This window comes from Methylomonas methanica, assembly GCF_001644035.1.
GTDB classification, from domain to species: domain Bacteria; phylum Pseudomonadota; class Gammaproteobacteria; order Methylococcales; family Methylomonadaceae; genus Methylomonas; species Methylomonas methanica_A.
Genome location: NZ_LUUG01000055.1, coordinates 1 through 57,671, shown reverse-complemented (window position 1 = coordinate 57,671; position 57,671 = coordinate 1). Strand labels below are relative to the sequence as shown.

The following is a 57,671-nucleotide window of genomic DNA, read 5'->3' as shown; positions in this document are numbered from 1 at the left end:
ATCAGATTCAAACCTACAAGGAACAAATCCCGGATGTGTTTCAGTACAACGAAGTGCTGGTGATTTCTGACGGCAGCGAAGCCCGCTTGGGTTCGTTATCCAGCGATGCCGAACGCTTCATGCAGTGGCGCACCATCGACGGCATCACACTGGACCCGTTAGGCCAATTCAACGAACTGGAAACGCTGATACACGGTTTATTAAGCCCGGCTACCTTACTCGATTACTTGCGCTTTTTTGTGCTGTTCGAGGATGACGGCGGCCTGGTCAAAAAGGTTGCCGGTTACCATCAATACCATGCGGTACGCGCGGCGATTCAACAAGTGGTGACCGCTTCCCGACCTGATGGCAGCCATAAAGGCGGCGTGGTCTGGCACACCCAAGGTAGTGGCAAAAGTATCACCATGACCTGTTTTGCCGCTCGCGTGATGCAGGAAACCGCGATGGAGAATCCCACCATCGTGGTGATTACCGACCGCAACGACCTGGACGGGCAATTGTTCGGAGTATTCTCACTGGGACAGGATTTATTACGTGAACAGCCGGTGCAAGCCGAAACCCGTCAGGACTTGCGCGCAAAACTGGCTAACCGGCCCTCCGGGGGCATCGTCTTCGCTACCATCCAGAAATTCATGCCCGGTGCCGATGAAGACAGTTTTCCGGTGCTGTCTGACCGGAGCAATATTGTGGTGATTGCCGACGAGGCACACCGCACCCAGTATGGCTTTGAGGCTAAGCTGAAGACCGTCAAATCCCTCAAGTCCAGCGCCAATGATGAGACTCTGGCCATGGCCGCCGAACCTAGTGCTGTCTATCAAGTCGGCTATGCCCAGCATTTACGCGACGCCTTACCCAACGCCACCTTTGTCGCCTTTACCGGCACGCCGGTATCGCTGGAAGACCGCGATACGCGGGCGGTGTTTGGCGAATACATCCACGTCTATGACATGCAGCAAGCCAAGGAAGACGGCGCGACGGTAGCAATTTACTTTGAATCGCGACTGGCCAAGTTGGCACTGAAGCCTGAGCAATTGCCACAGATCGATGATGAGGTTGATGAACTGGCCGAGGATGAGGAAGAAGATCAGCAGGCCAAGTTGAAAAGCCGTTGGGCTGCGCTGGAAAAGGTGGTCGGCGCCGAGCCGCGTATCGCCAGCGTGGCAGCGGATTTGGTGGCCCACTTCGAGGAACGTAACAAAGCCCAGGACGGAAAGGCCATGGTGGTGGCGATGAGCCGGGAAATCTGTGTGCATCTGTATAACGAGATCATCAAGCTGCGCCCAGACTGGCACAGCGACGACCCAGAGCAAGGCGCCATCAAGATCGTGATGACCGGTTCAGCCAGTGACAAAGCCTTGCTGCGTCCGCATATCTACAGCAAACAGCAGAAAAAGCGTCTGGAAAAGCGCTTCAAAGACCCGGCCGATCCGTTGCGTTTGGTGATCGTGCGGGATATGTGGCTGACCGGTTTCGACGCGCCGTGCGTGCACACGCTGTATGTCGATAAACCGATGAAGGGCCACAACCTGATGCAAGCCATCGCCCGCGTCAATCGGGTTTTCAAGGACAAGCAAGGCGGCCTGGTGGTGGATTATATCGGCATCGCCAACGAATTAAAGTCTGCTTTGAAGGACTACACCGCCAGCCAGGGCCGTGGCCGACCCACCGTCGATGCGGCCGAAGCCTATGCCGTGCTGGAGGAAAAGCTCGATATTCTGCGGGGCATACTGCACGGCTATGACTACAGTGACTTTTTAACCACCGGCCACAAACGACTGGCCGGCGCAGCCAATCATGTGTTGGGCCAGAAGGACGGCAAGAAGCGGTTTGCTGATACTGCCCTAGCCATGAGCAAGGCCTTTACCTTGTGCTGTACGCTGGATGACGCCAAGGCAGTACGGGAGGAGGTGGCATTCTTCCAGGCGGTGAAAGTCATTCTCACCAAGCCCGATATCAGCCGGAAAAAACGCAGCGACGAGGAACGCGACTTGGCGATCCGGCAAATCATCAATTCCGCCGTGGTCTCGGAAGACGTGGTGGACATCTTCGAAGCCGTTGGCTTGGATAAGCCCAATATCGGTATCCTGGATGATGACTTCCTGGCTGACGTGCGTAACTTGCCGGAACGCAATCTGGCTGTAGAGCTGCTGGAACGGCTATTGGAAGGTGAAATCAAATCCCGATTTGCCGGCAACGTAGTACAGGAGAAGAAGTTCTCCGAGCTATTGGTCAACGTGATCAAGCGTTATCAGAACCGGGCTATTGAAACTGCCCAGGTGATTGAAGAGCTGATTCAGATGGCGAAGAAGTTTAGGGAAGCCGCCGGACGAGGGGAGTCTCTGGGGTTGAGTGAAGATGAAATCCGCTTTTACGATGCCCTGGCCGATAATGAATCAGCCGTCCGCGAACTGACCGATGAAACCCTGAAGCTTATCGCCCATGAACTTACAGAGAACCTACGCCAGAACATTACGGTGGATTGGTCGCAACGGGAAAGCGTCAGAGCCAAGTTACGCTTGATGGTGAAACGTATCCTTCGTAAGTACAAGTATCCGCCAGACCAACAGGAGGCAGCGATTGAGCTGGTCTTATTGCAGGCTCAGGCGTTAGGTGAAGCGTGGATATGAGCTAATAGAAGAATACTTTGGTGCTATTAGTAAGCATTGATAATCACCCTTGCTATCAGCTATGGCTGATAAATTTCCACTAGTTATGAGCATAACAGCACTATAGCATTGGGTGTTGTGCATTGTTTACTAGCATTTGCCAAAGCCTACAAATTAGCAGGATTACATTTTGTGGGTGATTTACTCAAAAAAAAAGCGACACATGTGTCGGCTTTCCTTATATGAATATGTTTTATTTAAATATCCATGTTACGATTCTGCAAAATTTAGCGTATGGGTGGTCGCGTGGAAACAGAGATTACGAACAAATGGGGAAAATCAATTGAAGCCGGTTTTCAACAAGTACCTGACGTATTAATTCGCGCACAGTCGAAACTTGGCATAGATTCCTTAAGTTTGGTGATTTTGTTGAATCTAACAATGCATTGGTGGGAAAAAGATAATCTCCCATGGCCAAGGCCTTCGGTAATTGCCAAGAGAATAGGCGTAAGCACTAGGACGGTGGAAAGAAAAATTTCAGAATTGACTGACAAGGGCTTGATTGAAAGGTTGCCACCCGAAAAAACTGACCGCGTCACAATTCGTCGTTTTAATCTAAGTGGACTTATCAAACACTTGGAACCTCTAGCCGAAGGGTATCGGGAAGATTATCTATCGATGCGGCAACGGAAAAATAATCTTGCTACACCAGCAGAATCGGAAAGTACATGAGGCAGGTTTATGTTGTTAGCTTTCCTCAAAAACAGCAAAGATGAATTTTCATATTTTCTTTGAAAAACCAGTGAATTCAACCATTGGACTGTTTAACCTCCCTTTCGCTGTTTTTAGGGAACTTGACAAAATTATACCTAGGTAGATATAGTGGCAACATTGTTTATTCATGAAGACGCAGAAGATGATCTTGAGGAAATTTGGTCTAAAGACATTGAAGCAGCAGCAAGGGTCACCGTGCTTCTCGAAGAGCTTAAAGGAAATGATGATCTCTTAGATCGACTGACACAACATGACTTTGGCTCATATGGTACGGCCGATTTCCACGTTAGCAAATGGATTGAACAGTGGAACAAAGGAAACAATCTTTGGCGTCTAAAGATCTGGGATTTGGAAGATAATGACGTGAAGTACAGAATAGTGTACGCATTTATTCCAGCTAAAAAGCGTTACCATGTGCTGGGTGTTGTACCAAGAGAATTTAACTATGCCGCAAACAATGAACTCACTATACGCATCCTCAACGCCTACCAAAACCTTTGAAACACTGGTTGTTGGCACAGGAGTAGCTACTGAAGCGACTTCGGTAGAGTCCCCATGCGTTGTATTTCGAATTGAGGATCGATTGCCGAAAATAGAGACACCGGCTCATCACAAAACAATCGATCAACTTGTTGATAAATGGAGCAAGGACGAAAAGCGTCGTGAGGCCTTACAACAAGCTCGACATTGGGTTGCTGATAAATTTCATGGCGAGGATGGTGAAACAGTTCGTACGCTTCGTCTTAAAAAAGGATGGTCTCAGGTGCAACTCGCAACTGAGCTATCAACAAGCCAATCTCATATTGCTCGTATTGAGCGTGGCACTGAAAATCTGGCCATTGAAACCTGTCGTAAACTCTGTGTTGTATTAGGCGTTGATATGAATACACTTGATGCAGCGCTCCATCGGCAAGAGGCCTTAGTTAAAACAAAGGTGAAGTAATGGATCGTCATATTCAGACGATATTCTGCGACGATATTCGCCATGAATTGGGAGGTAAGCTCTCCTATATTGGGGTATACAGCGGACGTCTATTTTTGCCGACATTTCCTTTGACATTACCAAAGCTTTGCTTATCAATAAACGTCCTCACGCCTGCAACCAGGCCTTTCACTAAACTCAGCTTACGAGTTATGAAAGACAAAGATGTATTATTTGAAGGCAATTTGGATGATTCTCAGTTATCTGGTGCAGTGGAAGTCCTTTCAGATAGCGAAATGGATATAAAAGACCGCGTCCTATCTCTTCAATCGGTTATCGTTTTCTCTCCATTTGCTCTTGAAGCTCCCTGCACACTTCGAGTATTAGCCGAAACGGAAGACGGAGAACTACGAGGATATGGCTTGAAAATTGAGCAAACATCTACGGATATGATGAATTTGCAATAAGCAATTGCTCAATCTTGTACCAAGCATGATATTTTTTCGATACCGAACCGAATCGCCTCTAAGATACTGGATCCAGCCGATGGCGCTAACCGCTATCTTTTAATCTCCTGACCCTAGACTATCGTTAATTTTGAGTTGATAAGCGTTAGCTTTATCTTTACTAACAAGGAGGCTTTTTGATGTCTGTTCCCGCGCCTGATCTTGCTGTCGGTTATTCCGCAATATCCAAGCTGATAAATGATGTAAAAGCTGACAGTCTTGATCTTAACGAAGCGGACACACGTCATCGGTTCATTGATAGGCTTATACATGAATGCTTGGGATGGGATTACACTTCAACACATCTTGAACGCCGGTTTAATGGTGACTACAGCGATTACGAACTGGGAAAGCCGCCGCAAATAATAATCGAAGCGAAACGAGCTGGTATATCGTTCGAAATACCTAGCGAAACGAATAAAAGCATTGTCCGGTCACTAAGTTCATTATTCAAATTGTGCCCCAAATTTCGGGCAGCTTTCGATCAAGCTCAGAAATACTGTAGTGACCGGGGAATTCAAGTTGGGGTAGTTTGTAACTCTAGTCAAATCATAGTTTTTCTAGGTGTTCGTAATGACGGCATACCACCCTCGGAGGGGAAATGCCTATTATTTAATGGGTTAGATCAGGTAGAAAAAAACTTTCATCGATTATGGCAAGCTATTTCTCCTGATGCTGAGCATCGAAAATTGTTGTTGGCGGATCTCGCATCTGGCCTTCCAACAGGAGTACCAGTAAAGCTTTCCAGCTATCTTCCTGGATACCCTTCCTTTCGTTATCCAAGCGAATCACAACAAAGTTTGCGTACACTAAGTGACCTCCTAATCGAAGATGCCCCCAATACTTTAGCTGTGAGGAAGAGGTTTTACGAGGAGTGCTATTGTGAAAGCGGAGCGCTAGCAAAAGAAGCGATGGTTGGTAAGAATATACTGTCGGCACGGTATGCATCTATGTTTAAGCCCTTGCCACAAAATCCGACATTGCAACACCTGCGTTCAACGCCCGATGACAAATATGGTTTGGCTCCAGAGGTAGTCGCTGAAGCTCTTGGCAGACGCCCAATAGTTATAATCGGTGACGTAGGGGTTGGGAAAACCTCATTCATCCGGCACCTGATTTATGTGAAGGCCGCAGAAGAGGTTGAGAACGCGATATTTATCTATATTGACCTTGGAAGTCAGGCTAATTTGGGTCAAGACATGCATGCTTTCTTTTTACAGGAGATAGAGCGGCAGCTCCTTGAGGATCATGGGATAGATATATATGAAGATCACTTTGTTCGTGGAGTCTATCATGGTGACCTACAGCGCTTTGAGAAGGGTATTTATGGTCGCCTAAAAGAATCTGCCCCGGACAAGTTCATTGAACGTCAAATCGAGCATCTCGAAGAGCTTACAAGTAACAAAGTGATGCATCTCCAACAAAGTATTATGCACTTTGCAAAAGGGAGAAAAAAACAAGTTATCATTTCAATTGATAACGCGGATCAGAGAAAGCTGGCTGATCAGCAGGAAGCATTTTTGGCGGCTCAGGAATTTGCAGCTAACTGGCAAGCGCTGGTTCTTATTTCACTGAGGCCACAAACATATTTCGTATCAAAGTCATCTGGATCGATATCTGCCTATCCTCAACGAATCATGACAATTTCACCGCCTAGAGTCGATTTAGTGCTCCAAAAGCGGCTACAGTTCTCCTTGGATTTAGCGGAAGGGCGGCTTCCATTAGATCGGCTCAACGGGATAACCATCAAACTAGATGCCATTGCATTATTTTTAAAAGCATTGTTATTCTCATTGCGTAATAACAAAGAAATATCTGAAATTCTAAGCAACATCACTGGCGGGAATATCCGTGAAGCGCTGGAATTGATTAAAGGTTTTATTGGCAGTGCAAATGTCGATTCAGAAAAAATTATCCACATAATGCGGAGTGAAGGGCAATATCTCATTCCTTTGCACGAATTCACAAAGCAAGCTCTACTGGGTGAATATTCACATTTTGATGCTCGCTCTTCACTAGCATTAAATCTTTTTGATGTACGTTATCCTGATCAAAAGGAGCATTTTCTTGCGTCAATGATCATCGGTTTTCTATTCACAGATGGGCCTAAAAAGTCCCCAGAAGGATTTGTTCACACAGATGATTTGCTAGCTGAAATGCAGACTTACGGCTTTGTTGCTGATCAGATAGAGCATGCTCTAAGACGCTTGACCAATAAAAAACTTATTGAAACCACAGAGCGTATTACCTTCGATGAGGGCTTGCAGGGTCTGGTCGGTGATATGCCGCTTGCCTTCCGTGTAACCACTATTGGCGTATATCACATTCAAAGATGGGCGCCCAGCTTTGCGTATTTGGATGCAGTGTTGTTTGATACACCAATATTTGATGAAAATCATCGAAAAGAAATTTCTGCAAAATTGGAGTCATTTGATATTCGAGAACGCTATAAGCGGACAGTCAAATTTCGCGACTACCTAAACGAGTGCTGGTCACAGATTACTAAGCCACCTGTATTCTTTGATTGGCCCACACTACGAAACACCGGCACACCGAGTTTTGTAAGTGTTAAACGAGCTATAGATACTAGGCAGCTTTAAATTAAGAGCTCCCAATAAGGGGTTATTTACCCAAAAAATGACCATCCCGGATTTTTTTATAAAAAATCAATTTTCCCTCATCAGCCCATGAATACCACGGGTTTCATGGGTGTTGTGAGACAAACCGTTCTTTTGGTTAAATAACACCCATTGTGTGCGACTTCGCATAACGCGGATTATGTTAAATTGTTGATTTTTACCGTCTGTTTTTATAATAAAAATAGGTAGTTAGGAAATCAAGCTGCCTACTGAACGCGGGGTTTCGTTGCAGACCCGATCCACCACTGGGGTTGATGGTGCGATGGCATGCAACAGTATTACCTCGCCAGTATGCGACTTGATTACCCGGTAGGATTCTTGATTGCCTTCCTACAAAACAAGCGTTTAGACCGGATCGGGGTCACGCTTGGCAGACCTCTGATGAGACGACTATAAAGGCGTCACGTTTTCAGCTTGTGGGCCCTTAGCCCCAGAGGTCACTTCCATGGTCACGCGCTGGCCTTCGATCAGGCTTTTCCGACCGCTGCCTTGGATCACACTAAAGTGGACAAAGACATCTTTGCCGCCGGCTTGCTCAATGAAACCAAAGCCTTTTTCATCGTTGAACCACTTTACTTTGCCTTCTACTAGTGCTGCCATAAAATTCTCTTTCTTTAAAAAAACCATTGCTGGCGTATTGTTCATACGGACAGAATGCCGATTATCGCTTATTTAAGGTGAAATGCGTGATCGATAAAATAAAACCACAAAAAATGCCGGCAAGGTTACTGTGGGTAGGTACTTTACTTTCCTACAATTGGGGGACCGACGAGTAACTGCTTGTCGGTGTGACGTACACCAGTTCAATTTCAACCCTCTGGTTTTGACGCTTTCCCTCGGGTGTTGAATTGTCTGCGATAAAATCAGATCCGGAAGCGTAATTCACGTGAATTTTCAAAGGAGACACGCCGCGCTCTATCAGATATTTTCGGGCAGATAACGCCCTTGACAATGCAAGCTGTTCATCTTTGACGCTGGGTATAGGTGTACTGGTTCTCCCTCGGACCGTTATCAAGGCGGCATTCTGGGCACCGTCAAGAATGGTTGAGTCGCTAAAGTTCGGGCGGAAAATAACACTACAATTGTCGAATAAGACTGTTACGGTATTTGATTGCGGGGTTCCGTAAGCATCTTCAGCTACTACGTTCGCTGTAATCGGTTCAACGTGGAATGTTTGTGAATTGCCAACGTTTGCGCAGGTCGAAAGTAATGCGAATATTGCTAGTCGTTTCTTGGTCATAAATATTTCCTTATAGATTGGTAAATGCGGTGTCTGTCATGGAAATGATCCACAGAACGGTTAGGTGCAATGGGTAAAAGGCATAGAAAGCCCATTGAACGCGCGGGATTGGCAATCTCACTAAGCATGCCAACAATGCAACTGGCAGTACGGCCAGTGCCCAATAATTGCCACTGATCAAGCGTAAGGAAAGAATGGATATAACTGCAATAATCACTGGAGCAAGCCTTGGTGTTTTACAGTACCACCATGCCGATAAGCCCAGCACAAGTCCAGGCCACCAATATTCGACCACTGAACCGCCCAGCACAAACACTAACGCAGCAGCTAGGTAGCCCGTGATTGTTTGATACTCAATTAGATAAATGGTGAGGGTGAGAACCAACAACGCAAACATAAAATTTAACGGCCACCACCCAGCAAGTAATCCACCGAGGGCAAGGAAGGCCGGTGTTGCCAGCGATCCACACAAAGCTAATCGCTTTATTATCCGGATATGCACACCACGTTCGAAGGCCATTGGCCTTGCAAGGTTATAGGCAAGGACCAAAACAAATAGCGGCATTGCCAAACGGCCTATGTTGAATAAAACCGGAATGGCTCCCTTATATAGATATTTGTTGGTGTGATCGATCACCATTAGGATCAGGGAAAACCACTTGATGGCTTCGATGGTGCCATCTGCGATAACTACACGAGGATAGTTCATTTCGTGCTTCCTTTTTTTAGCGGCTAAAATATGGTTGTTAGTCAGAACTAACCATAATTTTGCGAGGGATATATGCCATGCTTGCGGCGTGTATTTGCATCGGTTTTTTATATACCGGCGTTATGGGCTCGGGTTGTGCTTGAACAGGTGTCGAGTCTGTTTTCTGTACTTGAACAACCTCTACTATTCCGCCCTTTAAAAATGCATCCAGCCAATCGGCCCATTTGTTGGCCCTTACCATCAAATCGGCTTTGTACACTCCGTTGTAATAAGGGGTTCTTGAATGATAATTGGCGACTTTTGTCCATAAATCACCCTTATCGTCTTTGATATGAACGGCCAGTCGCCATGCGGCTAAATCGTAGGGATAGCAACCTGAGCGGGCTACGTCTTCTGGCATAATGCCATATTTCGCCAATTGGGTTAGGTACGAGGTGTTGAATTGCATTGGTCCCACATCGTGAGTGCCGTTGGTATTCCTTACCCATTGCCCAGGCTTTCCGCCTTCTTTCTCGGCGATTGCCAGCACAATATTTGCAGGTATATCGTATTTCGCGGCAGCAGTGATAGAGCATACGATCCGCTCTTGTTGTTGTGGACTCTGATTGTTAGGCTGAGCATGCACTAGCATCGGGAGTATGCTGATTGCAACAATACAAAGCTTTATAGCATTCATGAATTGCTCTCCTGTTATGCTGAATGTGCATTACCGCTATCGTTGTTGGTGAATGCCGCGACCTCTTCATCCGGATCTACTGTTTCATCAGATCCCGATAGGCTATCGCCGCCAAACGTGGGTGTTGATTGAGCACTGTTGCTAATTGCAGCCGCGACTTGTCCGCCAAACGTATTGTTGGTTCTGTCCTTAATTTTTTGCTTTGCAACCTCTCCAATTCCGGTTGCAAGATTTTTAACCATTGATGGTCCATATTTGGAATCATTTGCCTGCTTTGACGAACCACTACCCCCCATTGCTTCGCCAAGTGGAGTTGTTGAGTTTGAGGTAGAACCACCGTTAGCGGTGCTCTGACTGCTTTGAAGATAGTCGGCTGTCATTCTGGAAGCTCCGTCCGCCCCACTGCCGGCGAATTCCGCTGCTTTATTTGATGCCGCCATAATGGCTTGAATGCCACCGCTAATATTTGTTGCTCCGGCAGCAATCGCTCCACCGGCAACGCCAATAGCCGCCCCGGCAGTTGCGGCAGCCGCCATTGCCGAGCCGGCTCCAAATCCATTACCAAGTGCGCCGGTTCCCCCTCCGAATGCGACTTGCCCAAGCATTGGGGGCACTTTATTGACCAATAGCAGCAAGACCACTGCTGCTACGAGAAATGAACCCATATCCGCGTAGGTCATATCGGCTTCCATTGCCGCCACATAATCATTGATAAAGGCTTGTCCAATTCCAACAATCAGAATCATTGCCATCAATTGGATGGCGACGTTCAATACCGTTTTGTAAAAGCCGATGGCCATGTCCGTGGTCCATCGACCACCGCCGAAGCCAAGATATATAACGCCTGCGTAGGCAAGAATCCATCCACTAACAAAGAGCACAAGCATATTAGTGGCGATCAGGGCCATGATCACTAGCACGACTGCGCCCATGATAATTAGCGCCGCGCCCTCTACCGGTTCCCAGATTGATGAAGCGGTAATCGCTTTTCCAAATACTTGGAATCCTGCATCGATAATGCCGGACGGCGTTACCGCGCCCAATCCGGCCGCATTTGACCCTAACGTTTGCATTGATGCAAAAATGCTGGTTGCCATTGCAGGCCCGTTACTCAAAAGCCACCAGAAAAACCCTGTGGTAATAGTGAAACGGAGGAATTCGGCATAGAACTCGCCAATATCTGCCTTTCTCAATAGTAAAAAACCATGCGTCCATACCATAGAAATTAAGGCCAATACCCAGAATAGCCAGGTCGCTCGTGCAGTAATGGCGGCGGCCCACCCCGCCGCAGCACCGGCAAACCGACCTTGAACATCGTCCATAATGTTCGGCCCATCTATTGCCGCTAAGGCGTCAGTGGATGCGAGCATCAAGAAGGCTAAAAACAAGAATATTTGTCTATTCATTTGCCGTTTCTCGCGCTATTTGATTGACCAGTTTCGATTGTTCGCAGCACCGAAAGTCACACGGCGGGCGCAAGCGGAGGCTAGTCGTCTCCGCTTTTTTTCATTGGCGATGCGAATGAGGTTTTCGTGCCTACAATTTATTTCATTAACAATAAGGGCATCCGCATCTGCATCCGTCTCGGTATCCTCAGCCACTGGCAAGGAGTCTTCGCCTTGATTGACCAACTCATCCCAGTTACTGACGGTTGTTGCAATAGCGGCCACGATAAAAATAACGACCAAGGTATATTTAATGGACATGCGCAATTACCTGATGGCCCAGCCATCATTATCCCGGTATGCATAGGGCACTTCGTGGGCCTTGTCGGATGCGGCTTGTTGTTGCGCTTCTTTATTGGCCAAGGCCTGATTGCGGGTTATTTCGGCGTTTTGTTGCGCTATCAGCAATCCACGTATTTGTAGAAGCTGATTGGCCTGTTGGCTGGCAATTTGATTGGTATATCCGATAGCCTTGACTTGACCATCGGCGCCTTGTGCCGCTGCTTGAATATCTTCGAGAGTTGCGGCATCCGCTTCTAGTGCTGTTTGTTGGCTATCTAGGCCTTCTATTGCGGCCTTGTTTGCTGACTGTTGCGCCTCCGAGCCAAGGTGTACAGAGTCGCGTAAGTCGGCTAAATCGGCATTCGTGCAGGCGTCGCCGTTAAAACAACGCGACCCCCGATAGGTGTTTATGTCTTTAAACTTTGCCAAATAGTTATCAATGTTACCGAATCTGTCTTTATACCGGGTGACGGTATCAATGGTTCCACGAAGCCGTCCCATAGTTGCGGTCGCTCTATCCCAAATATTGACCGCTGGCGACGCTGTGTTTTGCAACATATTTTCATATTGCTGTATCTGCGTTGAATACTGTTCCAATTGAGTACCATATTCTTGAACCTGCTTTATTGTCTGAGCGATTTCTTCGACCGCGGTCATAATGTTTTGTGTCAAGTTCGTACCGTCGATTACAGGAACTCCCGCGACTGAAATGGATGGACTAAACATGACAGTTGCGGTCAACACCCCTACCAATATTTTTTTAGCGGCTAAAATGCTATTGTTTTTCATAAATGACTCCTGTGGTGTAAACCTTAATAATCAAATGCTTGATACGGTTTGGTTAGAGTTAAGTCTTTCGTCACGATAATATTGAATCTATAGCCAGGTCTTATTTCCAAAGTCGGCGCGATATTCATGTTTTTCGCGATCATTTGTGAGGTGACTCGACCTAGTTGTTGTCCCAGCGCATTACTCATCGCACTATTGGCGTTCGGAGCTGTATAAACCCCGTTTTGTTGGTTTTGTTGCTGGTTATAAGTAATGCCTGCTGTAATGGCGGACATTAACAACGCAGACCCAAATATCCGGACAAAATGATGATTAACTTGGTCGGTGAATCCCGCATAACCGGCACTATCTGCGCCCGGCATAGCGCCAATATCCATTGCCTTACCATCGGGGAATACGATACGTTGCCATGCAACAAGAACCCGAGATTGCCCATATTCCACTTCACTTGAATAAACACCAACTAATCGGGAGCCTTGCGGAACCAATAGATATTTTCCGGTTGCCGTATCAAACACGTCCTGTGAAACTTGGGCCATGATCTGCCCAGGTAACTCGGAATTGATTCCAGAAATTAACGTCCCAGGAATAATGAAACCGGCCCGAAGTTCGAATGGCGTTCTTGGCGCTTCCGGTAGTGAGTCCAGTCGCCATCTATCGCTTGATCCTGATTTGCCGAATTGGCTAATATTATTTTTTTCGCCCAGAGTCTCGGAACTAACAAGTTGCGGCGATCTTTCGTTGCCGCCAGTTTCATTTTCCCCGTCTGCTCCCACGATTCCCGAATCCTGCAATGCCGCGAGCCGTTTCTTATATGCGGTCATAGGGTCGGTATCTGTCATCTGTTCTCTGACTGCGGCAAGCTTAGCAAGTACCCCATCTCTTCCGGTTGTTTGCACTTGTGATGCTGCAATTACGCCAGGAGGTGAACCGGAGCTGCGCGGAGCTGTAACCGTCACCATCGTTCTTGCTTTAATTGCATCTTCGAATTGTTGTCGCTTCATTGCGGCAATACGTGCGGCTGCATCCTCTTCCGGGGTACGCGCTCTATTGGGTGCGGCGGATGGCGGCGTTGGAGGCATATCGGCCCGTACTATTTTGACTGGCGGTGCGGGCTCTAGCTGCGGATCAGGTTGCGGATTGGATTCGGGGGGAATAATACCGCCCAGGTTATTGCCCACTATTTCTTTGGCGAGCATATTGGCGTTTCCTGCTTTTTGCCGGTCCGCCGTTTCTGGTTTGTTTTGCTGGTTTGCACGGTCAGCGGCCACCAGAACCATTATGATTAAGAAGATCGATATGGCTACACCCAGGATAAGTACGGGTAAGTTATTTACCCGACGAACGCCGTGACTGGCTTCTGGTTCATCCGGTGACAATTCAGGCGACATGTATTCTTCATTGACGGTATTTGCTGTCGATTCCATTGCCTTACTCCATTTTTGCCCAAGCGCCTGCTGATAAGGCGGTGTTGTTCTTCGCCTCATAAGCATGAGTAAACGTCACGTCGTCAATCTTGAGCTTAATGCGGTACAAGTCGGTCACATTGATAGACGGCTTATCAACGACGTACTGAAGCCTCAACCCCGTGCCGCTAACGCTTTGCTTCGGGCTATACTCCTTCACTGCATAGCCTTTTGCTCTCAGCGAATCCACCAATAACATTCCGAATCTATCTGATTTTGGAATGCTTTGGCCGAAATTGAATTGAGTTTGAGCAGGTGGATATATCTTTTCCAAATGATGAATGGTATCTGCCGCAATGCCTTCATGAAGCCCAGAAGGCGCATTTGATTCGAAATTGCCGAATCGTTCCGTTGCGCATCCAACCAGTCCGGCAATACTGATGACGAACGCTAAGATCCTGATCATGTTATTTCACCCGTTGAATGGTTACGGTGTCTTGGTTAGAGCCAACACCTGCAATCATGATTGCTCTATCGAATACAGTGTCGACAATGTAACGGTCGCCCTGTACACGATAATTCACCATCACGGTTTCATCGTCCTCAAACATCCCCCCTTCCCTTCGCACAACCAGCAATGTCGGCGCTTCGGTTTGTGCCATTGTTTCCGGCATTTGAATGATGGTTTTTTGCTTATCGTGATAAACGCGAACCGGGGTCCATGAAATTGGGCCATTAGGTTCGATTTCATAATCGAAATGCAGATCGCCCAAATACTCCCCGGTTTGAGGAATGGTCTTTTCTTGGCGTTCTTTATGTTCTTTATGGACGATGGCATTCCATTTCGCCATCGCATCCTCCGGATAGCTAAACGCCACTTTTGGCATGTACTGTGTTCGGTGTGATCGTAGCTGCAAGTTATAGGCGCGACGATTGGTTGTCACCGATAGCGATGTTTCCAAGCCCACATCATGCGGCTTGATAATCAGATGTTGTACTTCGCTTTGGCCGCTACCCTCAATCGCTGGTTCTATGGTCCATCTTGCCGTATCACCTAAATTAATCCCGTTTACTTGTTCGCCAGGCTGCAACGAAACGTCACACACTTGAAGAACGGCGCAGACAATACTTGGTTGTTGAGCACCGTATAGGAACGTGATCGTACCGTTTTGCCCGCTGGTTGGAGCCAAGCCTGTCGCGCTACTTGCTTTCCATTTTTCGGCTATCGCAATAGCCTGTTTTTCTTGTTTGGTTAATGTCGGGTTTTTGGTTGCAAAATACATATCCGCCATATCAGGCTCCGCCACCGCAGACCGCATCACAAATAGCGTCATGGCTATCTTTATCATTGCGCTGTATTGCTTTTTCATGAGATTGCCTCGTTCGGTTAAAACTGTTGTTGTCTGGACCAGGAAAAGTCTTTCACGTAAATTCCCATTGGGTTTTTCCGGATTTGCTCTTCGCTTGTGGCCGGTGTTGGTTCAACGACTTTAATATTGACTAATGCCCTCATGTATGAGGGTTTTCCGGTCACAATGCCCTGGCGGTCGCGGGTAGTTTCAATCCAATCGACCTCCCAGGTATCTGGGGTTTGGGCCAGGACATTCACCACTTCTACGCTTACCATTTCCTTTATCGCCCGTTTAAACGGACTAGACTCCTCGGTGCCATTCAACCATTCAGTCATTTTTTGTAGCGATGGGTCGCCGGGCGCTAACATAGCGTAGACATCCATAACGGCTTTTCTTTGTAGCGCGATGTCTATCGTGACTATTCGAGAGTTTGATATAAAGGCCGATACCACAGATGCCACTACTCGCCCATCCACCGGTGATGCTCGGTCGGCTCTGGCTATGGCTGCGGTTTGACCAAGCTTGTCAACTTGTATGACGTAAGGCACAAATTTCGATAGCTGGCCGATATGAATCATTCCTCCGACACCGGTTAACGCCACCAACATGGATAATATCCCCATTACTTGCCACGCCTGCCGCGTAGAAATAACGCCCTGTGTGTGATCTTTCCAGGTTCGTCTTGCTGACAAATATGGATTCTCGTTTTCTCCGGTTCTACGGCCACCAATCAGCTTTTCAGGATTTTTTCTGGGGTCTGCTTTTGGGTCTTTTCTTTTAAAAATCATGCTGCTTCCTCCAAGTATTCTTCAATGCTTAAACCCTTACGAGCGAGCCATTCACCCACCCATTCATGACCATGAGTCGCCTTTAATTTCTTGATGGCCGCAACAGAGTCTTTATCCGAAGAGCCCACAAACGCGAGAGCGAGCGGGCCTAACGCAAGATCATAGAGACGACAGCCTTCTTCAGAGACGTAGTAGTAATGCCTCTTGGGGATTGCTGTAGCCAATAATTCGATTTGCCTAGAGTTAAGGCCCATACGGCGATACAGTGCAGTCGCGTCTTCCTCTCTGGCGTAAATGTTTGGCAAGAAGATTTTCGATGCGGTTGATTCGATAATTACGTCGAGGATTCCAGAATTCGCAGCGTCAGATAAGTTTTGAGTTGCCATCAAAACAAAACAGTTCGCTTTTCGCAGTACCTTTAGCCACTCTCGAATTTTTTCCCGGAATACCGCATGACCGAGCATCACCCATGCCTCATCCAAAATAATGACCGTAGGCTGCCCGGTTAATGATCGTTCGATGCGTCTAAAGAGATATAACAACACTGGAAGCGCATAGCGCTCCCCGAGATTCATTAACTCTTCTATTTCAAAAACCGTGAAATCGGTAAGTTCCAGCCCATCCTCTTCGGCATCTAATAGATGCCCCATTGCGCCATCAATGGTGTATTGCTTAAGAGCTTCGCGTATTGCCTCATCTTGAATAGTTACCGTGAATTCAGATAGCGTTCTAGCGCCGCTGTTATGCATGTTGATGATGGCGTTACCAATTTCATTTCGCTGGGCGGGTGATGTAATCAAACCATTTAACGCCAGAATGATGTTGATCCATTCCATAGCCCATGCGCGATCATTTTTGGTTTTCAGGTATTGCAAAGGACAGAAGGCCAGCAATTCGTCGTCGGCGGCCACCGTGAAATGCTTACCGCTTTTCCCTACACTCGTGGCGTGGATTGCTTCGGTTAATGGGTACAGGGACATCCCTTTATCGAATGCAAAGATGTGCATGCCTTGATAGCGGCGCAACTGCGCGGCGAGTATGGCAAGATGGGTTGACTTACCGGCTCCGGTTCGACCAAACATAAATGTATGCCCCACATCGCCTACATGGAGATTTAGACGGAATGGTGTTGAGCCCTGGGTAACACAATGCATAATCGGGGGAGATAGTGCTGGATACATTGGACAAGGTGCATATTCTCTGCCTGTCCAAATGGTGCTAATCGGCAACAAGTCCGCCAAATTCATAGTGTTCAACAAGGGACGGCGTACATTCTCGACACCATGGCCCGGCAAACTACCTAAGTAGGCTTCCATTGCGTTAATGGTTTCGATCCTGGCGACAAATCCAAGCCTATTTATGGCCTTCTCTACCTGTTGAGCCAGTTCCTGTACGCGTTTTCTATTCTCGTCCATTAGGACTACAACACTGGTGTAATAGCCCTGGGCGATTATGCCGCTATTAACTTCAGCTAACGCCGCCTGTGCGTCGTCCACCATGTTTTGCGCGTCCTCGTCTATCGGTCCTGTGTTGAGATTGAACACTTGATCAATGAAACCGCGTACCTTTTGCCGCCATTTTTTTCGAAACTTTTCCAAGTGACTGATAGCCTCGTGAGGGTCCATAAAAATGAACCTTGAGGACCAGCGATATTCGATAGGTAACTCACCAAGGGCGGTTAACATTCCCGGTGTCGATTCAAGCGGGAATCCTTCAATCGCTACTACCTGGATGTACTTACGACCTATCTTGGGAATCACGCCCGCGAGCAAATCCTCTCCACCAATTAAACAGTCGAGATACATGGGGTTTGTTGGCAGTTGTATCGGATGATTTTTTCCGGTAATACAAAACTGCAACCAGCGCAGAAGATCATCATGAATGACAGTTGTCCCATCTTCATTAACGATTTCATGGCCCTTTAATCTGCGTAAGTTGACCGCTGCCGACAATCGCGTTTCGATGTTGTGACATTCACGTTTAAAGTGTTCAATGAGGTCGGTTGTATATGTCTTTGAGTCAGGTTTCCTGGCGTCGTCGTCGAACATAAGTTCAATAAACTTGCGTTCTGCAAGCACAGGCGGGAGATACGTCAATGTCATGACAAAGTACCCTTCGTACATGGTACTTAGTCCTTCGAAAAGTGTCCGGCGCTCTTCGTCGATGGCTGCCGTGATTCGATCAGGAAATGTCGATAACCCCCTTTCTGAATATGACGGCGCCGGGCGTCGCACGGCGTCGACATGGATCATCCAGCCATTGCCTAGTCTGGATATTGCTTGGTTTAATCTGGCGGATATTGATTCGCGGTGTGCTTCGGTTGAACTATCGTTGTCATCACTCGTATAAAGCCAGCCAGCGAGAAACGATCCATCCTTACCAACAATAATACCGTCATCGACCTCGGCAGCATAAATCAACAAATCCGCTACGCTGGCGTTTTTGGAACGATGTTGACTTAACCGACGATCCTTATCCGCCCTGTAAATCAATCTGGCGAGGATTGCGACTAATAGAATCCCTAGTCCCGCAATCATGAGTGTTATGGCCTCGATCATCATCTGTATTGTTTCCCTTGGCTATTTGGATTTTCACGGAACGGGGTGCTTCTGGCCGGGTAATACCCTCTTAAATTACCTACCCGCGTACCTCGATACCGTAAATGTCGTAGATAAATAAATCGCATTTTCGGATCTGATTTGGCCGCCAACCGTGCTAGGTATAATGCACATAACCATAAAACTATCCCGACAATGGCTGCCCTCAGTTCTTGAGCGGAGAAAATTAGCGCTCCGGCCACTAGGCCGGAGAACATCACAAACTCACGATCCCCGCCCATGAACAAGTTGTCTCTGTTACCCGCTCTGCGAATTGGAATCGCGCGTAAGGCCATTACTTTTCACCCACCATAGCCAATGACTTACCAGCGCTTTTTAATGTACGCAGTTGAAGGCATGCTAACGTTGCTATTAAACACGCGATCATCAATGCCTCCTTGACATACTGCGTCGCGTGAAAACCCATAATCATGAGCTGTGTGCCTACCTCATCCTCCGACAGTGTGATTACTGCTCCGCGACCAAATACGTTAGTCATAACGTTTTGGGCACCGACTAAGAGGGCCATGACAAGAACGATGAAGATCAAGGTCCGAAAGAAGCCGTTTAAGTCGCCGCCAAAAATCAGCACACCGCCGGCGACAATGATCCCAATGAGTGACAACGAAAACGCTACGGGACCAGTAACCGATGTTCTAAGGCTGGTAAGCCAATCTTCATAAGGTAAAGCTCCCCCATCACCTACGGCGGCGGTCGCCTGTTCTGGCATAAAAAAAACCAATGCCATTAACAGAATTAGCGGTGCTCTTTGCAGTCGATTCGCGAGTGCATTCATTTTGTAACTCCTACAGATTAGAGGTTATGTAATGACCGTCCCTGTAACCGGAAACCTCTATGATTTCCTGAATACGACGGCCTTCTTGGGTTTTGGCGATGAAAACAACAACATGTACCGCTTCGCCAATCAGCGGTTCAATAGGTCTAGGTGATTCTGGATGCATGCTGATTAACATGGATAATCTGTCCAGCCCAGCCTTCGCATTGTTTGCATGGAGTGTGGCCGTTCCACCCTCGTGGCCCGTATTCCATGCCATTAGTAGGTCTAGCGCCTCTGGTCCACGTACTTCACCGACTAATATTCGATCTGGCCGCATCCTGAGCGTTGTTTTCAACAACTGCGTCATCGGGACATCAATAGTTGAGTGATACTGCACGTAGTTTTCGGCCGCGCATTGGATTTCGCCGGTATCCTCAATAATGAACACTCGTTCTGTGGGGTCGAACTCAACCATTTTGTTAATAATGGCGTTTACCAACGTCGTTTTCCCTGATCCAGTTCCTCCGACAACTAAAATGTTTTTGTGATCTTTGACTGCCTTTGTAATCGCATCGAATTGATTGCAGGTCATGATGCCGTCCGAGACGTATTGCTCCAGTGGAAATATTGCAATAGCCTTCTTTCTGATTGCGAAAGTTGGCGCAGGCACAACAGGCGGAAGTTGGCCGGCGAATCGTGAGCCATCAAGAGGGAATTCGCCTTCCAGGATGGGTTTTAATCTGGTGATCTCTTTGCCATGAAAACCCGCAATAGTTTTAATAATTGCCTCACCCTTGCTAATTGATAAGGTTCCTATGCACTTCATCTTGTCCCCAAGACGTTCTTGCCATAGTTTGCCGTCGGCATTCAGCATCACCTCAACGGTTCTCGGATCAGCTAAAGCAGACAATATGATTGGTCCTAAATCGCGTTCGAGCTTTACTTTCGCCCTGTCACTGACTGATTCGTGTAGATTCTGTTCGTGGGTCATCGTTATCCTCTCAGGTCATTGCTTCACTGTTCGCCTGTGCATTTTGCTTATAGTGCAATGCACTTTTTATAAACTGCAATGCACTCTAGTACAAACTGCCTCCGCAGTCAACGTAAAGTGCATTGCACTTTTTGATTTTTTAAACAAGTTCCGCTCTTTTTGTTAGGGCAATTGAAGTCGGTTATGTAATATCGTGTACGTTGCTATTTTTTAGCGGCTAAAATTTCGTAGTGGCCTATAGGCCTTTGCAGTACGAGTGAAAGCCGCCAGTTCATCGCGTCATGTTTTCGACATGCTATAAACTGCGAAAAAAATACTATCAACAATGACTTACGAACGCAAATACATTAATTTTTTTATTCAGTGTTATGGAAATGGTTTACCCTATTAGCGACTTAGGTTGCGCCGTTGTGCGAATGTCATTCGCTGATTGGCTTGTAATTGCCGAACTTGAGTTCTTTGATGTTGATGAAGGCGATCATGACGATTTTGTTCAGCACATACCGTCTCTGTATGCTTACTCAATCACCGTCGCATTAGTAAAGGTCGGTAATACGCTCTTCAAATTATCCGGAAAGCGGCGGAAGGAAGCATGGCTAAATGGCACGCTGTCCAAACCTGATTACCTCATGGCCTTGATTTTCGACATGACCGAAGAAGATTTTCAGACGTTATGCATCGAAGCGAAGACGAAGCAATTTGAGGCGCTACCACCACATGAAGTAGTGAAAGCCGCCTATAACGAATTGGGGTTGACCTTTGTTTCCGAGAGGCTGCGAAATGGATTTATCAATGAGGCCATTCATATCGCGTTACGGGGCCGTCAACGCTCTCTACAAGATAAACGTTCAATCAGAGAGCGCGAAGACATTAATATGAAAAAAGCTATTGAATTGTTTAAAAGCGAACTCCTATTGATTGATGGCTTACTCCCTAAATCAGATATTTTTACAACTGGTGTATTAGCCGGTTCGTTAATAATGCTTGCCCTGAATAAACCAATTACTGAATTTCTGAAACGTTTGAACGATAATCAAGGGCAAACTAAAGATGGGTTGGCAGACCCGATTGAATGTTTGTTAAAGGCAATTCATCGCCACAAGATAAGTCAACGGACAATGCAGCCGCGTATGGCAATAGACCTGGCAAAAAAGACAGTTCACGCCATTGCCATTTGGTTAGAAGGCGATCAATCAGCTAAGTATTGGCGAATGAGGGATTTAACCGGGCATGAGCTGATGCCTCTGATTATGGAATTGAAGCAACTAAAGATGATAAATGCGGAAAGAGATTTATAACCTATTGAAATCGAGTATTATCTTTTTCAGTTGCTCAACATTCGCAAAAGACCCTCAAGTAGTAATTGTTTACTCTGCGGAGGCTTTAGGGAATCCGGCTTACGCCCAAGTAATAGCCGGCATCGAACACATGAATAGTCATGTTCAACGAATCGAATCTACTGGCGATAATAATAATATAAGCTCTATCCTTGATGCGACGCATGCCGACCGGGTTATAGCGCTTGGTAAGGGAATTGTTGAGAACATTTACCGCACGGAATATCGGGAACGAACGCTGGCAGGGTTGATGTACTTTAATCCAGCGGAATACAGCGGCGTAGGCTTGGCGCTTGACAATCGTGTACTGGTTGAACATTTGGCTAGATTACTTCCATCAGTCAAACACTTCTTTGTAGTTCAGCAATCCCATTTTCAGACCATTGATTATGTGCCAAATAATTTAAAGTCATCAGCCGTCATAGAAATTAGGGAAGGAGTAGATTCGCTAGACACCATTCGTGTACTTGGCCGGTTACTAGATGAAGCCACGTCCGCTGATGCAATATTTATCCCAGCTAACTTACCAAAAAATATTCTGTATGAAGTAGCGAAGGTCGCATGGGATAAAAAGATCATCCTTTTATCGACAAACCTTAGCCACCTTGAGAATGGCGCCCTCATAGCAGCTTATCCTGATGATTTTGCGTTGGGAGAGCAATTAGGCCGCTTAGTGAGCCGACCGAGCCCAGTCTATGAAAACATCAAGGTCATTAAATTCGCGCTGAATCGGCGAGTAGCCCAACATCTTGCTATTGAGTTCGATCCGATTGTACTAGATTCCTTCGCCCTTAAAATTAAATGAGTCTGCTCGACCGCTACAACATACAACAGCGGTTCAATTTTTTGATTTTCATTTCCATTATCCTGGCGTCATGTTTCTTAATTGGATTCATGTACAAGTTAATTTCTAATTACATCAACGACTACACAAGTCACTACTGGCGAGAACATACCGCAACATTTGCTGATTCAGCCATATACTCGGTAATTTTAGGTTCAACATCACAGTCGGAATCCGTTGTCCATAGCTTTGCGTCAGACAAAAACGTATTGGGAGCAACGATTTATAATAGTCGTGGTGAACTATTAGCTTCTTACGGTGCTAAGTCTGTGTGTGAACTAAATCCGCCACTTCGCACTGAAGAGCCCAGCTATTCGGACAACCGAGACTCATGGTGCTTCTATTCACCTATATACCAAGAAAGCTATTTGGGGTACGTCGAATTAGTTATATCGAAAGCTGAATATGACCTAGTAATGAAGAAGCTTTTACTAGGATCAATATTGATCATTCTCATTTTCTCGTTATTTTTTATAGTCATTGTCAGGAGGTTGTCACGACTATTTACTTCGACATTGATGGAAATGGCGATGGTACTCAATAAGGTAAGCCTAGGTGAGAGAGGAAATCGAGTTCATTTTTCAGGGTCATCCGAAATCAATAACATGCGAATTACTCTCAACGATATGTTGGCGAATATCGAAACGACAGAAACAGAGCTAGAGAAAAGCGTCGAAGAGCGGACGAGTGCCTTAAAAATAGCGCTCGAAAGCAGCGAAACCGCCAACGTTTATAAAGCGCAGATTATGTCTATGGTGTCTCATGAAATGAAGACACCTTTACACGCCATAGGGGGATATTTGCAACTATTGGCTGAGCGTTTACCGGATGATCCTGTTTTCACTGAAAATCGAGCATTACATGCAAAGGCATTAGTTCGCGTTAATGACCTAAATACTTTAATCGACAATATTCTATTACATGCGCAGCTAGAGGCCGACCGGTACGATGTGGCACTAACTTCTATTGCAATTGCACCTTTAATGCATGCATGTGTTGAGAATGTTACCCCTTTGCTTAACCGCAATAGAAATCAGCTACAGCTAATCGGCTCAGATACCATGATTGTATCGGATAGCGAGGTTTTGCGGCACATTCTGAACAATTTATTGAGCAACGCGTGTAAATTCACCACAGATGGCGTGATTACTCTGACTTGGCGACTTAGCCAGGCGTTTTTAATTATTGAGGTTGCAGATACAGGCTGTGGAATACCTGCTGAGTTTTGCGATCAAATTTTTGATGCATGGTGGCAGGTGGACATGAGTCTAGGCCGGCGATATGGTGGGCACGGACTTGGCTTGGCAATAACAAAACAGTTCGTACAACGTTTAAACGGCGACATCTCTGTTGAGCCAAATCATATATCTGGCACTATTTTTACAATCAGAATACCGAATTCCAAGTCCTAGCTTGTTCGTCTTCGGATAAGCTATGCGGTAAGTTTATTTTAATCGCATCAATAATACGTCTTGCTTTCTCGATATTGCTAACTGTTAACTCTCGTTCTAACTCATTGACTAGATTTCTCAGTTTTTTCTGTTTCTGGTCGTGATAATAGTCTTGATAAATTAGTTTGGCTTTATTTATTTGGCTGACGCATTGCGCTCTTAACTCCATCAATGTGTACGGTTTTGGCAAATATTGACTGGCTCCGTTCAGGATAAAGTCTTTGTTATATTCTGGTTTATCAAAGGCCGTCATCACAATAATTGGCTGGTTCTTATCTACATCCATTATTTCCGATAGCACTTCATCCCCTTTGCGCCCCGGAAGCATGTAGTCAAGCAAGATAAGATCGTGACGTTTCTTTTTCCATAATGCTAAACCTAGTTCGCCATCTGTGGCTCTATCGACGTCATAATCGCTCTTTAAGGCCTCATATACTATTTCCGAGGCATCTTCATCGTCTTCTATGACAAGCACGCTTGCTTTTACCTGTCCTCGCTGCCCGCGAACGTATCCGGTGCAGTGGGCCATCTGTAGAGTTTCTACCAAGTCATTTATTGAAATGGTTTGGAAGTTATGTTCTTTGGCGAGAATAACCGGCACTTCGGTGTCACAGGTTTCGCTTATCAGGTAAACTGGCACTGCGTGCCCAACCAATTGCTTCGAATTTATCAGTTTAGTTAACTGCCATATATCAGTGCCATCGAACGAATAATCTGTGACAATGAAATCATATTCATCGCTCTTTAGGGCCTCGATGAAATCATCTGTTGTCTCTATGACGGATGTACTGGTGCTTTCAACGCCAAGGATTTGATTGGTGATCGCATTGCTGATTTCATAATCACTTGAGGCAACAATCACTTTCATTAGAATATCTTCGATAAAGGTTTTAGTTTTCCACCATCACGACCAGTATCTATGGTCCACCTTGGCGGTCTCGGTTTCGACATGCATTTATAGGGCTTGAGTAGTTTGAGTTATCGAAACGATTACATCTCTCTCAGGCTTATAGGTAATACTAACGGTAGGTTTAATGTCCTCGTTGACGAGAATTGTAAATTCTCGTAGCACTGTGGCAATAATCACCATCATTTCCAACTCTGCGAAATGCCTACCAACACAATTGTGTACTCCACCACCGAACGGGAGAAACGTGTACTTATGTCGCTGCGTTACGGCACCGTTTAAAAAGTGTTCTGGATAGAATTCGTTTGGCCGCTCCCACCACCTAGCATCACGATTGGTCGCATAAAGGCTCATTATTACAGACGTACCTTGTGAAACCGTTTTTCCTCCTACGGTTATCGTCGTTGCTGTATCCCTACTAAGCGCGATAGCCTGCGGATATAAGCGTAATGTCTCATAAAGCGCCGCCTTGGTGTAGATCAACCGTTCCATAGTTTCTGGCGTCAATAGGTCATCCTTGATGCCCTGTATTTCACTGGTAATACGTTTATGGACCGCCTCATGCTTACCTATAAGGTAAAAGAACCATATCAACGTATTAACAGTGGTGTCTTGCCCAGCCAGGAACAACGTAACCGCCTCATCCCTTAGTAACTCTCTCGACATTTGTGAGCCGCTTCTGTCCCTACCATTCATCATTAGCGAAATTAAATCATGGCCTGTCGGCTCAATTCCATCGATTTTGGAGTCAACATAGGCCACGAATTGATTGATGGCTTTCTCCATCCTCCTATTTTGTAGGACAAAAAGCCGCTTTAATTTTCCCTTGCCTAGCGTCTCTGTTAGTAAATGCGGAAATAATCCTTTTACTATGGTGTCAATCGCCGCCATCAATAACTCTTCATTATGTGATGTTTTTGCCTGGCCAAACATGACCTGAATCAGAATGCTCTGAATAAGGGTTTTTAATTCCTCTGATATGTTTACTTTAGTGACGCCATCGTTTTTGAGCCGCCTTGTGGCATTGCAGGCTTCTTTAAGCATAATGCCGTGCCACTCTGCGATAGCTTGCTTTGTAAACATTGGCTGCATTAGTCGACGCTGGTTTGTCCATGTAGCGCCCTTGCTATTAAACAGTCCATCGCCGAACATAGGTTTTTTTGCTTCATAAAGTGAGTCTCTATTCAAAAGGCCCCTAGCTTCTTGATTGAATATTTCCTCGTAATGTTCCGGATTTGATGTAAATAAAAGCTTCTTATTGAAAAAGCATGTTTGCACAAAGTCGCCATATTTCTTGTGTATAGCGGTTAATGCGCCAGTAGGATTGGTTATTAGCCTAGCTAGATAAATAAGCACTAGAATGTCACTTTGACTTGTCCCAATACGGTTCGCCCAAGAATAGCTTCATCCCCTGGGAATAAAATTGGGTTTAACGTTGGTTCTTTTAGAGTTGAATTAAAGATGTTATTGACTCTGAATGTGAATTCGAGTGGTTTCGCGACTTTGGTCGATAGTGTTAGACCAGCCGTAAAATAACCTGCTAAATTCCCACGTGGATCATCGGATGGCCGTTTTCGCTCTCCGATCCAATTTAGTTGAGTCCCTACCGCCCAACTATCAGTGATGTCCCAGTTTATCAGCCCTTTTGCCATGTGTTCTGGCATTAGACCTGTATAAGACGTAGAGGGCAACCCGTGATAACTGTAGCTGACAGCAAAGTCAACATCGCTGCTTAGCTTGTACTTTGTTTCAGTCTCAAAGCCTATCCCATCAATTGGGGCGCTGTTACGAAAGCCGACCGGGGTCACACTTGTGGAGTTAGTGGACGCGATTAAGTTTTCTTGTTTAAACCAATAAACATTCGCCGACGTCATTAAATCAGACGACCATTTGTTTTCAACCTGGAATTCAACCGTGTTTACAGTTTCCGGTTTAACTGTAGTGCCCGGAATCAGTGGTAGATTCTTTTCAAGAAACGACGGCGGTCGAAATGCCCGGCTATATAGCAACTTGGTTGTCAGATTCAAATTGACATTCCACACCAGTGCGATACGTGGACTATAACCTGGTGATACGTCCGAGTAATAATCGTAGCGAAAGCCAGTAGTTAGATACCAATCTGGTGCGAAATTCCACTCATCCTGTATTAGCGCATAATAATTTGTTCGCTCTTTCGATGCCAATAGTGGATCTCTTCCAAATGCCGATGCTTCGGTTAATGGGATCTGCTGTACAAAGGTTGGAGTAATGATGTAATTGATTTTGTCAGTTCCATCAGAAATCCAGTTGTAAATAAGTCCCGTACCCCCTGTAATCGTGTGTTTATTAATGCCAACGTAATTGAGTTGGGTAGTTAGCCCAGTTGTCCCCTGGAAACCAGACACAATATTTCGTGCACCAAGTGGCAATAACCCGCCGAACGTACCTGCCGGCAATAAATAAATATCGGTACTTGGATTTTGCCCCAAAAAATAAAACGAAGTTTTATTCGTTAGTGCATCGGTGATTTTGTTATTTAGCGACAGATCGAGATTATATATATCATTATTTGTGCCGCCAGTACCATCAAGGGCATAAGCCGCTCCAATACCGGTTTCTACATGTCTGAATCCTTGATACCCGGCTCGAAGCCTGATCATATCTTTGTAGGCCACGTCTATGCGCGCATCAATGTCACCCCGACCATTATTGGTGACGCCTGGTGCATTAGATACGTGAGTTCCAAACTGGCTATCTATAACTGTCTGTGCGTCTTGGCTGACCCTTCCTTGATAACCATTTGTGCTACCGCCTTGAATGGCTAAGCTGTACTCTAAGTCGCCTGATTCGTTACCGTATTCAGCCCAGCCTTCATAAGTATCTTGATTTCCAAAGAACCCACCAGCATCGCCCCCTTTTAGCTCTTTGCCGGTCTTCAGAACAATGTTGATAACTCCAGTCGTGGCGTCGCCACCATAGAGCATTGAACCAGGCCCTCTAATTACTTCGATATGTGCAATATTCTTAACCGGCAGATTCCATTCGAATGGCTTTCCGCCAAATAATGTATTCCTAACAGGTACGCCATTGACTAAGATTAACACTTGAGCGTTTGTCTCAGAGGAAACACCGCGAAACCCAATAACCTTAACGCCACTTCTGGCGTTGCTTACATGTACACCAGGTAAGTATTCGAGAACATCCGTCAAGCGTCTGGCACCGATTCTTTCAATGTCTTTAGCCGTCATAACCGACGTAACACTAGGACTTAGGCTTTGCTGCAACGGGTGCCCTGATGCAATTGATTGCATTTGACCAGATCCATAAATCAATCCTAAATCGTCGTCTGTTTCGGCTATTGCGTTTTGTGTGATACACAGACAAAAACACACATATTGCGCCGTTTGAGAAGATTTCATAGTGGATAGTTTACGATCTAATCGCTCTGATCTATTACGATATGGATTTCATGCCCTGTTGAATCTTCTGCTTCTTCAAGAGGTACAAACGTTAATCTGATGGGGATGGATATATCTTTATAGGTTTCTCGAAGGTATCGGATCAATGTATCTAACGTTGACCATTCACGAACTCTTTTGCGATAGGACACTAACAAAAAAGCCCCGTCCTTCCAATTTAATTTAGTGACTATTCGGTACTTTTTACTCGGTGCCTGAACAATATTGATTTCCCTTACGGCCTTAGTTTTAACAAACTCTACCAGCTCGGCTTCTTCTATATTGTATGTGTTATTTTGATACTCCATTACGTTATGCCAGTAACCGTGAAATGTACTTAAACACCGTTGAAACAAATGATTTTTTACAATATAACATGTTTTGATTCTGGCGGTTAGCAGGATATGACGGGGCTAATTTGATGATTTCTTTCGATCACTGACATCCATGTTCACCCTTCTGCCACCTCCAGAAATATACAGCCTGCCAAGATAAGTAATGATGGGGTGCCAAAATCTTTCATCAAACACCCGCGATAAATGCGTGAAGAATGTTCGACTATACACACCCGCCCTCCTCCTTGGATTTTAGCGGCTAAAATGTTGTTTGACTTCCGCCTATTAGTTAAGCTAAACTCTTTACTACGTGCTATCGCGTTACTTTATTCTTTAGCGAGACTTAAACATGTCGCAAGGCAATCAGATTACTCTTCTTGATAATACCCAAGATTCAATTTCTCTCGGTAAAAAGAAAACGCCCAAAAAACGAGTCTCGCAGCACAAACCAGTCCCGCCTGACGCTTTTTCAAATCAGCAGTTATGCCTGTTTCAAGACTTTTTAGCCAACAATAATGACGAGCGCGATCAACTTGGCAACGCTTTCGACCTTTGGGATAGCGTTCCTCGGTTTTCAATTACACGGAAACGGCAAGAAGAAATGCGGCTACCAAGTGGCGCATTACCAATCTGCACAATTGCCTTCAAATACAGAGGTAATGAATTCAAGATACTTATAAGACCAGCAAGGCTAAAGGACCCTATCACAGAGGTAGAAACAGAATATTATCCTGGAGCACGAGAGGAACTTGTTGAACACGCATTACGAAAAATTGCGGTTGATGATGGTTTTTATGATGCTGATGGATTCCGTTCCGGATGCCGATTTACATTACACCGATTACGCACTCATCTAGCTGATCAAGGCCACACCCTCCGTTACGACGAACTAACGGAAGCATTGGATATTCTATCCCTTAGCAACATTGATATTCAAGGGGAAACGGAGGACACAGAAGTCTGCTATACCCGCATGAATTATCTTTCATTGCTTGCAAGGGTGAGCAAAAAAGACAGTTCTATAAGCAATTCTCAAGACTCTAAATGGTTAATTCAGTTTCATCCATTGATTACTAACAGTATTTCTAATCTGACATATAGGCAGTTCAACTATCGCAGATTAATGAAGTGTAGAACTCAACTATCAAGATGGTTAATCTCACAATTGGTACTCAAGTACACTCAAGCAGCATTAACTAACAGCTTCGTAATGCGGTACAGCACAATCAAGCGAGACAGCGCTTTACTGGAAGGCTATAAACGCGAACGTGATGCAATAGCTACACTTGAAGAATCTTGGGATGAACTTAAGTCGCTAGGTGTTTTAACCAGCCACACCAAAACAGAAGAACGCGGGAAGCGGTCTAAAATCGTAGATGTTGTGTATACCATATTCCCTTCACCAGAATTCACTGCCGAACAAAAAGCATCGAATAGACGATTAATAGATTCGAAAAAATCACTTGATGGTGGAAATGGGTCCCGAGCCGTAATTAACGCAGGGGGAATAGGTCGCGGGTCGTAACCAAAGAAGGGGGAATGGGTCGCGGGTCGCCACCAAAGTAAGGGGGAATAGGTCGCGGGTTCTTCAAAATTCAATGGAAATAGGAGTAAATCAGTACGTTGGTAACGTTCAGGGTAATTCGCTATTAAGGAAATAACTACCTCTCACCGGATTAGCCATTAACAAAAGTACTTTCATGAACACAGGGGGAATGGGTCGCGGCAAATGTCTTTTTCCAGGGGGAATAGGTCGCGCTATTCAGGGGGAATAGGTCGCGGGTACAAATCGCTTTAGATTTTCACCCTGAATAGATCAAATCAGGCAGGGGGAATAGGTCGCGTGTTCCTAAAAATCCAGGGGGAATAGGTCGCGGGTTATTAAAAAACCAGGGGGAATAGGTCGCGGTTCGCGGGATTGGCAAAATCAAAATACCTTTTTGATGACATGAGTACACATAAATGAGCTTTATCACAATACAATTAGGGGGAATAGGTCGCGGGTACAATTCCCAACATATTGATTATGCTCAAGTAAACTGGTCTTTTACAGTCCTTATTACTTATAAGCCTTATATAGCCTTTTTTTAACCGTGCAAATAAACCTATGACTTCTTTTAGTATGCTCTTAGAACATGCAAGACGAACAGCCGTAAACTGCAACAAAAACAATTAGCCTCTGGACATTAAAACGAACAACAAGTCGAGTTTTTACTAAAAATTCTTGCTTTAAATGAATCCACTAGGGGGAATAGGTCGCGGGTCTTCTATTCCGAATTGGACTATTCCATACATTATTGCCGATTCATATGAGTTTGTAGAAGCAATTCTGCCAAAGCACCAAGCGTTTCAAGTCAGAAAATGGGCAGAAGAGACAACAAAAAAATAACAGATTATAGAAAAGCAAAAATCATTAAACGCCAAAAGGAAATCATTAAGATTGGATCTTGATGCAGAATCTTCCTAACGCTATTCCCAAAAGAACTCGGCAGCGTCGTTATAATCTCAAAAATAAGTTAAACATGCCTATACGCTTATGGTGATAAGCCAATTCAGTATAGGATAAATGGGAGGGCAAAAAAGTTATTGCACCCGATCATAAGCGTGTTCAATCCCTTTATGGTTACGATCATCTGCAACTTCTACAATGACCTTTCCATTTTAGCGGCTAAAATCGAAGCCCTTAACTTAAGTGATGGTATTTTAAAAAAAATGAACAATGACACAACAGTTAAACGACGATACTCGTCAACCCCATTTGATGGAAAAGTCATAGAAATACGACCTGAATGTTTAATACCCTTTAGTGAAAATTGGAGTATTCCGAACGGAGATGAAGTTAGAGAAATAATTCGCCGGACAGGATTAACAGGGGGCCAAGTTGCAAAAAAAGTGGGACTTACTGGTAGTGGAGCCAGTAGAACCGTAAGAAGATGGGTTAGTGGGGAAACTGATATATCTTATGCCATTTGGGGTATTTTATGCGATCTGGCGGGCATCAAATCTATCTGGCGCGAAACTGAATCAGATTAAACACCTGATAGTTATAGCTTTCGATCATTTAGCTGATGCAACCATGTAAACTTGACAAATAGGACATAATGCCCTACTGTATACATCGAAGGCCGGGCATTCCGCCAAGGTCAGTTACCGGAGATTCCGATGAGTATTACTGCAACTGCCGTTGAACCTGTTAAACGCGAAAGTTTTTTGCCAACCTATTTCAAAGAAAAACTTTGTCTAGGGGAAACGCTTATTTATTCCTTTATGGACAAACTATTTGAAGAATATTCTGGTGGTTATTGGGATTTTTTTACGCTGTCGAATGGTGGCTTTTACATGGCTCCTACAGGCTATGAGGAAATCACATGTAATGCGGATAATGGCTTTTGTGGTGAAATGTCTGGGGACGCCGCTGGTATTGTCGCAACTCTTTACACCCTTAACGTAATTGCAAATAAAACAGAGCAAGACCACTTTATAGAAATGTACCATCTGTTAATTGATTACATTTCATTTCACGAAGAAAGTGGCAAGATATATGCTGCAATTGATTGAGTATTCTTAAGTAGCGAAAATACCATTTATTGCGGAAGTAAGAAGATGATAGGTAGCCCCGGCATAACCGGGGCTTGCCGCGATGCTGTCACATCACGACACAGGCGCGGGCCTGACTGATTATTAAAACTTAATTTCGCAAAGGTGGTCAATATGGCAGCAAAACTTTATAAGTTTCCGGATGTAGGAAAAGCTCACCCGCAGCAAGAAAATGTTGTCGAAGCCACCGATCCTTTAATTCATAGTTCTCCCCCACTTTTGCACCGAATAGTGCATATTGTTTGGATAATGCTTGCCCTAGTTTGGCCAATCTCTAAATGGCTGTTTGCCCTCGATATTCTATTTCAGTTCATAAGGGCAATGTATTATCACAATACACCGGGTATGTATGCTGGGCTGACCGCTATGATTCATGCTTCATTGTTAATTGCGATTACTTACTTTGTTGAGTTCTATGGGCCTCGCAAATTTTAGCCGCTAAAATGTTATTTGACTCCGCCTATTAGTTAAGCTAAACTTTATGCATGCGTTAAGCTTAACTCTTTACCTCACGGCGGCTGTCACCGTCGTTTTATCAACAAGGCGCGGAGCACTAACATGGGCAACAGATGTTTAGGAAGTGGTTATGAAAAGACTAACCGAGAGGCAATTCGAACAAGCAGTTTCTCAATTAGAAATTGGGGAACAAACAATCTTAATAGCACGGGGGGTATTGGTAGACGGGAAATCCCAAGCCGATTTTTCAAGAGCGATGAACATAACAAAGAGTGCAGTTTCTCAAGCTGTAAACAGAGTCTGGAACGCGCACAAGGAATTAGCGGAAGTACCGGAAGGGTACGAGAAAGTGACGGTGATCCTTCCTCGTCATCAAGCGTTTCAAGTCAGAAAATGGGCAAAGGAATCAAAGGAACTATGAAAACATTAGTTACGGCGAATCAAAAGGGCGGTGTTGGTAAGACTGCAACACTCGTGCATCTTGCCTTCGACTTTGCTGAGCGTGGTTTCCGTGTTGTTGTAATAGATCTCGATACTCAAGCGAATGCGTCTTACACGCTAGGGGCATATAAGTGTGGAGTCTCTGCTAGTTCGCTACTAACTAATGCGAAAGTTGATTGTTCTTTGTTACCCTCCACTGGATTGGTTCTTATCGAGTCCGATGCTGCACTCGCCAATATGGAAAAAATGACGCTGAGCGATGCGGGTATGAATTTTAAATCCGCCATAAGTGAATTATCGTCTGTTGGCTTTGATATTTGCTTGATTGATACAGCCCCATCACTTGGCGTAACAATGGGAGCCGCTCTATTTGCATCAGACTTTGTTCTTTCACCAATTGAGTTAGAGGCATACAGTATTCAAGGTATAAAACGAATGGTTACGACCATAGCTAACATTCGAAAAGCTAATAAAAATCTTAAGTTTCTTGGCATGGTTCCTAGCAAAGTTGATAAAAGGAATCCAAGGCACTTACGACACCTTCAGGAACTCACCCATGCTTATCCGACATTAATGACTCCTGAAGGTATAGTCATTGGTCTACGGAGTAGTATTGCCGATGCATTAGCATCCCGAACGCCAGTATGGAAAATCAAAAAAACAACAGCGCGAGTGGCGGCCAAAGAAGTGAGAGCATTAGCGGCCCATGTTCTTAATCAAATGGAGATCGGATAATGACAGATCAATTACACACCATTGCAAGCAGTGGGCTGGCCTTGCATGAAATAGGCGACCTTGCCGGCCTACTCTCCGAACAACCAAAAGAAGCATCTGGTTATGCAGAGATTGACATCAATTTGATCGACGAGGATCCTGCACAACCGCGCACAGAATTCAACCATGGCTTTTCAACTGAAAGCATAGCGGAGTTGGCTGGATCCATTGACAATAGCGGCTTATTGCAGCCAATAACGATTAGGAAGCACCCTGAAATTGAGGGTAGATACATGATCAAGGATGGTGCTAGAAGATTTCGAGCATCAAAGCAAAATGGGGCCGAAAAGATTGCTGCCATCATTGAAGACGAAGGCGATAAGACGGCAGCCCGAGTAAAGATCGAACAACTGATTGTTAATCTCCAAAAAGAAGGTAATACCCCGTTAGAGATTGCGCACACTATCGCAACCGCACTAGAGGAAGGTATTGGAAAGAAGACCATTTCCTCCTTAATCGGTAAGAGCCCGGCGTGGGTGACTTTGCACACTACGTTGCTTAAGTTACCAGCTGAGCTTGATGCGGCATACAAAGCAGGGAAAGTTACCGACGTAAATATTATTTACGAATTGAATAAGCTCTATAAGACGAACCAAGCGGATGTTATGGCTTGGTTAGATACTCCTGGTCAAGAATTCACTAGGGGCCAATTGAAGTTATTTCAGGAATATCTAAAGGACAAGAAAGAAAATATTCGGGTCATCCAGGATGCTAATAATGAACCAATCGCTAACCTCTCTGAAGTTGATGAAGATGATCTTAATAGCGGCCAAGTTTCTGGCACTACCTTAACGGGTGAAGATGAATCAAATATAGAATCTGGCGGACGTTCTTTAGTCGCTACTGGTGACGACCAACTACAATTGACGGATAGTTCGAGCATTCCTAACAATCCAGATCTTAAGCAACAGGAAGATAACGAAAAGAAGAAAATAGTCGATCCAAGCAAATTTAAGAAGGCTATCGTTCAGATATGGCATGACGGTCGGCCAGGTAGGATCATTCTTGACAAAAGGCCCTCAACAGAGGGGTTTGGGCATATTAAGTATGACGATGATGGTCATGAATTAGAAGTCGATCTTGGTGAAGTCAAGCTATTGGCATTGGTAGAGGCTTAACTTTTAAAAGTACGCGCTGATTCTTAGTCGGCTCGGTACGGAGTACGGAGCAATATAGTAGCTTCGTTTTGGAGTCGATATGGTACTTGTAAATGTTCCTCAAAAAAGACTTTTAACGCCAGATGTAATTCAGCGGGGCCTCTATAACGCAATTGATCCTGGTTCTGATCAATTGCAAGATGATCAAGGGATAAACGCGAAAGCTATTTATAACGTTGATGAGCTTTTGGATAGTGCTCAAACAGCGGAACGAGAACAGCAAGCTATTCTGGAAGTGTCATCTGTTGAACAAAGCTATCAAGAGGCCCTATTTGATTACGTTGAAGCAAAGCACGAACAAGTAGATCGTGTTGAAGATAAGCTTGAAACCTTAATTGAGAAGCAGCAGTCTAGGATTCAACAAATTCAATCCGCAAAACCTGGTGTTTTGGTTTTGCCTGGTACTCGTCGAGCATGGCAAGATCAAATTGCGCATCAACATTCCAGGTTGCAGGTCATGCAAGCAAGACTCGAAGCTGTTAGAGAAATTCGGGACGGTATGGGCTTGCATTCGCCAAAAATCGAAGAGCTTGCGGAACGGAAATTAAGAAGAAACGAACAGGAATTAACTAACGAGTTTGATAGCGTATTAGAAGCTCAGCGGAGACATAATATTGTTACTAGGAAATCGCTCAAACAAAGTGACAGTTTAGGCATTGCTCCAAAATTAACATTATCCATTTCTCCGGGTTCACAATAGTCTCTTCACCCCAGATAAGAAGGATCATATTTCGCGTTAGATATTATTCTTAATGAATGGATTTCTGGCTTATCTAGAATCCAATGTTGCTTGGTCATATCACGGACTTAAAACGCGTAATTGAGCTATGGTCTCATGCAGGCCGGTTTTACCTTGTCCAATTGGATGTTTTAGCCGCTAAAATTTATTCAGAAGGCCGGGCGATTCGCCAGGGCTTAACCTAAACATAATGGGTTTGTGCCTTATTTGATCCAAACAGTGAATGCTATAAATGCGGTTACAGCGATGATTGTCATGCTTCCTGCAATTACATTCATAATGGCGATCTTTTTTGCATCACGGATTGGGCCATTGATTCTATTTAGCGATGACTCGATTTCAGTCCTGACTGATTTTATGGTATCCCTTGCGCCTTGGGCCATCATGTTTTCCATTGATTCCTTACTGGCGTTCAACGACGCATTTACAATGCGTTCTGCTTTATTCTTTGCGTCTTCGCTCCAGCGCATTGCCAGCGCTTCTAGCTCTTTTTTGAATTGATCAAGCATATCTTGCTGTGCCTTTGCGCCGTCTTGTAGCAATCTATTATTGATCGTTTGCAGTATCAAGATAGGATCGTCGCGACCAACGGCAATGCCGTGTTTAGTCGCGATTTCCCGGATCAGACTTTCTATTTGATCATCTCTCATTACAGAATCACCGCCGTATCCATTTGATCGTACAATTGGCGCTGAATCAGTTTTAGACGTTGCCGCATCATGATGGTGTTTGTCTCTGCGGCAATAGCTTCTTCGAATGTCATTTTATCTTGTAGCATATCGCTCAAGTCTCGACCGAATGTTTCGGCTTTGAGGTCCGGTATTTTTACAATCGCCGCCACGCGCGATTTGTTCGCAGTATAGGCTTTCATTTGCTCAAACCCTTTACCGTTGTCTTCTATTGGGCCCCAATAGGGGTTTAGCCATACCACAAACTCTGCTTCCTCCGGGTACTGCTGAACTAACTGACCAAAGCCGGCCACGGTGTCGACCAATGCTTGTCCACCCGTTACTACCGTGTGAATTACGAGTGTATGGCCCATTTCTTTCAATAGTTGCGGTACTGCGTTGGTCATCAAGTAGTTTGACAGTGGCACAAATGAGCTTGCTCCGTTATCGATAACGATATCGCTTTCACTACTTGCGATCATTTCAATCAATTTGTCGAAATGGCGAGAATTTATTTCATCGCCGTCTAATATATCGAGTTTCACGACGTTGAGCTTTTTGTACCCGTTCAACGTCGCATTCACTGGGTCGGTGTCTACGCATAACGGAGGCGTATGTCCCTTGCTAGTTTTGTATTGTGCGATCAAGGCGGCGATTAGCGACTTGCCAACACCCCCTTTCCCTTGTAATACCATGTGTATTTTTGACATTAGAGCCAATCCTCTTTATTGGGTGATGGATCGAATTTAAAGTTTTGTGGCTTCTGTTGATTGCTGGGGTTAGGTCTTTCTGGTGGTTTGGCTCCTTTCTTCGGGACTAGTTGTGTAGTGTTTTGTTTTGGTGGGGTTTGGTTGGCTTTTTTAAGTACCTGGTTTGTATATTTAAGGAACTGGTGATAACCAATCGTGACCCGCTTAGTTTCGTACATGTTTTCCCATACGGTTCGTATCGAATAGCCCGCCGATATCGCTTCGCAAACGTCATCTTTCACTGCCTGAAACATCACTAGGTTTCGGTCGCGCTTTTTCACTGCGTGTTTTTTCTTCACCCACTCCGCAAGCTGTTCCGTATAACTTTTATTCATCTAATTTCACTGGAGGTGCATCTCAGTCAACTTTGAGTCAATTTTGAGTCAAAATGTATGTAAAAAATAAGCTACATAATATGAATTATCGTTATTTTATATACGTTTAAATATATATGTCGATTATTTTTTTGTCGTTGATCGAGTGTTTGATAACATGTTGTGGAGTTACCGACCGAAAGGTCGGGGCAGGATATGTGAAGTGTACCTACCGTATAAACGGTAGCTACACTTCACTCCCCTTATTCGCGCCGAGCGCTCAACGGTATCCTGCTCTACGAGGTCAACGGCTACCGCCGTTACAACATTTGATGAAGGATTATGAATATGGCAAACGAAACCCGAAAAGGTAGTAATCCAATCCGTGTTTGGGTTACTCCAGACGAGAAGGCCGCGATTGAAGCGAATGCTAGGCAAACTGGCCATAGCACATCGGCCTACTTGAGATTTCTTGGACTTGGTTATGCGCCGAAATGCATCACCGACAACGAGAGGGTTCTGGAGTTGGCGAAGATCAATGGCGACCTGGGGCGTCTTGGTGGGTTGCTTAAGCTTTGGCTAACCAATGATGCCCGAACTGCGCAGTTCGGTGAGTCCACTATCAGGGCTGCACTTGCGCGTATCGAAGCTACGCAAGACAAAATGATTGAAGTGATGAAGGCTGTAATCATGCCGAAGGCTGACCTGTGATTTTAGCGGCTAAATTTTTTCACTTATGATCGCGAAACATGTTTCGATGAAGTCGATTAAGAAAAGCGACTTCGGCGCACTTGTCGGTTACATATCTGATGACCAGGATAAGAGCGAGCGTGTTGAGTACACCTCTGTGACTAACTGCCAGTCGGATGATTTAAGGTCGGCAATAATTGAAGTAACCACTGTCCAGGGGATGAACACCCGAGCTGAATCGGATAAGACCTATCACCTGATTCTGAGTTTTCGCGAAGGCGAACATCCCAGTAATGAAATCTTAAAAGAGATTGAAAGTAACATTTGCGAAGGGCTCGGGTATGGTGAGCATCAGCGCGTTAGTGCTGTTCATTGCGATACGGATAACCTCCACATGCATATTGCTATAAACAAAATTCATCCGACACGCTTAACTATTCATAACCCATATAACGACCATAAGGTTCTTGGTAAGTTGTGCGAGTCCCTAGAAATAAAGTACGGCCTTGGACGAGATAATCACCTATCGAACAAGGTGCCAAGTGAAAACCGTGCTGCTGATATGGAGCGGCATGCTGGTGTTGAAAGCTTGCTCAGTTGGATTAGGCGCGAATGTTTAGAGCAGCTCCATGTAGCGGCTTCTTGGGGTGAGTTTCACAAGGTCCTTCAGGAGCATGGCCTTACATTGCAGGAAAAAGGCAATGGCTTTGTCATTGCAGATCATGAAGGCTTGATGGTGAAGGCGAGTACCGTTGCGCGTGATTTATCTAAGGGAAAGCTTGAGGCTCGTCTTGGATTATTTGAGGCCTTGATAAATGGGTCTGGTACTGCTTCGCTATCTACCGGGCGGTCGAAGGCATATGAAGCTAAGCCGGTTGGCTCCAGGATTGATACAACGCTGTTGTTTGCCAGGTATAAGAATGAGCAGGCCAATCAAGGAGCGCTACGTGCTCAGCAATGGAAGTCGGCCAGAGAAGAGAGAGCTCGTAAGGTGGTTGCCGCCAAGCGAGCGGCTAAATTAAAGCGGGCTGTGATAAGGCTCTCTGCGAAATCTCGCATGGAGAAAAAGATCTTGTACGGTCTGGTTAGTAAATCTTTGTTGGCCGATTTGCAAACGGCTAACGAGCGCTACCACGTCGCGAGGCAATCAATATTTGAAACGCACAGGCCACAACAGTGGGCGGACTGGTTAAGGTGTAATGCGTCCATGGGTGATGTTGACGCGCTTGCAGCATTACGTGCCAGGGAAGTGGCCAAGGGGTTAAAGGGGAATACCGTCGGGGCGGCTGGGCGCGCGCGTTCAACGCATGGTGTGAATGCTGTACAGGATAGCATCACAAAGAAGGGCACCGTCATTTATCGTGTCGGGGCATCTGCTATTCGCGATGATGGTGACAAGCTTAAGGTATCGCGTGGTGCTTCCGTCGATGGATTGGAGGCGGCGTTACGGATGGCGATGGATAGATATGGGAGCACAATCACGGTTACTGGCAGCATTGAATTTAGAGCGCAAATCGTAAAAACGGCGGTGGATGCTGCTATTCCTTTGACTTTTGCTGATCCTCTCCTGGAGAGGCAGCGGCTGTCTTTATTAAATGAGACTACGGAGAACAGAAATGGGCACTCAACTGACCGAGGAAGAGGAGTTGGAAGCGGCGATAGCGGCATTGGATCAGGAGTCCGTAATTCCAGTGGAGGGCGATTCGATGAAGGAGGGCGACGGAATGGGATCTTCGGATTCATCAATAAGCCCAACGTTAGCGGCGTTGGGCGTCGACCGCCGCCCGAAAGTCGTAACCGTTTGCGAGACTTGTCCAGTCTCGCTATGGTTCGCTTCGCCAGTGGAATTGAAATGCTATTGTCGGGCAATGTATCTGGTGGTATGGAGCACCAAGGATCCGACACAAATAACGCATTGCGACGGCCAGTTTCTGGATCAGGATTGATCGTATTTGTGGAGGCCGATAAGTACATTGCTGAACGTGATGAAAAGCGGTTAAAGGGCGTTAATGTGCCGGTGCATAGGCGGTTCTGTGAGGGTGATGCGGGCATGCTGCCTTTTGCTGGCTTGCGGCATGTTGATGGCAGATTTCTTGCGCTTCTAAAGCGCGATGATGTTGTATGTGTCTTGCCGGTAGACGAGAAAACGGCCGCACAATTAAAGCGCTTATCTATAGGTGATGCTGTGTCTGTTGGTGAATCGGGTTCGATAAAACTCACAAAAGGTCGACGCAGATAGCCGCCTTTTTTTCGCGCTAGATGTCAGTCCGGTTTTTCCTGGCCGGTTTCGTATAAAAAAATTAATGTGATTGCCTTCATAACTCATTGTTGATAGTATATTTTATTAGATATATTGCTTATTTAAAACAGTTATTAGGTGGGGTGTCGTTTTTCACTTCGTGAGCCATAGCTTAGGGTGTTTTAGCCGCTAAAACGCGAGTTCTATTGTTTACTCATTCCTGCCGCCTGTTATCACTAAAGAGGCTTATCAAATGAAAGATAAATTTAACAATGCAGTCGGTCCACAAATTCGGGCGGGTCAGCCAAGGGTTGGCCTCGTCATACCCGCATTGGCTATCGCGTCGCTTGTTGCTGGGCTTCAATCTGCTACTCAGTTCTTTGCCGACGAATTTAACTATCAGTCTACGCTAGGTCCTCAGTACAACCATATTTATGCACCTTGGGCGGTTTTGCGCTGGTCTAGTGATTGGTATGGGTTATATCAAGAAAGCTTTATGAAGGCGGGCAGTGTTGGTATCTCTGTAACCGCTGTCGGATTGTTAGGGCTTATTGTTGCCAAAATGGTGATTGCTAATTCCTCTAAGGCTAATCCGTATTTACATGGCTCGGCCAGATGGGCCAACAAAGAGGATATTCAAGAGGCTGGCTTATTACCTCGTTCTGGTGGTTTGATTTCTAGGCTTCTCGGCAAAAAGACTTCGCCGGTGTCAGGCGTATATGTAGGTGCATGGATCGATAAAAATGGTGTTACCAGGTACTTGCGACATAACGGGCCTGAACATGTTCTCTGTTATGCGCCCACACGATCTGGTAAGGGGGTTGGTTTGGTTATTCCTACGTTGCTGTGTTGGGAACGTAGCGCAGTTGTTACCGACTTGAAAGGCGAATTATGGGCGCTGACTGCTGGTTGGCGGAAGAAGTATGCCAGAAATAGGGTATTACGTTTTGAGCCCGCTGCTTTGCAAGGTAGCGTATGTTGGAATCCATTGGATGAAATTCGAATTGCAACGGAGTACGAAGTCGGCGACGTGCAGAATTTAGCAACATTGATAGTCGATCCAGATGGTAAGGGTTTAGAAACGCATTGGCAGAAAACAGCTCAAGCGCTACTTGTCGGTGTGATTATGCATGTTCTATATAAGGCCAGGGATGAAGGTGGCGAGGCGTCTTTACCTATTGTGGATGCAATTATGTCTGATCCTAATAGGGATATTGCCGAGCTGTGGATAGAGATGACAACCTATGGGCATGTGTTCGGTAAAAATCATCCGGTGGTTGGCTCTGCCGCTCGGGATATGATGGATCGTCCCCCAGAAGAGGCCGGTTCCGTTCTCTCTACAGCTAAGTCGTATCTCGCTTTGTATCGCGATCCAGTTGTCCAGCGCAATGTGCGTAAGTCCGAGTTTCGCATCAAAGATCTGATGAATTTCGATGATCCTGTCAGTTTATACATTATCACTCAGCCTAATGATAAGGCTCGGCTAAGGCCATTAGTTAGGGTAATGGTGAACATGATTGTTAGGCTTTTGGCTGACAAGATGGAATTCGAAAACGGTCGTCCGAAGGCTCATTACAAACATCGAATGTTAATGATGCTGGATGAGTTCCCTAGTCTTGGAAGACTAGAGATTTTGCAGGAGTCATTGGCTTTTGTTGCTGGTTACGGCATTAAGTGCTATTTGATTTGCCAGGATATTAACCAATTAAAGAGTCGTGAAACGGGCTATGGCGCTGATGAGTCGATAACATCTAACTGCCATGTGCAAAATGCATATCCACCTAACAGGGTTGAGACTGCTGATCATCTTTCCAAGTTGACCGGTCAAACCACTGTCGCAAAGGAACAAATCACAACCAGTGGTCGGCGTACCAGTGCTTTATTGGCACAAGTCTCTAGGACCATTCAAGAAGTACAAAGACCTTTGTTGACTCCGGATGAATGCTTACGCATGCCTGGGCCAGTTAAGGGCGCTGATGGGTTGATTGAGAAGCCTGGCGACATGGTGATTTATGTAGCAGGATACCCTGCAATTTACGGTGTCCAGCCATTATATTTCAAGGACCCGGTGTTTCAGGCAAGGGCGTCTATTCCACCGCCCAAGGTATCCGACAAGTTACTTAAGACGCATGAAATATCGCGTGGCGCTGAGGCGATTAAGTTATGAAGCGGCTTACTTCATTGATTTCCCTTCTTGGTATTTCATATCTGGCTTTCTGTGGAATCGCCTACGCCGTTGGCGCGCGCTTTAACTCCACACGTAGTATTCCTGTTGGCATTTACTGGGAAACTCGCGACCCGGTCGAGAAAGGGGCTTATGTAATGTTTTGTCCCCCGCAATCGGAAGTGTTCGATTTAGCAAAGACTCGGGGCTATATCGGTGCTGGATATTGCCCTGGCGGATATGGCTACATGATGAAAAAAATTTTAGCGGCTAAAACGGATGTCGTTTCCATTGGTGATGATGGAGTACGGGTTAATGATGTTTTATTGCCATATAGCGCCCCTTCAGAGCTTGATGGGGCAGGTCGCCCAATGCCGAAATTCAGGACAACCCATGAATTAGGTGAATCAGAAGTTCTACTTATGACTGATATAAACAAGGGTTCGTTCGATGGTCGCTATTTTGGCTTAATCAATCGCTCTCAAATCACGGGCGTTATACGTCCTGTTTTAACTTGGTAAAAACGGAGGTTTTTATGCAGTTGTTTATTGCGGAAAAGCCCGATCTTGCTAAGGCCATTGTTGATGGTTTAGGCGGCGGATCGCGTAAAGATGGTTACTATGACTGCGGCGATAGTTATGTGACATGGTGCTACGGTCACATGCTGCAACTGCTGGACCCAGAGGACTACGATCCCAGATTCGGGAAATGGAATATGGATGATTTGCCTATTTACCATATCCCGTGGAAGAAAAAGCCATCGAATGATAAGAAAGACCAACTCAAGATCATCACCACCTTATTAAAGCAAGCCAAGAGCGTTGTACACGCGGGCGACCCTGACGATGAAGGCCAGCTATTGGTTGATGAAGTCTTGGAGTATGCGGCTTGTTCGCTGCCTGTTAAACGATTGCTCATCAATGACAACAATATCAGTGTCGTTAAGAGGTCGCTTGCAAGTATGCGCGACAATCGGGAGTTCGCTGGTTTGTCGGCGGCGGCGGAGGCACGAAGTATTGGTGATCAACTTTACGGTTACAACATGAGCCGTGCATATACGTTGGCCGCGAATAAGGCAGGTTTTCAAGGTGTGTTAAGTGTCGGTCGAGTACAGACTCCTATCCTTGGTCTAGTTGTTAGACGGGATAGGGAGTTCGAAGCTCATACCAAGAGCTATTACTACAATGTGACTGGACAATTTACTTTTGGCGATTTGTCGTTTCCGGCCAGGTATCAGATTGTTAATGAGGATCCTGTTGATGAGAAGAGCCGTCTATCCAATCAGGGCCATGCGCAGGGTATCGCTGATGCGGCAAAGGGCGCACAGGCAACCCTTGTTAGTGCGGCTACCAAAAAGAAAGATCAGCATCCGCCGCTTCCTTACAATTTGTTGAAGCTTCAGACAGATGCTTCGCGGAAGTTCGGGTTTCGTCCAGACCAGACGAAGGACATAACGCAATCGTTACGCGAAAAGCACAAACTGATTACATACAATCGGAGTGATTGTGAATATCTCAGTGAAGACCAACATGGCGATGCGCCGAATGTTCTGGACGCTATTGCGAAGACGGCACCGACGCTAACGCTTGTCGCGCAAAAGGCTGACCCGTCGATAAAAAGCCGTGCGTTCAATTCTTCAAAGGTAAGTGCCCACCACGGAATCATTCCAACTGAGGCCACAGCCGATTTTTCTAAACTGACTGATGGCGAGCAGAAAATCTACATGTTGATTGCCCGCGCTTATGTCGCACAGTTCTGGCCTAAACATCAATACGATCAAACCGATATTTTTGTTGAAGCCGCTACACATCGGTTTGCTGTTCGCTCGAACATTACTACCTTGGCTGGCTGGAAGTCGCTGTATCGAAACGATATAGGTAATGAGGATTTAGAGGGTGATGAAAACGACATCGCCCTTGATCTTCGAGTGTTAAAGGCGGGGCAGGCAGGTGATTGTACTGACGCCGTTGCGAGCCAGATGGAGACGAAGCCGCGACCACTGTACACAATGGCCACCCTTTTAACGGACCTTACTCGTGTTGCTCAATATGTGCGTGATGATCGTCTACGGGAGCTCCTGGTCGAAAAGGACAAGGGCAAAGAAGGCGAGCATGGAGGTATTGGTACACCGGCTACGCGAGACACCATTATTGCCACTTTATTTGATCGTGGCTATTTGGCGGAGAAGGGTAACAACATTATCAGCACTCCGACGGGGCGGGAGTTTTACGATACCTTGCCGGATAAAGCCAAATATCCCGATATGACCGCTCTATGGCACGAACAACAAAAGGCTATTCAGAGCGGCGACCTCAATGCGATTTCCTTTGTCAATGAGTTGATGGAGTACATCGGTGCAGAGGTGGCTAACGTTAAGCAGAATGGCATTGGGATCAAGGTTGCTTTCAATCCTTGTCCTGATTGCGGAAAGCCTTTGCGCCGCATTAAGAAAAAGGACAAAAACGAGTTCTTTTGGGGTTGTACTGGGTTCGCCGATGGGTGTCGGTTTGCAGCAGAAGACAAGTCTGGTAAGCCAGTCCCTAAACAAGCGCCTCTAGTGTCTGCCGTACATAAATGCATGTCATGTGGAAAAGGCTTGTCAAGGCGGCCAGGAAGAAAGAAGGGTGCGTTCTGGTGGGGATGTAGTGGGTTCCCCACATGCAAACAAACTTACCCAGACATTAAGGGACAACCGGATTTTAACAATAGCAAACAGGGTGGACGTGATGAATAGCAATGATGATGTAAATGACTTAAATGTGGATACGGAAGTAGATTCGGCGTTAGCGGTAGATACGGTAGATGTTGTGGCCGTGAAGTTACTTGATGCTATGGTGCCTGGTGCTGTAGTGGAATTCGATCCCGACGAGGCCGAACGGCTTGGTGCGTTCAATGAAGACGCCTTAGATGAGGCCGATGCATTGGAAAGCCGTATCGATTCAACAAGTCATGAATAGGTGTCTGATCAATGGCAAAGAAACCTATTTCTAATCAAGGACAACTCGATTTTTTCAATGTTTTTGAAGATTGGCTTGTTCCCGAGCCTACGTCGGCTGACAAACCAGAGGCGGCGATTAAGGAACGCCTGGAATCATCCCCTAATGATGCTCGACATTTACTCGCATTACGATTAGCACAACGTCTGAGTGAAGATGGTGGTGTTACATCCAAGGTATTAACCGAGGAAGCTAATCGTGCGTTTGGCGGAACCCAGGCGGGTGGCGACTATTTATCTAAGGATGCTTATGATGCCTTAGAAGCTGCTTTTAACATCCACTTGCTCGGGACCGAAGACCCGAATTGGAACGCATTGAATGCCGACGAAGCCAAGCTAAAGGTCGTTGACTTAACAAATAGGATTCAACGGGTGCCTACTCAGACGCGACGTGATGAAGAAATGGAGGAATTCCAGCAGTTCAGCACACCGCCCGCGCTCTCTTTTGTCGCTAATTGGGTTGCTAATGTCAAGAAAGATGATGTTATGGAGGAACCGTCGGCTGGTACAGGCGACTTGGCTATATGGTCAAAGATGGTAGGGGCCAAACTGATTCTGAATGAATTGTCCCCCCGTAGACAAGCTCTATTGGGAGCCTTGTTCCCAGAGGCAACAATCTTTAAAGAGAATGCCGAGCAGTTGGATAACGTTCTACCTACCGACTTTAAGCCGACAGTGGTTGTTATGAATCCGCCATTTAGCTCGACTGCTGGTCGTGTCCAAGGACAGAGAGATACAACTAATGGCGCAAGACATCTCGAACAGTCATTAAAGCGCCTAGAGCAAGGCGGGCGACTGGTGGCGATTGTTGGAAACGGAATGGCCGCGGATAAGCCTGCCTTTGCTTCATGGTGGAAAGATGTACAAGCCAAATACAATGTAAGGGCCAACATAGGCATTTCCGGGCGAGAATATGCCAAATACGGGACCACATTCGACAATCAAATTTTAGTAATCGACAAAAACGGGGCCACGACGCAGGCGATATTGACCGGCAAAGTAGATTCGGTGGCCGATTTACCAGCATTATTAGAGGGCATAAGAAATGACCGTCAACACATTCAATCAACACCCGATAAACAGGCAAGCCGCCCAAACACTCCGCCAGTGTCAGATACCATTCAATCCGGAAACGGAGTTAGCGGCATTAGCATTGGTGCGGACGGCGTTAGAGCGGAATCTGCTGGAAACGGGGCCGATTCCGGAACCACTCCTATTGATAGCGAAGTTAGAGGCTCAACCGAAGATAGCTATGTCCCTAATGACGGAATCGGAGCCGGGAGTGGAGTTCCAGATAGAGTTATCGGAAACGTTGGAGGAAGCAGCGGCGGAGATACTGGAGGAAATAGTAGCCTCACTACAAGCAACAGTACCGCAAGCGTTGCAGTAGAAGCTAAGGATGATCTGGCTACCGAATTTACTGATTCTGTCTTTGCTAACTACGCTCCACAACGTCTTACAGTACAAGGCGCTAAACCACATCCAGGCAAATTGGTGCAGTCGGCGGCAATGTCTGCTGTCCAACCACCTGCACCGTCATATGCCCCATTATTGCCAAAGGGATTGATCGAAGACGGATTGCTTTCGATTGCTCAAATTGAGGCCGTTGTTTATGCAGGGCAAGCGCACTCAGAAACTTTGCCGAATGGTTCAAGGAAAGGCTTTTTCATTGGTGATGGCACTGGTGTTGGTAAGGGACGCGAAATATCCGGCATCATTTTGGATAACATGTTGCAAGGTCGGAAAAAAGCCGTTTGGGTTTCTTTTAATGAAGGCTTGATAGAGGATGCTAAAAGGGATTTTGCTGGTGTGGGTGGCGACCCGTCAAAATTGTTTTTCCAGGGAAAGACCAAAGCTGGTAATGCAATCACTCAAGAAGAGGGCATTTTATTCACAACTTACTCGACGCTACGCGGCGGCGAGAAAAAGCAGGCAAATGATTTGGGACAAAAGGGCGGTAAGTCTCGCGCTCAACAGATCATAGATTGGTTAGGTAAGGATTTTGATGGTGTTATTGCATTTGATGAAGCCCATAGCATGGGCAATGCCATTGCGATTAAGGGAAAACGAGGCGTCAAGAAGCCATCACAACAAGCGATAGCCGGTATTAACTTACAACGCGAATTGCCTAATTCGCGTGTTACCTATGTGTCAGCCACCGGAGCTACCGAGATAAGCAATCTTAGTTACGCGGATCGTCTAGGTTTATGGGGCGAGGGCACGCCGTTTGCTGACACAACTGCCTTTATCAACGGGGTGTCGAAAGGCGGCATTGCATCAATGGAATTGATCAGCCGAGACATGAAGGCGATGGGCATGTATTTGGCCAGGTCGCTGTCCTACGATGGTGTCTCGTATGAGCGCTTGGAACATCCACTATCTGATTTACAGGAAGATATTTACAACGAGCTCGCCGGCGCTTGGCAAGTCGTTTTAAATAATGTTGAGCAAGCTCTTGAACTCACTCAAGCCGGTAAGAGTGGTCCGGGTAAAAGTGCGGCTATGTCTCAGTTCTGGGGCGCCCATCAACGATTTTTCAATCAAATTGTCACAGCCATGCAGACGCCGGCAGTGATAGACCATATTCGCGATCAACTGGACGCTGGTCACGCGGCTGTGATTCAGTTGGTAAATACAAACGAAGCAGCACAGGAGCGGATTATTGCCGACGCTACGGCGAATGATGCCCTTTTGGAGGAATTGGATTTTACGCCTCGGCAAATGCTAATGGATTATGTCAGAAACGGATTCCCGGTAGCTGCTTATGAGCAAACACAAGACGCTAACGGCAACACCACCTACGTTCCAGTACGTGACTCGGAAGGGAATCAAGTATTTGATCGAGAGGCAATTGCTTTGCGCGATTCGCTGCTGGACACGTTGCATCAAATCCGTGTTCCTGAAAATCCATTGGACTCAATCATCAATGCTTTTGGTTCTGATCGGGTCGCAGAGGTTACTGGCCGTGGACGTCGGTTTGTTCAAACGCGCGACGATGAAGGCAATCTGAAAGTCGTCGAAGAGAAGCGAGGCAAACATTCTTCTAGGGCTGATGCGGAGGCCTTTCAGGCTGACAAAAAGGACATTCTCATATTCTCGGGCGCTGGCGGGACTGGCTATAGCTTTCATGCCGATAATACAGCGGAGAATCAACGTAAGCGAATTCATTACATCTTGCAACCTGGTTGGCGGGCTGATGCCGCTGTGCAAGGGTTTGGGCGAACTCACCGAACCAATCAAGCTCAGGAGCCGCATTATGTATTGCCTACCACCAATTTAAAGGCACAAAAGCGATTTGTGTCGTCAATTGCTCGTCGACTAGATCAACTCGGAGCGCTTACTCGAGGACAGAGAGAAGCGACTAGCCAAGGTATGTTTACCGTTTCCGACAATCTTGAAAGCCAATATGCATCGACCGCGCTGAATAACTTTTTTCGTGATCTGTATCGTGGGACCACAAGCCTTAAGTTCCACGAAGTTACCAAGCAGATGGGGCTTAATCTGCTTGATGAAAATGCTTCATTGAATGAGAGCAATCTGCCGGCTATACCGCAGTTTTTAAACCGCCTGCTGTCACTGAAAACTGACATGCAGAATCAAGTTTTTGGTGAATTCGAGCAACGTCTTATTGAAGCCGTTGATTATGCAAAGCAACGTGGTTTGTACGATGTTGGTCTACAGACAATGACCGCTTTGAGTATCCAAAAAACGCGGGATGATGTTGCTTATGAGGATAAGAAAACCGGTGCCCAGACTCGTTATGTTGAGTTGGCCGTCACCAATGAAGTCCACTATTACAAGTGGGATGAGGTTAAAAAGTTCGTCAAGGAAAACCCTAAAGAAGGTGATCTAAGCGGGTGGTTTGTCTCTGAATTCGGAAAGAGCAAAGGCGATGTGTTTTATCTCGGAGACATTGGGGAGCGGTTAGATTCCGATGGTAAATCTGTCCGTCGCGGTATTGTTCATACAATCAAAAAACATGACTATCGATATATCGACAACGCCGACGTTATCAGTCGCGGGTATGACTATCGAACAGTTAGTGCAAATGGTGTTGGCTCTTATCAGAGGGTTACTTTGACTCGGGCGATAGACGAAACCGAAGCAAAAAAACTTTGGAACGAGCAAATCGCCAATGCCCCGAAAACTGAAACAAAAACCGAACGCATGCTTGTCGGTGTCATTTTGCCAATCTGGGATCGTGTCGAAGGTGCCGAAACCATTCAACGATTACAAACAGACGACGGTGAACAATTACTTGGCCGAATGTTGGGGCCTAAGTCCGCCAAACAAACACTGAAAAATCTAGGCCTTGATTCCGGTCTTGCTGGAATGTCGGTGGGCGATTTGTTCGAATCAATCAAAAAGGGTAACAAAGCAATTCTATCGAATGGTTGGGAGATTTCTACTGCGAAGGTGAATTTTGAAGACCGTATAGAGATTAAGGGTCGTAGTTATTTTACTGACGCAGAGAAACGATTGCTAAAAGATCAAGGCGCTTTTGTGGAGCGCATCAATTGGTCTGATAGAGTTTTTATACCTACTGGCGAAGGTGGGGTAGGGGTTTTTGAACGCATCACTGCTTCAAAACCTGTTGTCGATCTAATTGAGAAGAATCGCGGTAAGGACTCCGCAAATAGTGAAAGTGACGATTTGGATATGCATGTCCACGATTCATCATTACCGGTTGGTGACTCGACAGACGTTATTGAGACTTCAGCCGATTCTGGCGATTCAACATTTTCCCCTTGCACGCAACCACCGGATCAAGAGGGTATTTTTCTATTAGCGAATAGGCAATACGCGAAGTTTCAACACGGCCTTTGGTATCTCTCATACCCAACTCCAAAGGAAGCGGCTCAATCCGAATGGAATATTCCTGGAAATATGATTCCGTCTGATAGGTACCCTGATCAATCATGGGTGCTTTACTCTCATGGAAGAAAGGATGCGTTTTTTGGCGAGATTGTTACGCCAGGGGCCAAGGTGAAGATCGACGAGATTACCAACCCCACCACAACCAATGTAGTCGGCATTGCCGTCGCTCCAACAAATGGCGTTATTCGTCAGGAGGGTGTTTCAATGGAAAAAGCTAAGAAACCTTTTCACGAAGTTGTTGCCGAGAAATTAATTGCACAACTAGAACAAGGTACGGCCCCGTGGCAACGGCCTTGGAACCCGGACGAGGCAGGTGGATTTCTGCCATATAACCCTCTTACCGGAAAGCGATATAAAGGTATCAATACTCTCAATTTGTTGTCGGAGGATAGAAACGATAATCGGTGGATGACCTATAAACAAGCTGGGGAACTTGGTGGTCAAGTCCGAGAAGGCGAGAAGAGTACTGGTGTTCAATATTGGAAATTTACCGATGAGCAAATAAAGCGGGATGATAACGGCAATCCGGTTTTAGACGGAGAAGGCAAACCGGTCAAGGTGGTCGTAAAGTTAGAACGTCCACGGGTTTTCTTTGCAAGTGTGTTTAATGCTGAACAGATCGATGGTTTGCCGCCGCTAGAAAAGAAAGAGGTAACTTGGAATCCCATTGAACGAGCTGAAAATATATTGGCGGCTTCGAGAGCCGATATACATCATAACGGTGGTAGCCGTGCGTTTTATAGACCGTCTACTGATAGCATACATTTGCCGGAAAAAGGTCAATTTCCAACCGCAGAGAATTACTATGCGACCGCGTTGCATGAGTTGGGGCACTGGACTGGACACGAAGACCGGCTGAATCGGGACATTGCACATCCATTCGGAAGTGAGGCTTACGCCAAAGAAGAATTAAGGGCGGAAATTGCCAGTATGATCTTGGGTGAAGAGCTTGGTATTGGTCATGATCCTGGTCAACATGCGGCTTATGTTGGCTCGTGGATTAAGGCTTTGCGGGATGATCCAATGGAGATTTTCCGGGCGGCGTCCGATGCGGAAAAAATTCAGGCATTTGTTCTCGGGCTCGAACAAGCTTTAGTTCAAGAGCAGGGCCAAGCGCTAACTGCCGATCAGCGACAACCTCATGAACTGACATTGTCTGAGTTTGCTTCTCAGGTAGTTGTCGAGCAGTTGGAAAATCATGGTCGAAAATGGAATGTTTCGTTAGGAGCCTATTCGGCTTTTTCCGACGCGGAAAGTTCTGCTGATACTGTTGCCGATGTTCATCGTGCCGCCGTAAAAAATGCACTTTATCTAAATTCATCTGAAAACACGCAAGGCTCTATTTCGGCCACTATGCCACCGTTGCCGGTATTGATTGAGTATCCCGATCTTGTAAGGGATTACGGATTTCAAAGTAAGTTGGTCGAGTTTAAGGATGTAACACGCGGAGCATATTCGGGACAGGTCGACCAAACGTTAATCGCGGAGGTTGGTGGGTTTCAAGTAGGGAAACTGGATTACTCAATCTATAACGGAATACCCGCAATCCAGATGGTCGAAGTGGAAAATGATCATCGCCGGCTGGGGTACGCTACAGTGCTTGTAAAACAGTTGCAGCGCCAATTTCCTAATACAGAAATTGAATGGGGCGAATTAACTGAGGATGGTGAAAAATTTCGAGGTAGCTTGCGAATTACCGAAAAGCCTAGCGAACATGCACCAGAATTTGAGCGGCTAAATATAGCAATTGCAGAGCGTGACCGATTGCTTTCCGAGGCAAATTACTTCAATGCTCTCAAGAATTCGACGCCAGAGCAGATTGAAACGTATTCGAATCTAACCGAGCCACTTAACAATTTGCATGACTTGATTTATGACTTGGAAAACGAATTATCCAATCAGACCGAAACTGTTAGGTTAATTGATACCGAAAATGTAACTACATTCAACAAATCTATCGGCGCTGACAACTCGACGACGATTACTGTAGCCGAGCTGACTGCGGTCGAATATCAGGCGCTAGTGGATGCTGATGAGGTATATCAGCGTGAGCTGGTTCGTGTCTATGGGGAAGACAAAGCGGGCGATGCCCGCTATTTACAAAAGCACGAAGATCCGGTCTTACAAGAGGCTGCTTATGCTTTCCATGCCGCTTCTGATGTTTGGCATAGCGCTGTTGCCGATGCCAGAAAGACGTTGGCCGGTGACAATACAATTCCACATGTTATGGATGAACGCACTGGCGATGCGAAGTTATCTTCTGGCTTGGCGGCTGATATTTCGACCGTCTTGCAGCGGTCGGAAGAATGGACGTTCGATCATTTTCAAGACTACGAAGGGGATAGCCTGGATGCCGCTTTGCGTAAGGAAGGGTTACATACCCTTAAGGATGTTACAGGCGATCTACCTGGGCAGTTTTTTGACAATGCTATTCGTCGTCTCTCGCCTGTTTTTGGTATAGAGCCCGATGATTTTAGCGTTACCAATGCTTACTTAGAACGCAAGGGGTTGGCTCAGGCGTTCCAGACAATGGCCGCTAGGTTAGTCCAGGAACAAACACAACAAGTTTCTTCGTCTGCGATCACCTTATCCAAAGAAGGTGTTGAGTTGGATAGGCGCAATGTGCTCGATCTGTTCCCAGAGCTCAATGGTCCAGATGGCAAACCGAATGGATTTGGCATATCGAAAATTATTTTAATGCCAGACGGTAAGGTTGTTATCGATAGTGACAGCAAGAAAGCAATCGTGGCCGATACATCAGCGCAGTCCGAAACCGGGGTCACACATCAGGATATTGCTGACTATTACGAACGTGGATTTATTAAAACGGTGGTATTACCGGAATCTACTAAAACTGAAACAGCTCAATTTGAAGGGGGCGTTATGCGCGATCCTGATGTTAATTCAACTGAACGTCTTTTAGAGGATTCGGTGCGGAATATTGAGTACGCGCAAGAGGTCATTCCTGAATGGCGTGGTAGTTACGTTCAAGAGCAGGGCAATGGAAATGTTCGCCTTGCTCTTGATTTAATTGAAAGGGGTGAAATCGATAAAGCGATTGATGCACTATGGTTAAACGTCGACCTAGAACACCGGTATGGTGGTGAAAACAGCGATGAGTTTCGTGACGTCATAAAAGTAGTGGAAGAAGACTGGCGGAAATGGCAAGCCGACAATGGAGTTGGCCCGGCTATCACACCGGCTATGAAACGGGAATTTGATGACTTGCCGCGCGATCTGAGTCAGTTATCGGGTGCGACGTTCGAAGAGTATCAAAAGGCGGCGGAGGCTGCCAGATTAGATGAGCAAGCCGTAATGAATGACCCGGATAGCTCTGATGAAGACATATCTGCCGCTCGGGAGAAGAGGAAATCCGCCGATCTGTTGGCTACGGTAAACAATTCAGACTTTCAAAATAAAGTTTCTGAATTTGAACAGAAACAAGCGGCTGCCAATTTGTCCGGCCTCGGTGGTGATAGTGTGCGGCCAGACCAACAAAACACAGGAAATGATAAGACCTTTATTGCAGTGCCTTTCCGCGAGAAAGAGGAAGCTAAAGCATTGGGTGCCAAATGGGATAGGCAACATACATCCTGGTTCATTCCTGTTGGTGTTGATCAATCGGCGTTTTCTAAATGGTTGCCGTCGGAGTCCGGAGAAGTAAAAGTAACGTCAGTCGCTAATTCTCAGGTGGGTAAACCAACCACCTCCGATAAGTTATACCTCGCTGTTCCCTATTCGGAGAGAAAGGCCGCGAAAGAAGCCGGCGCTAAGTGGGATGCCGGCGCTAAATCTTGGTATGTCGGCCAAAATGCCAATATGGACAAGTTGCAACGTTGGTTGCCTGATAGCACTAAACCGCAGCAAGAACCGGCAATGACGCCGCGCGAAGAGTTTTCATCGTTACTTAAGGATATGGGGTTTGTGCTTTCGGGAAACCATCCAGTTATGGATGGACAGCGTCATAGGCTTGAAACAGTTGGTGATAAGGCTGGCGAGAAAGCTGGATTTTATGTTGCTCACCTGGATGGTCATCCTGCCGGTTTTGCTCAAAATAATCGTACCGGCGAAGCCCAGAAATGGAAGTCAAAGGGCTATTCGCTTAGCGATGGAGAAAAGGCGGAATTGCAAGCTCAAAGCGCTTCTAAGTTGCAAGCAAGAGAAAACGAGATAAAAGCTAAACAGGATGCCGTCGCGGCGTCTATAAGACAGCTACTTGCTATCGCTCCGCCTGCATCTGCCGATCATCAATATTTGCAATCGAAGGAAGCCCGGCCAGGTGATCTTCGAATGGTGCCGACCGATTCAACAATGTTGCCTCCCGATTCGGCAGTAATGATTGGTAAAACATGGAAGGAGTCGAAGGAGCTGCGGGACTCGCACCCGGATAAACTGGTGTTCACCGCTGGTGATTTGCTCTTGTCGGCGCAAGATGTCAGTGGCGTAATTCGATCAGTACAATCTATCCAGGAAAACGGCGTGAAGCGCTTTGCTGCTGGTGGTGCTAAGCAAGACATGTTTCATGTTGTCGGCGGCAATGGCGTGGAAGCGTTGGCGAGAGCTCCGGCCATAGTGATAGGTGAGGGGTATGCTACGGCTGATACGTTATCCCAGTCCCTGAGCTATCCAACAATCGCGGCCTTCGATTCAGGCAATTTGCCACACGTTGCGAAGTTATTGCGCAACCGGTTTCCGGACAAACCTATCATCATTGCCGGGGATAATGATTTACATCAGGAACTGACCGAGGGCCGCAATCCTGGTAAGGAAAAGGCAGCGGCGGCTGCAAAAGCGGTCGGAGGTGTAGCTTTGTTTCCGATTTTCGCCCCTGGTGAGCAGGCTTACCCAGCCGATCTTGATCCAGTTACGCCGGCACTGGCAAAAAATGGGGGGTTATCGGATGCCCAGAAAGAGGCTATCTCGAATATGAAGTCCTTCACGGATTTCAACGATCTTGCGACAAAAAGTGAATTAGGTTGGGAAGGAGTTGAACGCCAGGTAACTAATGTCGTGAATAAAATCGTATCCAATCATCATGAACGAATTGAAGCCAGACAGCAGCAAGATAATGTTCAGCGCCTAGAGCTGCAACAACGGCAGAAACTAGCGTCGCGCAACGCGGTTGCAATTATTTAGGTTGTAGCTTACAGCCATCAGCCAGTGAAAACCGCTGGCGAGAAGAAATCCAGTTAGATGATGGACGTTGATTTTTTTAGCCGCTAAAATTTTCAATTGTTTTTCTGCGTTTTTTATTATGGTGTTGCCCGATAACATTGGCCAGGAACCGAATGAATTGACAGCGGCGGAAACATGTCGGTACTGCTTGCCGTGGAGGTATATGTTATGGGCAAACCTGAACCAATTGCCGATTTAAGCGACGATGAGCGCAAACTGCTGATTGAAGGATTGACAGCGTTGCGTCGGGAGCGTGATCAGGCGTGGAATCTGGCCTGTGATGCTGCCGATGCGAATGGAAGGCGTCGACCTTCCTTGCGTCAGTTCGGTATCGATGATATTAAACGGCTTGCTCGGCGAATTGGCGGTAGAAATGCCCATACCCACTGGCTTGAATAGTACCGGTAAGTCGTTTTCTATACGGTTCGTCATACCCATCAAAAAATAAGTCAATCGAACGTTGTTTTTTAGAACCAGTGTTCTGCACTGAGAAGAACGACATTTCTGGGGTTCTGGCTTAGAATCGCCACTATCATCACAAGCCGCGAAAAGATGAGGCGATTTTGCAAAATATAGCTGGGAATGACGTATCCATTTTTTTATTCCGCTTTGAAATACGCGGTCATGCCATCGACTTTGTGTTGAATGAGGCGATTGCCGAAGATATGTACCCCGATATCGATGAGAAAATGAAACCGCTCGTCCATGCCTGTTGCGAAACACTTTTGCGATACAGACACCTCAGTGTGAGTAATACCATTATGGATGGCAATTTTCTGGTTACCGGAGAATTTGAGGTCATGCTGAGTAAGGGGCTAGGGCAACACTTTGCGCATGACGAAAAGCAGAGGTTATTCCAGGATGCCAAAAATATCGCCGATCTTCTGGGGGAGGTTATGGACAGGGGAACCCAAGCAGAGAAAAACGGAATACAACGGAACCTACCCCCAATAGAGCATACGCCAAATCCCAAGAAGATAAAAAAAGGGCTTGAGCAGCTGGGAAAAACCAAACACCAACAGGCAAAAAGGCAATGGCTTGCAGAGGGAGTACCAATACGGCCAGGGTTAAGGCAGTTGCGTCCTGAGGATTTACCGCCTCATGTCACCGCTTCCAGTGGCTATGACCATAGAGGGCTTTGCTATGTCTTCGATCATAAAACACTGGGGGAGCTGGGGCGGATTGTCATGATCAAGGCCGGTGAGCAAGAAATGTTGATGCAGGCCGATTTATACGTAGGGCAAGAAACCCCGGAATCCGCTATTGTAAAAAAGAAAAAGGCAATATTTGAGGAAGTAGTTGCAACTGTCAACGCATGCTTTATATAAATAAGGCATAACCGAATTCAATGCGCGTCCGAATACATTGCTTACGTGAACGTGGCAGGCCACTCCCAAAACATCAGTTCGCATTTAAGCCTGCGCCGGCAGGATGGCTCACTGTGCACGAAGAACGCGACAACGTATTAAACCGATACACCAGAGTCGCCAGGTTCCGGGCGATGGAAAATAGCAACGAGCTATTACCGGCCTTGCGAGACGCTCAGTTGGTTGAATTGACGCGTGAACGCTTAATCCTATCGGGAATAGAACGACAGGAAGACGTGGTTATCAATAAGATAGAGGACTTTGCCCAAACTTGGGTATGCTGGCTTGGCGAACAGCAATAGTTGACCCGAGCTCTGTGGCCATGTCGGCATTAGACGGCACTTGCATATTCCAACCCCAAGCCACCTATTCCGACACGATTGTGCCGGTAGTGAATGACGGCTTTTGGACGTGGCGAATTGTCGCAATCGACCCCTATGTATAGTGCCCAACTATG

General features: G+C 46.1%; 49 protein-coding genes (1 of these 49 running past the window's edge). 27 read left to right on the top strand and 22 right to left on the bottom strand.

From position 1 onward, the window contains the following. From A1332_RS07520 to A1332_RS07495, 6 genes are all read left to right on the top strand, one after another. Positions 1-2,627 carry part of the coding region annotated (locus tag A1332_RS07520) for a type I restriction endonuclease subunit R (protein WP_064007896.1) on the top strand (this coding region is incomplete at its 5' end). Its footprint begins 168 nt before the window's first position, so 2,627 of the 2,795 annotated nt are shown. Between the two features lie 285 nt (positions 2,628-2,912). After that, on the top strand, positions 2,913-3,338 hold the full coding sequence (locus A1332_RS07515; RefSeq protein WP_157203967.1) for a helix-turn-helix domain-containing protein: 426 nt from the start codon (positions 2,913-2,915) through the stop codon (positions 3,336-3,338). A 150-nt stretch (positions 3,339-3,488) separates the two neighbouring features. Beyond that, positions 3,489-3,881 (top strand): hypothetical protein, encoded by a 393-nt coding sequence (locus A1332_RS07510; RefSeq protein ID WP_082879585.1) that lies wholly within the window; start codon positions 3,489-3,491, stop codon positions 3,879-3,881. 82 nt (positions 3,882-3,963) lie between these two features. Continuing rightward, entirely contained in the window at positions 3,964-4,323 is a 360-nt protein-coding gene (locus tag A1332_RS07505) for a helix-turn-helix domain-containing protein (RefSeq protein WP_197491417.1), read from the top strand. After that, positions 4,323-4,769: a DUF6941 family protein gene (locus A1332_RS07500; RefSeq protein ID WP_064007892.1), complete on the top strand. Its 447-nt coding sequence runs from the start codon at positions 4,323-4,325 to the stop codon at positions 4,767-4,769. Before A1332_RS07505 ends, A1332_RS07500 begins: the two co-directional genes overlap by 1 nt. A gap of 179 nt (positions 4,770-4,948) precedes the next feature. Beyond that, entirely contained in the window at positions 4,949-7,408 is a 2,460-nt protein-coding gene (locus tag A1332_RS07495) for a hypothetical protein (RefSeq protein ID WP_064007891.1), read from the top strand. Between the two features lie 429 nt (positions 7,409-7,837). Here the strand turns inward: A1332_RS07495 and A1332_RS07490 are convergent, their stop codons facing one another. The 15 genes from A1332_RS07490 to trbB form a co-directional block, all read right to left on the bottom strand. Then, complete coding sequence (locus A1332_RS07490) at positions 7,838-8,047, bottom strand: cold-shock protein (protein WP_026147275.1); 210 nt, start codon at positions 8,045-8,047, stop codon at positions 7,838-7,840. 151 nt (positions 8,048-8,198) lie between these two features. Continuing rightward, complete coding sequence (locus A1332_RS07485) at positions 8,199-8,687, bottom strand: OmpA family protein (RefSeq protein ID WP_082879584.1); 489 nt, start codon at positions 8,685-8,687, stop codon at positions 8,199-8,201. Between the two features lie 10 nt (positions 8,688-8,697). Then, a complete protein-coding gene (locus A1332_RS07480; RefSeq protein ID WP_064007890.1) occupies positions 8,698-9,396 on the bottom strand; it encodes a TraX family protein in 699 nt (232 codons plus the stop codon). A 37-nt stretch (positions 9,397-9,433) separates the two neighbouring features. Continuing rightward, positions 9,434-10,027: a transglycosylase SLT domain-containing protein gene (locus A1332_RS07475; RefSeq protein WP_064007897.1), complete on the bottom strand. Its 594-nt coding sequence runs from the start codon at positions 10,025-10,027 to the stop codon at positions 9,434-9,436. A gap of 59 nt (positions 10,028-10,086) precedes the next feature. Next, positions 10,087-11,478: a P-type conjugative transfer protein TrbL gene (gene trbL / locus A1332_RS07470; RefSeq protein WP_020485793.1), complete on the bottom strand. Its 1,392-nt coding sequence runs from the start codon at positions 11,476-11,478 to the stop codon at positions 10,087-10,089. Positions 11,479-11,493: 15 nt separating this feature from the next. Then, on the bottom strand, positions 11,494-11,778 hold the full coding sequence (gene trbK, locus A1332_RS07465; RefSeq protein WP_020485794.1) for an entry exclusion lipoprotein TrbK: 285 nt from the start codon (positions 11,776-11,778) through the stop codon (positions 11,494-11,496). Positions 11,779-11,784: 6 nt separating this feature from the next. After that, positions 11,785-12,588, bottom strand: a complete 804-nt coding sequence (gene trbJ, locus A1332_RS07460; protein WP_020485795.1) for a P-type conjugative transfer protein TrbJ — start codon at positions 12,586-12,588, stop codon at positions 11,785-11,787. Between the two features lie 23 nt (positions 12,589-12,611). Further along, on the bottom strand, positions 12,612-14,015 hold the full coding sequence (locus A1332_RS07455; protein WP_020485796.1) for a TrbI/VirB10 family protein: 1,404 nt from the start codon (positions 14,013-14,015) through the stop codon (positions 12,612-12,614). 4 nt (positions 14,016-14,019) lie between these two features. Continuing rightward, on the bottom strand, positions 14,020-14,460 hold the full coding sequence (locus A1332_RS07450) for a hypothetical protein (protein WP_020485797.1): 441 nt from the start codon (positions 14,458-14,460) through the stop codon (positions 14,020-14,022). Between the two features lies 1 nt (position 14,461). Continuing rightward, on the bottom strand, positions 14,462-15,364 hold the full coding sequence (gene trbG, locus A1332_RS07445) for a P-type conjugative transfer protein TrbG (RefSeq protein ID WP_020485798.1): 903 nt from the start codon (positions 15,362-15,364) through the stop codon (positions 14,462-14,464). A gap of 17 nt (positions 15,365-15,381) precedes the next feature. After that, a complete protein-coding gene (locus tag A1332_RS07440) occupies positions 15,382-16,134 on the bottom strand; it encodes a VirB8/TrbF family protein (protein WP_020485799.1) in 753 nt (250 codons plus the stop codon). Beyond that, entirely contained in the window at positions 16,131-18,692 is a 2,562-nt protein-coding gene (locus A1332_RS07435) for a VirB4 family type IV secretion/conjugal transfer ATPase (RefSeq protein WP_026147277.1), read from the bottom strand. Before A1332_RS07435 ends, A1332_RS07440 begins: the two co-directional genes overlap by 4 nt. Next, complete coding sequence (locus A1332_RS07430; protein ID WP_020485801.1) at positions 18,692-19,027, bottom strand: conjugal transfer protein TrbD; 336 nt, start codon at positions 19,025-19,027, stop codon at positions 18,692-18,694. The genes A1332_RS07435 and A1332_RS07430 overlap by 1 nt, the downstream gene beginning before the upstream one ends. Further along, a complete protein-coding gene (locus A1332_RS26280; protein ID WP_020485802.1) occupies positions 19,027-19,527 on the bottom strand; it encodes a TrbC/VirB2 family protein in 501 nt (166 codons plus the stop codon). The genes A1332_RS07430 and A1332_RS26280 overlap by 1 nt, the downstream gene beginning before the upstream one ends. A 10-nt stretch (positions 19,528-19,537) precedes the next feature. Then, positions 19,538-20,500 (bottom strand): P-type conjugative transfer ATPase TrbB, encoded by a 963-nt coding sequence (gene trbB / locus A1332_RS07420; protein ID WP_020485803.1) that lies wholly within the window; start codon positions 20,498-20,500, stop codon positions 19,538-19,540. Positions 20,501-20,916: 416 nt separating this feature from the next. Between trbB and A1332_RS07415 the strand changes: the two genes are divergently transcribed. The 3 genes from A1332_RS07415 to A1332_RS07405 all read left to right on the top strand — a co-directional run bounded on the left by A1332_RS07415 (position 20,917) and on the right by A1332_RS07405 (position 24,093). Beyond that, positions 20,917-21,798, top strand: a complete 882-nt coding sequence (locus A1332_RS07415) for a hypothetical protein (RefSeq protein ID WP_152429040.1) — start codon at positions 20,917-20,919, stop codon at positions 21,796-21,798. Further along, complete coding sequence (locus A1332_RS07410) at positions 21,779-22,642, top strand: hypothetical protein (RefSeq protein WP_020485805.1); 864 nt, start codon at positions 21,779-21,781, stop codon at positions 22,640-22,642. The genes A1332_RS07415 and A1332_RS07410 overlap by 20 nt, the downstream gene beginning before the upstream one ends. Before the next feature lie 89 nt (positions 22,643-22,731). Then, positions 22,732-24,093, top strand: a complete 1,362-nt coding sequence (locus A1332_RS07405; protein ID WP_197491416.1) for a HAMP domain-containing sensor histidine kinase — start codon at positions 22,732-22,734, stop codon at positions 24,091-24,093. On the opposite strand, the gene A1332_RS07400 is transcribed toward A1332_RS07405, so the two are convergent. The 4 genes from A1332_RS07400 to A1332_RS07385 form a co-directional block, all read right to left on the bottom strand. Continuing rightward, complete coding sequence (locus A1332_RS07400; protein WP_020485807.1) at positions 24,068-25,000, bottom strand: response regulator; 933 nt, start codon at positions 24,998-25,000, stop codon at positions 24,068-24,070. The two genes, A1332_RS07405 and A1332_RS07400, sit on opposite strands and share 26 nt — an antisense overlap. Before the next feature lie 87 nt (positions 25,001-25,087). Then, the gene (locus A1332_RS07395; RefSeq protein ID WP_020485808.1) at positions 25,088-26,395 is read right to left on the bottom strand and encodes a cytochrome P450; all 1,308 of its coding nucleotides are present in this window, start codon (positions 26,393-26,395) and stop codon (positions 25,088-25,090) included. After that, positions 26,395-28,437, bottom strand: a complete 2,043-nt coding sequence (locus A1332_RS07390) for a TonB-dependent receptor plug domain-containing protein (protein ID WP_051067746.1) — start codon at positions 28,435-28,437, stop codon at positions 26,395-26,397. The genes A1332_RS07395 and A1332_RS07390 overlap by 1 nt, the downstream gene beginning before the upstream one ends. 17 nt (positions 28,438-28,454) lie before the next feature. After that, entirely contained in the window at positions 28,455-28,784 is a 330-nt protein-coding gene (locus A1332_RS07385) for a hypothetical protein (protein WP_020485810.1), read from the bottom strand. 376 nt (positions 28,785-29,160) lie between these two features. On the opposite strand from A1332_RS07385, the gene A1332_RS07380 reads away from it, so the two are divergent. From A1332_RS07380 to A1332_RS07350, 8 genes are all read left to right on the top strand, one after another. After that, a complete protein-coding gene (locus A1332_RS07380; RefSeq protein WP_020485811.1) occupies positions 29,161-30,336 on the top strand; it encodes a hypothetical protein in 1,176 nt (391 codons plus the stop codon). A 1,094-nt stretch (positions 30,337-31,430) separates the two neighbouring features. Beyond that, positions 31,431-31,844, top strand: coding sequence for a helix-turn-helix domain-containing protein (locus A1332_RS24690; RefSeq protein WP_269454646.1), 414 nt, complete (start codon positions 31,431-31,433; stop codon positions 31,842-31,844). Between the two features lie 129 nt (positions 31,845-31,973). Then, positions 31,974-32,369: an antirestriction protein gene (locus A1332_RS07375; RefSeq protein ID WP_020485813.1), complete on the top strand. Its 396-nt coding sequence runs from the start codon at positions 31,974-31,976 to the stop codon at positions 32,367-32,369. Between the two features lie 153 nt (positions 32,370-32,522). Further along, the gene (gene kleE / locus A1332_RS07370) at positions 32,523-32,843 is read left to right on the top strand and encodes a KleE stable inheritance protein (protein WP_020485814.1); all 321 of its coding nucleotides are present in this window, start codon (positions 32,523-32,525) and stop codon (positions 32,841-32,843) included. A 151-nt stretch (positions 32,844-32,994) separates the two neighbouring features. Further along, positions 32,995-33,285: a TrfB-related DNA-binding protein gene (locus tag A1332_RS07365; protein ID WP_020485815.1), complete on the top strand. Its 291-nt coding sequence runs from the start codon at positions 32,995-32,997 to the stop codon at positions 33,283-33,285. Beyond that, positions 33,282-34,040: a ParA family protein gene (locus tag A1332_RS07360; protein ID WP_020485816.1), complete on the top strand. Its 759-nt coding sequence runs from the start codon at positions 33,282-33,284 to the stop codon at positions 34,038-34,040. Before A1332_RS07365 ends, A1332_RS07360 begins: the two co-directional genes overlap by 4 nt. After that, positions 34,040-35,197, top strand: a complete 1,158-nt coding sequence (locus A1332_RS07355; RefSeq protein ID WP_020485817.1) for a ParB/RepB/Spo0J family partition protein — start codon at positions 34,040-34,042, stop codon at positions 35,195-35,197. Before A1332_RS07360 ends, A1332_RS07355 begins: the two co-directional genes overlap by 1 nt. Before the next feature lie 79 nt (positions 35,198-35,276). Continuing rightward, positions 35,277-35,936 (top strand): IncP plasmid survival protein KfrC family protein, encoded by a 660-nt coding sequence (locus tag A1332_RS07350; protein ID WP_020485818.1) that lies wholly within the window; start codon positions 35,277-35,279, stop codon positions 35,934-35,936. A gap of 242 nt (positions 35,937-36,178) precedes the next feature. Here the strand turns inward: A1332_RS07350 and A1332_RS07345 are convergent, their stop codons facing one another. Genes A1332_RS07345 through A1332_RS07335 form a run of 3 tightly spaced genes read right to left on the bottom strand, consistent with a single transcriptional unit; the run spans position 36,179 to position 37,727 of the window. Beyond that, the gene (locus A1332_RS07345) at positions 36,179-36,625 is read right to left on the bottom strand and encodes a hypothetical protein (RefSeq protein ID WP_020485819.1); all 447 of its coding nucleotides are present in this window, start codon (positions 36,623-36,625) and stop codon (positions 36,179-36,181) included. Beyond that, a complete protein-coding gene (locus A1332_RS07340; RefSeq protein ID WP_020485820.1) occupies positions 36,625-37,353 on the bottom strand; it encodes a hypothetical protein in 729 nt (242 codons plus the stop codon). The genes A1332_RS07345 and A1332_RS07340 overlap by 1 nt, the downstream gene beginning before the upstream one ends. Next, positions 37,353-37,727 carry a TraK family protein gene (locus A1332_RS07335; protein ID WP_020485821.1) on the bottom strand — a complete coding sequence of 125 codons (375 nt, stop codon included), beginning with the start codon at positions 37,725-37,727 and terminating at the stop codon, positions 37,353-37,355. Before A1332_RS07335 ends, A1332_RS07340 begins: the two co-directional genes overlap by 1 nt. Before the next feature lie 327 nt (positions 37,728-38,054). Here A1332_RS07335 and traJ point away from each other — a divergent pair, with 327 nt between their 5' ends. From traJ to A1332_RS07285, 10 genes are all read left to right on the top strand, one after another. After that, positions 38,055-38,417 (top strand): conjugal transfer transcriptional regulator TraJ, encoded by a 363-nt coding sequence (gene traJ / locus A1332_RS07330; RefSeq protein WP_020485822.1) that lies wholly within the window; start codon positions 38,055-38,057, stop codon positions 38,415-38,417. A gap of 25 nt (positions 38,418-38,442) precedes the next feature. After that, complete coding sequence (traI, locus tag A1332_RS07325) at positions 38,443-40,635, top strand: TraI/MobA(P) family conjugative relaxase (protein WP_064007889.1); 2,193 nt, start codon at positions 38,443-38,445, stop codon at positions 40,633-40,635. A gap of 253 nt (positions 40,636-40,888) precedes the next feature. Beyond that, a complete protein-coding gene (locus tag A1332_RS07320) occupies positions 40,889-42,802 on the top strand; it encodes a type IV secretory system conjugative DNA transfer family protein (protein WP_020485824.1) in 1,914 nt (637 codons plus the stop codon). Continuing rightward, positions 42,799-43,320: a conjugative transfer signal peptidase TraF gene (gene traF, locus A1332_RS07315; protein ID WP_020485825.1), complete on the top strand. Its 522-nt coding sequence runs from the start codon at positions 42,799-42,801 to the stop codon at positions 43,318-43,320. The genes A1332_RS07320 and traF overlap by 4 nt, the downstream gene beginning before the upstream one ends. Before the next feature lie 14 nt (positions 43,321-43,334). Beyond that, positions 43,335-45,533, top strand: coding sequence for a DNA topoisomerase 3 (locus A1332_RS07310; RefSeq protein WP_020485826.1), 2,199 nt, complete (start codon positions 43,335-43,337; stop codon positions 45,531-45,533). Next, entirely contained in the window at positions 45,526-45,756 is a 231-nt protein-coding gene (locus tag A1332_RS26495; RefSeq protein ID WP_020485827.1) for a hypothetical protein, read from the top strand. Before A1332_RS07310 ends, A1332_RS26495 begins: the two co-directional genes overlap by 8 nt. Positions 45,757-45,767: 11 nt before the next feature. Beyond that, positions 45,768-55,808, top strand: coding sequence for a strawberry notch-like NTP hydrolase domain-containing protein (locus A1332_RS07300; RefSeq protein WP_064007888.1), 10,041 nt, complete (start codon positions 45,768-45,770; stop codon positions 55,806-55,808). A gap of 174 nt (positions 55,809-55,982) precedes the next feature. Further along, the gene (locus A1332_RS24685; RefSeq protein ID WP_197491415.1) at positions 55,983-56,246 is read left to right on the top strand and encodes a hypothetical protein; all 264 of its coding nucleotides are present in this window, start codon (positions 55,983-55,985) and stop codon (positions 56,244-56,246) included. Positions 56,247-56,410: 164 nt separating this feature from the next. Continuing rightward, a complete protein-coding gene (locus tag A1332_RS25610; RefSeq protein WP_020485831.1) occupies positions 56,411-57,175 on the top strand; it encodes a hypothetical protein in 765 nt (254 codons plus the stop codon). 113 nt (positions 57,176-57,288) lie between these two features. Next, complete coding sequence (locus tag A1332_RS07285; protein WP_157203966.1) at positions 57,289-57,516, top strand: hypothetical protein; 228 nt, start codon at positions 57,289-57,291, stop codon at positions 57,514-57,516. Positions 57,517-57,671: the final 155 nt, after the last annotated feature.

What these genes read in the sequence shown, in the direction of transcription:
- A1332_RS07500 (WP_064007892.1), top strand. Translation starts at nt 4,323, where the DNA reads ATGGATCGTCATATTCAGACGATATTCTGCGACGATATTCGCCATGAA.
- A1332_RS07495 (WP_064007891.1), top strand. Translation starts at nt 4,949, where the DNA reads ATGTCTGTTCCCGCGCCTGATCTTGCTGTCGGTTATTCCGCAATATCC.
- A1332_RS07490 (WP_026147275.1), bottom strand. Translation starts at nt 8,047, where the DNA reads ATGGCAGCACTAGTAGAAGGCAAAGTAAAGTGGTTCAACGATGAAAAA.
- A1332_RS07485 (WP_082879584.1), bottom strand. Translation starts at nt 8,687, where the DNA reads ATGACCAAGAAACGACTAGCAATATTCGCATTACTTTCGACCTGCGCA.
- A1332_RS07480 (WP_064007890.1), bottom strand. Translation starts at nt 9,396, where the DNA reads ATGAACTATCCTCGTGTAGTTATCGCAGATGGCACCATCGAAGCCATC.
- A1332_RS07475 (WP_064007897.1), bottom strand. Translation starts at nt 10,027, where the DNA reads ATGCTAGTGCATGCTCAGCCTAACAATCAGAGTCCACAACAACAAGAG.
- trbL (WP_020485793.1), bottom strand. Translation starts at nt 11,478, where the DNA reads ATGAATAGACAAATATTCTTGTTTTTAGCCTTCTTGATGCTCGCATCC.
- trbK (WP_020485794.1), bottom strand. Translation starts at nt 11,778, where the DNA reads ATGTCCATTAAATATACCTTGGTCGTTATTTTTATCGTGGCCGCTATT.
- trbJ (WP_020485795.1), bottom strand. Translation starts at nt 12,588, where the DNA reads ATGAAAAACAATAGCATTTTAGCCGCTAAAAAAATATTGGTAGGGGTG.
- A1332_RS07455 (WP_020485796.1), bottom strand. Translation starts at nt 14,015, where the DNA reads ATGGAATCGACAGCAAATACCGTCAATGAAGAATACATGTCGCCTGAA.
- A1332_RS07450 (WP_020485797.1), bottom strand. Translation starts at nt 14,460, where the DNA reads ATGATCAGGATCTTAGCGTTCGTCATCAGTATTGCCGGACTGGTTGGA.
- trbG (WP_020485798.1), bottom strand. Translation starts at nt 15,364, where the DNA reads ATGAAAAAGCAATACAGCGCAATGATAAAGATAGCCATGACGCTATTT.
- A1332_RS07440 (WP_020485799.1), bottom strand. Translation starts at nt 16,134, where the DNA reads ATGATTTTTAAAAGAAAAGACCCAAAAGCAGACCCCAGAAAAAATCCT.
- A1332_RS07435 (WP_026147277.1), bottom strand. Translation starts at nt 18,692, where the DNA reads ATGATCGAGGCCATAACACTCATGATTGCGGGACTAGGGATTCTATTA.
- A1332_RS07430 (WP_020485801.1), bottom strand. Translation starts at nt 19,027, where the DNA reads ATGGCCTTACGCGCGATTCCAATTCGCAGAGCGGGTAACAGAGACAAC.
- A1332_RS26280 (WP_020485802.1), bottom strand. Translation starts at nt 19,527, where the DNA reads ATGAATGCACTCGCGAATCGACTGCAAAGAGCACCGCTAATTCTGTTA.
- trbB (WP_020485803.1), bottom strand. Translation starts at nt 20,500, where the DNA reads ATGACCCACGAACAGAATCTACACGAATCAGTCAGTGACAGGGCGAAA.
- A1332_RS07415 (WP_152429040.1), top strand. Translation starts at nt 20,917, where the DNA reads ATGTCATTCGCTGATTGGCTTGTAATTGCCGAACTTGAGTTCTTTGAT.
- A1332_RS07410 (WP_020485805.1), top strand. Translation starts at nt 21,779, where the DNA reads ATGCGGAAAGAGATTTATAACCTATTGAAATCGAGTATTATCTTTTTC.
- A1332_RS07405 (WP_197491416.1), top strand. Translation starts at nt 22,732, where the DNA reads ATGTACAAGTTAATTTCTAATTACATCAACGACTACACAAGTCACTAC.
- A1332_RS07400 (WP_020485807.1), bottom strand. Translation starts at nt 25,000, where the DNA reads ATGAAAGTGATTGTTGCCTCAAGTGATTATGAAATCAGCAATGCGATC.
- A1332_RS07390 (WP_051067746.1), bottom strand. Translation starts at nt 28,437, where the DNA reads ATGAAATCTTCTCAAACGGCGCAATATGTGTGTTTTTGTCTGTGTATC.
- A1332_RS07385 (WP_020485810.1), bottom strand. Translation starts at nt 28,784, where the DNA reads ATGGAGTATCAAAATAACACATACAATATAGAAGAAGCCGAGCTGGTA.
- A1332_RS07380 (WP_020485811.1), top strand. Translation starts at nt 29,161, where the DNA reads ATGTCGCAAGGCAATCAGATTACTCTTCTTGATAATACCCAAGATTCA.
- A1332_RS24690 (WP_269454646.1), top strand. Translation starts at nt 31,431, where the DNA reads ATGGTTACGATCATCTGCAACTTCTACAATGACCTTTCCATTTTAGCG.
- A1332_RS07375 (WP_020485813.1), top strand. Translation starts at nt 31,974, where the DNA reads ATGAGTATTACTGCAACTGCCGTTGAACCTGTTAAACGCGAAAGTTTT.
- kleE (WP_020485814.1), top strand. Translation starts at nt 32,523, where the DNA reads ATGGCAGCAAAACTTTATAAGTTTCCGGATGTAGGAAAAGCTCACCCG.
- A1332_RS07365 (WP_020485815.1), top strand. Translation starts at nt 32,995, where the DNA reads ATGAAAAGACTAACCGAGAGGCAATTCGAACAAGCAGTTTCTCAATTA.
- A1332_RS07360 (WP_020485816.1), top strand. Translation starts at nt 33,282, where the DNA reads ATGAAAACATTAGTTACGGCGAATCAAAAGGGCGGTGTTGGTAAGACT.
- A1332_RS07355 (WP_020485817.1), top strand. Translation starts at nt 34,040, where the DNA reads ATGACAGATCAATTACACACCATTGCAAGCAGTGGGCTGGCCTTGCAT.
- A1332_RS07350 (WP_020485818.1), top strand. Translation starts at nt 35,277, where the DNA reads ATGGTACTTGTAAATGTTCCTCAAAAAAGACTTTTAACGCCAGATGTA.
- A1332_RS07345 (WP_020485819.1), bottom strand. Translation starts at nt 36,625, where the DNA reads ATGAGAGATGATCAAATAGAAAGTCTGATCCGGGAAATCGCGACTAAA.
- A1332_RS07340 (WP_020485820.1), bottom strand. Translation starts at nt 37,353, where the DNA reads ATGTCAAAAATACACATGGTATTACAAGGGAAAGGGGGTGTTGGCAAG.
- A1332_RS07335 (WP_020485821.1), bottom strand. Translation starts at nt 37,727, where the DNA reads ATGAATAAAAGTTATACGGAACAGCTTGCGGAGTGGGTGAAGAAAAAA.
- traJ (WP_020485822.1), top strand. Translation starts at nt 38,055, where the DNA reads ATGGCAAACGAAACCCGAAAAGGTAGTAATCCAATCCGTGTTTGGGTT.
- traI (WP_064007889.1), top strand. Translation starts at nt 38,443, where the DNA reads ATGATCGCGAAACATGTTTCGATGAAGTCGATTAAGAAAAGCGACTTC.
- A1332_RS07320 (WP_020485824.1), top strand. Translation starts at nt 40,889, where the DNA reads ATGAAAGATAAATTTAACAATGCAGTCGGTCCACAAATTCGGGCGGGT.
- traF (WP_020485825.1), top strand. Translation starts at nt 42,799, where the DNA reads ATGAAGCGGCTTACTTCATTGATTTCCCTTCTTGGTATTTCATATCTG.
- A1332_RS07310 (WP_020485826.1), top strand. Translation starts at nt 43,335, where the DNA reads ATGCAGTTGTTTATTGCGGAAAAGCCCGATCTTGCTAAGGCCATTGTT.
- A1332_RS26495 (WP_020485827.1), top strand. Translation starts at nt 45,526, where the DNA reads ATGAATAGCAATGATGATGTAAATGACTTAAATGTGGATACGGAAGTA.
- A1332_RS07300 (WP_064007888.1), top strand. Translation starts at nt 45,768, where the DNA reads ATGGCAAAGAAACCTATTTCTAATCAAGGACAACTCGATTTTTTCAAT.
- A1332_RS24685 (WP_197491415.1), top strand. Translation starts at nt 55,983, where the DNA reads ATGTCGGTACTGCTTGCCGTGGAGGTATATGTTATGGGCAAACCTGAA.